Raw genomic sequence first — 55,264 nt, 5'->3', positions numbered from 1 at the left:
CCGAACTCTTCAATACGATCCAGGACGGCGGCAAGGTCACCCCGGCCGCGATCACATCGGCGGCAAAGTCACTCCCCAGTGCTGCCCTCCAGGCGAAGCTCCGCCGAGCCGCAGAGCGCCTCATCGCGAAAGCGGCGACCAACACGAAGGAGGCCGTGAAGTGACCCAGCCGGGCGACCACATCACGTTTGTCAGCACCACTGACGAGTACACCCGCCTCCGCGCGGGCGACACCGGAGTGGTGACCTCCGTGGACGACCTCGGGACGGTGCATGTCGCCTGGGATCCGGACGGCCACGTCCTCGGGCTCGTCCCCGGCGTCGACGTGTGGCGACCGCTGCACCTGCGATGGAACGGGGAGCACGCCCCGATGAGTGGAGGTGCGCAGTGATCGCCGTCGAGACCAAGACCTGTCGCAAATGCGACCGAGACCTACCCGCCAGCGCGTTCGCTCGGGTCAGGGCGGACCGGCCGTGGCTCCGCTCGAAATGCAAGGACTGTGAAGCCGCGAGGATCCGCAACAGCCGAAAGGAGGCTCGCCATGGCGATGCCTGAACACCTCACCCTCGACGAGTTCATCGTCGCGGTCATGGTCTCCCAAGGGCCGATCGACCCCGCCCTGACCGTCACGAACTTCCGTGAGCTTCGGATGCACCTGTCCCAGGCGGCGGAACTGCACGACCCGGAACTCACCCTGGACGACGAGATCCCACTTGCCCGAGCCGTAGCGATTACTCAGGACGCGACCGACCTTAAAGGGCTCCGAGCATGAGTGAAGTGACCGTGTTCGACCCAAGAGTCTGCGGCACGTGTGGCCGCGCCAAAGCCCCGTCGGCGTTCGCTCCTGGCAATGCCGAATGTAAGGCATGCACCGAAGGCCGGAGGTTCTGATGACTGCCAAGCGAGCGGCGTACTATGCCCGAGTCAGCACCGACCTCCAGGTCGACAACACCTCACTGCCGGAGCAACGCGAGATCTGCGAAGCGGCGATCAAGATCCGAGGTTGGGAACTGGTCGGCGTTTATGTGGACGAGGGCCTGTCGGGTACGAATGCGAACCGCCCGCAGTGGCGGCAGATGCTCCAGGATGCCCGCGACGGGAAGATCGACGCGATCGTGGTGTCCAAGCTGGACCGATTCGCCCGCAAGGCGGCAGACGCGATCCGCGAGACCGATCGCTTCGCCGAAATGGGCGTGGACCTCGTCCTGGTCAAAGAGCAGATCGACATGAGTACCCCGCAGGGCAAGATGATGCGCACGGTCATGGCCGGATTCGCGGAAATGGAGCGGGACACGATCGTGGCGCGCACCGCCGCAGGTCAGCGCGCCAAGGGCCGTGCGGGGGGATGGGCGGGATCGAAGCCACCGTTCGGGTGGAAGCTCGAAGGGCTCAAGCGGGACGCCCGCCCGGTGCCGGATGGGCGCGAACGCGAGGTGCTCCGCGCGATGCATCGCCTGTTCATCAGGGAGCGGCTGTCGACTGCTGAGGTAGCCGAGCGCCTCAACCTCATGGGGATGCACCCACGCCATGCAGCGCAGTGGCAATACCAGACGGTCCGTCAGACCGCGACGAACCCTTCCCTGTGGACGGCGGAGACTGAGTGGGGTTCCGCGATGACCGGCAACTATCGTTCGGCGCGCAAGGTCACGAAGCTGAATCGCGACGGGACGCCGATGTATGGCGACACCGTGAAGGTGCCGCTGGGGGAGCCGGTGTTTACACGGCAGGAGTGGTTGGCTCTCCAGCGCGCCGTGAACCGCAAGGGGTCAGTCACGCCTTCGGCACCGCAGCGGCAGCTGCTCACCGGTCGGCTGTTCGGACCGTGCGACATGGACAAGCACTACGACGGTGTGACCACGAAGTCGCGCCCGAACCCGTATTACGTGTGCTCGGGGCGGCGGTATCGGTCGAAGGAACAGCCGCGCTGTTCCTGCCCGCAGATCAAGGGACCGGCGATCGATGAGCCGGTGTGGGCGGAGATTGCGGCGATGCTTGCCGACCCGGAACGACTCGATCGCCTGGCCCGCCAGTGGCTTGAGCTGGACGACGACGCCGACCTGAACGACGAAGCTCCGATGATCGCCGCCCTGCGCAAGCAGGAGGCGACCTTGGAGCGGGCGATGGGGCGGGCGAAGGATCTGTACCTCATGGCTGACGATCCCGAGGAGCACCGGCAGACGATCGAGCGGCTTCGTGGTGAGCTCGCGGACGTTCGGGAGCGCTTGGAGGGACTCGCCGCTATGCGGTCTGTGCGGGGCGAACAAGCCCAGCGGATCACGGATGTGGCGGCGCTCGCGGAGCGCGCCCGTGGTCGTCTGGAGAACGCCTCGGCGGCGATGCGACGTGAGGTCGTGGAGCTTCTCGACGTGCGGGTGATCGTGTCGGACATCGTGCAGGGACGGCCCCAGACCATCACCATTCATGGGGTGCTCGACCCGTCAATGTTCCTGTCGGCCGAGGACTCAGAGCGCAAGCCAACGGAAGCGGCACGCTCCTGCCACTCGTCTTCCTGATACTGCCGCTGTCGGTGCTCTTCGCGATCTATCCGGGCTTGTTCATCCTGCGACTCGGCATCGGCTGAGCGCATCACAGAGAGGACGACATGAACACCTTGCGACACTGGCGGCACGAGCTCGCCCAGCACCTGCGCGACCTGCGCGACGACGATGCAGGAGATGTGCCCGGATGGGTGCTCGTCACGCTGATGACGGCGGGTCTCGTCGTGCTCATCTGGGCCGTGGCCGGGCCGGCGCTGAGTGCTCTGTTCGAGCAGGCGATCCAGCGCGTGTCCGGTCTCTGACCGCGATGTCGATGCGGTTCACGGGCGACGAGCGGGGTTCGAGCCCGGTCGAGTTCGTGCTCATCGGCACGATGCTCACGGCGCTCACACTGGCCGTGCTGCAGCTGGCGCTGATCGTGTACGTGCGGAACGTCGTGCATGACGCCGCCGTGGAGGGCGCGTACTACGCCGCGCTCGCCGACACCGCACCGGCTGAGGGTGCGGAGCGTGCCGGCGAGGTCATCACCCGCGCGATCGGCGCGTCCTATGCCGACGACATCACGGTCGAGCGCGCTCGGGACGCCGGACAGGACGAGGTCGTGGTGCGGATCCGTACATCGTTGCCGATCATCGGTCTGATCGGCATCCCGGCCGCGATCGAGGTCGAGGCGCATGCTCCCGCAGAGTCGTTCGATGTCGAGTGAGCACATGATCCCGGAGGAGCCGTCGACCTCCGACGAGGCGGGCTCGGCCGCGCTGGAGTTCATCGCGGTGGGCGTGCTCCTGCTCGTGCCGCTCGTCTACCTGATCGTGGCGCTCGGCACGATCCAGGAGCAGGCGCTCGGCGTGGAGGCCGCCGCACGGCACCTCGCGCGCACGCTGTCTCTCGCGCCCGAGGCGGAGGCGGGTGCTCTGCGGGCGCAGCAGGTGCTCGACGGCGTCGCGACGGAGTACGGCATCGATCCGGCGGAGCTGGACGTGGACATGTCATGCGCTCCCGTCGCGGCACCGTGTCCGTCCGCCGGGGCGACCGTCACTGTCGTCGTGCGAGCCCGCGTGCACCTGCCCGGCGTCCCCGCCGTGCTCGGTCTCGACGACGCCGCCGCCGTCGCCGTCGAAGGGATCGCCGTGCAGAAGGTGTCCCGGCTGTGGGGTGCATCGTGAGCACCGCGGCGGATCGGGCCGATGACGAGGGGAGCGTGCTCCTCCTGGCGCTCGGCTACGCGGTGCTCGCGATCGCGCTCGTGCTGGTGTGCGTCTGTGCGACCGATCTGTACATCGCGCAGAAGCGCCTCGACGCGCTCGCCGACTCCGCCGCGCTCGCCGGGGCAGACGGCTTCGTCGTCCAGGTCGAGGGCGACGACGTGCATGCCGAACTCACGGATGCCGCCGTGCGCGAGCAGGCGGACGCCCTGCTGCGGGCACGACCGGGGGAGGCGACGCTCGTGTCGGCATCGGCTCCCGACGGGATCTCCGCCCGCGTGACGGTGACGACCGACTGGCATCCGCCGCTCGTGTCGCTGTTCGTGCCCGACGGCGTGCGCCTGGAGGCCACGGCCACGAGCCGCACCGCACTGCGGTGACGACGGACGGAGCAGCGGCCCGGTCTGTCAGCGCTGCAAGCGCTGGAGAACCTGCGCTACGCGCCGGTGGAACTGCGGCGGCACCTCGGCCGGGAGGGCGTCGAGCGGCCACCAGCGCACATCTTCCGACTCCTCACTCACGACCGGGGCGGCGTCGTCCACCGCGATGACCGCTACGCCGATGTCGAGGTGCGAGGCGCAGCGTCCGAACGCGGAGGAGAGGGCGTGATGGTCGAGGTCGTACGCGTATCGGTCCTCGACCGCGGTCGGTGAGACGCCCGTCTCCTCGGCCAGCTCGCGCAGCGCGGCCGCCATGATCGACTCGTCTCCCGGTTCGAGATGACCGCCCGGCTGCACCCAGAAGCGGCCCTTGCCGTGGAACACCAGCAGGATGCGCGTCAGCGTCGGGTCGAACACGAAGGCGGATGCCGTCGCATGGCGTGGTCCGTCGTCGCGCGAGACGGGTCCGTCGTCGTCGGCGAAGAACGCGGTGAAATCGGCGCGGACGGCACGATCGCGATCGGTCATGGCCGGGAATGCGTCGACCAGTCGTCGTACGTCTGCTCCGAGCGCGCTCACGGCGCCTCCTCGGTGGGCGGCGTGGCCTTCGTGCGCGGCACGAACCGGGGGATCCATCTCAGAAACCCTCCCGCGCCCACCAGACCGATCACGCCGATCACGGCCGCGGCGATCGGCAGCGACGCCACGGCCGTGATCGCCGAGACGAGCAATGGGGCGATCGCGCCCCCGGCATCCGTCAGCGTCCGCCACGACCCGAGGAACGCCGCGGGGTCGCGCCGAGGCGCCACGTCGGCGCCGAGGGTCAGCAGGATGCCGCTCGACAGGCCGTTGCCGACGCCGAGCATGGCGGCGAACATGCCGAACCACAGCACCGCGGCATCCCCGTCGTGCGTGAACGACATCGCGACGAACGCCGCGCCCATCAGCAGCATGGCGGGCATCGCCGCCCACAGCCGGCCGAAGCGATCCATGACCTGACCGCTCGCGTAGAACAGAGCGAAGTCGATCGCGCCCGAGATGCCGACGACGAGCGCGATGGTCGACGCGTCGAGACCGAGCGAGAGTCCCCACAGCGGGAGGACGACCTGGCGCGCCGAGCGCACGGCGGAGAGCGAGGCGGCGGCGAGACCGAGCCGACCGAGCACCGTGCGCTGTTGCCACATGGTGCGCAGGACGCCGGTGCGCGGAGACGTCGGGATCGAGCCGCTCACCGCCTCGCCGGAATCATCCGACAACGCGGCGGTGCGCAGCGGGGTCGGCGGCGGGATCGTCTTCTCGGGATCGGGTCCGAACAGCACCAGCACGACCATGACGACGAGGCAGACGAGGAAGAACCAGATCGCGGCGGACTCCGAGCCGAACAGCTGCAGCAGACCGGCCGCTACGAACGGCCCGATGAAGATGCCGAGTCGGAAGCTGCCGCCGAGAAGCGAGAGCGCCCTGGCGCGGAACGCGATCGGCACCCGCGTCGTCATGAAGGCATGCCGGGCGAGCCCGAACGCGGCAGCGCAGAACCCGAGCACGAAGACGGCCGCCGCGAGCACACCCGGCGACGGTGCGAGCACCATCCCCACACCTGCGCCGATCGCTATCACTCCGGCGATCACCATCGTGAACCGCTCGCCGATGCGCGAGACCGCCCACCCGGCCGGCAGATTGCCGCACAGTTGACCGACGACGAGAGCGGAGGCGACGAGCGCGGCGAAAGCGACATCCGCCCCCATGGATGCGGCGATCACCGGGATCAGCGGGATGACCGCGCCCTCACCGAGCGCGAAGAGCACGGTCGGCAGGTACACCATCGGCCCGAAACGCCTCAGGACCGTGGATGCACTGCTCACTCCCTTCACGCTACTCCGGTTCGTCGCCGGTCCCCGCCCGTGCAGGCGGCACGTTAGGCTGGTGAGGCCATGCTCGAACTCGATCTCTCCGCCGACATCCAGGCCCTCCGCGTCACGTACGGTGACATCCGCGAGGTCGTCGATGTCGATGCGCTCCGCTCCGACATCGCCCGACTCAGCGAAGAGGCCGGCGCCCCCGACCTCTGGGACGACACCGAGCGTGCCCAGAAGGTGACCAGCGCCCTCAGCCACGCCCAGTCGGCGCTCGCTCGCGTCGAGGGCATCGGCCGACGCCTCGACGACCTCGAGGTGCTCGTCGATCTCGCCAACGAGATGGGCGACGAGGACTCTGCGATCGAGGCGCGCGCCGAGCTCGCCGCGCTCACCGACGTCATCAACCAGCTCGAGGTGCAGACCCTGCTCGACGGCGAGTACGACGAGCGTGCCGCCATCATCACGATCCGCTCCGGTGCGGGTGGCGACGACGCCACCGACTTCGCCGAGATGCTGATGCGCATGTACCTGCGCTACGCCGAGCAGCACAAGTTCCCCGTCAAGGTCATGGACACGTCGTACGCGGAGGGCGCCGGCATCAAGTCGACGACCTTCGAGATCGATGCGCCCTACGCGTTCGGCACGCTGTCGGTCGAGGCCGGCACGCACCGTCTCGCGCGCATCAGCCCGTTCGGCTCCGCCGACAAGCGCCAGACGTCGTTCGCGGCCGTCGAGGTCATCCCGCTCATGGAGGAGGCCACCGAGGTCGACATCCCCGAGGGTGACATCCGCGTCGACGTGTTCCGCTCCTCGGGCCCCGGCGGCCAGTCGGTCAACACGACCGACTCCGCCGTGCGCATCACGCACCTCCCGACCGGCATCGTCGTCTCGATGCAGAACGAGAAGTCGCAGATCCAGAACCGCGCCGCGGCCATGCGCGTGCTGCAGACCCGCCTCCTGCTGCTGCAGAAGGAGGAGGAGGCGGCGAAGAAGAAGGAGCTCGCAGGTAACATCACCGCGAGCTGGGGCGACCAGATGCGCTCGTACTTCCTCTACGGTCAGCAGCTCGTGAAGGACCTCCGCACGGGCCACGAGTCGGGCAACCCGGCCGCCGTGTTCGACGGCGACCTCGACGGGTTCATCTCGGCGGGCATCCGCTGGCGCAAGCGCAAGGACGAGGACTGACCCGCAGGGCCTGACGCCGGTCGACGGAGCCTCGGCTCCGCCGACCGGCGCTTGCGTGTCAGCGGCCGGCGCCCTCGAGCGTTCCGGTCACGTCCTCGTAGCTGTAGACGATGCAGATGATCTCGCGGTCGCCCCAGCGCCACGTGCCCTGCGTCGGCACCGTGTAGTAGAAGTCGAGTTCGGAATCCCTGTAGGCGTAGCCGACGAAGGTGTCGAACTCGGCGAGGCATCGATCGTCCGCGATGAGCGTGAGCTCGTCGTCGCCCGGGAAGTCGCCGTCTTCGACATCGAAGGTCAGGTAGATCTCGTCGGTGTGCGGCTGGTCGCACGGGACGACCGGAACCTCGTAGAGGTCTTCGTCCCACTCGATGTACGGCAGGCAGTCGCCCACCTCGAGGTCGGCCCAGGCCACCATCTCGGCGTTGTCGGGGAAGTCCGATGAGTCGTCCTCCGACGGGGGCGCGGTCGTCGGGGTCGTGACGGGCGTGCCGCCGGCTTCGGGGCTCGTTCCGCCGATCGATCCGAAGGCGATGAGGGCGACGGCCACCGCGAGGAAGGACCCCAGCACGCTCACGCCCATCCCGACGATGCCGGGCCAGCGCGGCGCGCGAAGGAACAGCGAGACGACGCCGAGCACGAACCCGAGGCCGAGCGCGACCCAACCCGCGAGGGCGATGAGCGGGATGCACGCCAGCACCGCTCCCAGCACCGCGAGGCCGAGGGCGATGACGCCCAGCACCGGGAAGCCGCGGCGCGGTGCCGGTGCGGAGGGTGCGCCCCACCCGGGGTAGGCGACGCCCGAGTACGCGCCGGGTGCTCCCGCGGCGAACGGCTGCGCTCCGGGAGAGGCGCCCGGCGCGACGCCGGCTGCCGAGGGCGCGACGCCGGCCGAGACGTAGCCCGCGGCGGTCGCGTCGGCGATCGGGGTCGTCGTCTGTTCTGCGAGCGTCCCGCCCGGGTGCACCCACGGCGGAGTGAACGGGCTCGCCGTCGTCTCCTGCGCCGAGGTCACCGCGTCCGGCGTGGTCGTCACCTCATGGGGGAGGGGGTTCGCGGCGGCGTTCTCGGGAATGACCTCCGTCGGGGACTCGGCCGCGTCTCGTGCGGTGCCGTCATCGACGGCCGAAGCGCTCGGCGTCGTCTCCGCGCTCTGCGGTGTCGGTGCGGGCGCGAGGGTGTGCTGGGTCCAGGTGGATCCGTCCCACCAGCGCCGTCGTCCGGAGCCGTCGTCGTACCAACCGGCCGGGATGCTCATACTGCCGTCGTCCTTCGTGCTCAACCGGCGGTCGTGGTGACCGAGATGCGGGCGACTTCCTGCAGCAGTTCGTCGGTCACGATGACCGTGTACGAGGGGCTCTGCGCGACGTCGAACGTGACCTTGCCCGTGACGGACTGACCGGCCGTCAGCTCCTCGCTGCCGATCTGGCCGTCGGCGAAGAAGTCGTACGTGCCGTCGACGCCGTCCGCCGTCTCGATCTCGAAGTAGATCGGGTTGACGTAACTGGTGCCGTCGACGCCCGTCCAGGTCACATCGAGGACCACGAATCCACCGTTGGTCGCGGGGATGCTCGAACCGTCGGACGTCGTCCAGGTCGCCGAGTTCACGGTGATCTCGCCGGAGCCCGACAGCTGGGTCACGGTCACGGCCTCGCCCATGGCGCCCTCGACGACCTCCGGCGTCCCGAAGCCTCCGTCGTCGGTTCCCGTGTCGCTGTCGCTCGACGGCGGTGCCGTCGGGAGGTCGCGCACGACCTCGGAGGTGACCGTCGCGACGAAGAACACGAAGGCGACGACGACCGCGATGATCGTGCCGACGACCGACAGGATCAGACCCGTGATCCCCGGCCACTTGCGTCCCTTGAGGAACAGCGAGATGAGAGACACGATGAATCCCGCGGCGAGCAGCACGAAGCCGACGATGTTCAGGACGGGAACGAAGGCGAGGATGGTGCCGAGCGCGGCGAGCCCGAGACCGACCAGACCGAGCACCGAGACCCGTGCCGGCGCCGACGGGGCAGCGGGATAGCCGCCGATCGGGTAGCCGGGGGTGCCGGCCGGATACCCGGGAGATCCCTGCTGATAGCCGCCGGCAGCGCCGGGATAGCCCGCGGCAGGAGGGTAGGCCGCGGCGCCAGCGGCTCCCGGATAGCCCGGGGTCGGCGCAGGAGCCGCACTCGCGTACGGTGGCACCGGAGCACCGTCAGGCGCTCCTGTGGCGGTGGTGCCGGGCGCGGTGAAAGGCGTGGTCGGCTGCGCGTCCCACGACGGGGAGGCGGGCGCCTCGGGCGATGTCCAGGACGGCGTCGCCTCCGGCTGCGCGGCGGGCTCGGGCTGCGCGACGGGCTCCGCCGCGTCGACGGGTTCCGCTGCGACATCGGGCTCCGCCGCGACGACGGGCTCAGCCGCGACGACGGGTTCCGCTGCGACGACGGGCTCCGCTGCGACATCGGGCTCCGCCGCGACATCGGGCTGTGCTGCGGGCTCGACGACGGCATCCGTCTGCGAGGCGAGTTCTGCCTGGGTGGTGGCGCTGTCGCCGGCGGGAGCCTCCGATCGGCTCGTCTCCACCGCGGCGACCGATCCGATAGTCGCGTCGGTCTCGGCGACCGCCGCCGGCGTGGGCTCCCCGGTGGATGCCGCGGGCTCTGCGACCGGAGCGAAATGCTCGGTCCACTGGGTGCCGTCCCACCAGCGCTGTCGGCCGGATCCGTCGTCGTACCAGCCTGCGGGCGTCGTCATCGGGTTCCCCTCGGAAGTTCGTGGTATCCGCCGACCGCATGCGTCGGCATCTCCATGTATAGCAGTGCCCTCCGACGTGGAGGAGGCCAGCGGGGTGTCGCTCGCGGGCAGACGAATCCGCGCGCTTAGGCTCGAAGCGCCATGATTCGGTTCGAGAACGTCACGAAACGCTATCGCGGGACCTCCAGGCCCGCTCTGTCCGGCGTCGACTTCGAGGTGCAACGAGGAGAGTTCGTCTTCCTCGTCGGCGCATCGGGGTCGGGGAAGTCGTCGTGTCTGCGGCTCATCCTTCGCGAGGACGTCCCCACATCGGGACGCGTCGCCGTGCTCGGCCGCGATCTGCGCTCGCTGGCGAACCGCAAGGTGCCGTACTTCCGCCGCCACATCGGCTCGGTGTTCCAGGACTTCCGGCTGCTGCCCTCCAAGACCGTGTACCAGAACGTCGCGTTCACGCTGCAGGTCACCGGGTCGTCGCGTGGATTCATCCAACAGGCCGTGCCCGAGGCGCTCGCTCTCGTCGGCCTCGACGGCAAGCAGAAGCGCATGCCCCACGAACTGTCCGGCGGTGAGCAGCAGCGCGTGGCGATCGCCCGCGCCCTCGTGAACCGCCCCCAGGTGCTGCTCGCCGACGAGCCCACCGGAAACCTCGACCCCGCGACCTCGGTCGACATCATGCAGCTGCTCGCTCGCATCAACGCGGGCGGCACGACCGTGCTCATGGCCACGCACGAGGCCGCGTTCGTCGACCAGATGCAGCGCCGCGTGATCGAGCTCCGCGACGGCGAGATGGTGCGCGACGAGGTGCACGGCGGATACGGCGACACCTCGAACATCCCGCGTCTCGTGCCCGAAGAGGTGCGAGGCGCCGCCGCGGCCGCGGCGCTGACGGCCGTGCAGGAGGTGCAGCGCCAGACAGCTGACCTCTCTGTCGTGCGCGCCGCCCTCGCGGAGGAGTTGACGGCGCAGCGCAAGGCCGCAGCTTCAGCGCCCGACGCCGTGCCGACGGCATCCGAGACCCCGGAGGCGCAAGCCGCCCCGATCGAGCCGCAGGTCGAGGACCTGCCCGACGAGAAGACGGCCCCGAGTGCGCCGCGGACGCATCCCATCGTGCTGCCGCAGGTCGACGTGGCCGAGCTGGGAGTCGCCGACCGCCTCGGCCTGTCGGACGAGGGCTCCGAGGAGGTGGGCCCGACCTCATGAGAATCGGACTCATCCTCACCGAGGCACTCGGCGGCCTCCGACGCAACATCTCCATGGTGATCTCCGTCGTGCTGGTCACCTTCGTGTCGCTCACGTTCGTCGGCGCGGCGATCCTCATGCAGTCGCAGATCGGCACGATGCGCGGCTACTGGACCGAGCGCGCACAGGTCGCGGTGTACATGTGCTCGACCATCTCCGAATCCCAGACGTGCGTCGACGGAGGAGCCACCGAGGACCAGGTGGATGCCGTGCGCGCGCAGCTCGACGGCGAAGCGCTCGCGCCGCTCATCAGCGAGGTGACGTTCGACTCCAAGGAGGACACCTACGCCAAGCTCGTGGCGCAGCTGGGCGAGGAGCAGGCGAGCGTGATCACGCCGGAGCAGGCCTTCGAGGTGTTCTTCGTCACGATGAAGGACCCCGGGCAGTCGCAGGTGATCGCAGAGGCGTTCAACGGCGTCGCCGGAGTCGAGCAGGTGCAGGACCAGCTGCAGTACCTCGAGCCGTTGTTCTCGGCGCTCACCGTGGCGACCTACATAGCCGTGGGGATCGCCGTGCTCATGCTGATCGCAGCGATCCTCCTGATCGGCACGACGATCCGCCTCTCGGCCTATGCGCGTCGCAAGGAGATCGGCATCATGCGTCTCGTGGGCGCTTCCAACCGCTTCATCCAGACGCCGTTCGTGCTCGAAGGCGTGTTCGCCGCCTTCCTCGGCTCGGTGCTCGCGAGCGCAGCCGTCGTCGCCGGCGTGCACTTCGGCGTCAACGGGTACCTGCGCGGTCGGGTGCCCTTCATCACCACGTGGGTGACGATGCAGGATGCCGCGCTGGTCGTCCCCGTGCTGATCGGCATCGGCATCGTGCTCGCGGCGCTGTCGGCCGGCTTCGCGATCCGCCGCTGGCTGCGCACGTGACGCTGTCGTCGGTATAGACTGACAGGCTGCCGTGCGCCCGACTCCGGGGTCACCACCACGGCACGGATCAGGAGTGAATCATGCCCAGGGAACGCGGGGAGAAGGTCGTCGCGACCAATCGTCGCGCACGTCACGACTACAACATCGAGAAGTCGTACGAAGCGGGGATGGTGCTCACCGGCACCGAGGTGAAGTCGCTGCGTCAGGGGCGAGCGAACCTCAGTGACGGCTATGCCTTCGTGAAGGGCAACGAGGTGTTCCTCGACGCCGTGCACATCCCGGAGTACTCGCAGGGGCACTGGACGAACCACTCGGCCAAGCGCATCCGCAAGCTGCTGCTGCACCGGGAGGAGATCGCGAAGCTCGCGCACGCCGTCTCGGCCGGCGGCTACACGCTGATCCCGCTCAAGCTGTACTTCTCCGACGGTCGCGCGAAGGTCGAGATCGCCCTCGCGAAGGGCAAGCGCGAGTACGACAAGCGACAGACCCTGCGCGAGCGACAGGACACGCGCGAGGCCGAGCGCGCGATGCGCCTCCGCAACCGCGTCGGCGAGTGACCCGCGGCGCGCGGAGCGCGCTCAGTCCGCTGCGGTGAAGCCGAACACCCGGCCGAGGAACGCCAGCTCGCGCTCGAGAGCGTCGACGATCGTCTCCGCAGCGCGGAACCCGTGGCCCTCCGTCGGGTACAGCACGTACTCGTGGTCGACGCCGCGCTCGCGCAGGGCGTCGCGGATCGCCTCCGCCTGCGCGGGCGGAACGACGCGGTCCTCACCGCCCTGCATCAGGAGCACGGGCACGTCGATGCGATCGACGTGCGTGAGGGGCGAGCGCTCGACGTACACGTCCTCGGCGTCGGGGAGCGGGCCGACGAGGCCTTCTATGTAGTGGGCCTCGAAGTCATGGGAGTGCGCCGCGAGCATGCGGAGGTCCGCGACGCCGTAGCGGCTGATGCCCGCGGCGAACGTGCCTCCGCGCACGAGCGCCGAGAGGACGGTCCATCCGCCGGCTGATCCACCGCGGATCGCGATCCTGGCGGGATCCGCGAGCCCGGCATCCGCCAGACCCCGCGCGGCTGCGATCACATCGTCGACGTCGACCACGCCCCACTGGCCGTCCAGGCGCTCGCGGTAGTCGCGTCCGTAGCCGGAGGAACCGCCGTAGTTCACGTCGAGCACGCCGATCCCGCGACTGGTGTAGAACGCGATCGCCGCGGATGCCGCCCCTGTCACGTGCGCGGTCGGCCCGCCGTGCACGAAGACGATGTACGGCGGCAACTCGCCCTCGGGGGCGACCTGCTCGGGGTTCTGCGGGGCGTACGCGAAGGCGTGCACCGGTCCGTGCGAGCCGTCGACGAGCAGGGCGGTCGACGGCGGCATCCAGCTCGGGTCGGCCGGCGCGCCGCCGGCGATGCGCTCCACCGCGCCCGCGTCCACGTCCACCGTCCACACGCCGGGTGCGCTGGTCGAGCTGTTGCCCGAGAGCAGGACGCGGGTGCCGGACACGTCGTCCACGCTCACGTGGCCGTCGACCGGCACGACGAGCGGCCTCGCGCTGCCGTCGGGGGAGACGACGACCAGATCGTCGCGTCCGTTCGTGCGCACCGCCACGATGCGACCGTCGGCGAGGGGCTGGAACCAGCGGTTGCCGAGCACCCACAGGCCGTATCCCGTGTCGGCATCGATCGCGGCGGCCGTGACGGGCTCGACGGGCAGCGGACGGCCGGCGGCATCCAGGCGCAGGCGCTGCAGCGCCCATCGACCGGAGGGGTCGTCGGCGTACACGAGCTCGTCGTCGCCGAGCCATTCCGGCTGCAGGGCGGCGCGCGCCGGAGGAACGCTCCGGGTGTCCCGGCCGATGTCGGCGATCACTAGCGAGGCCTCCTGCCACGGCATCCGCGGCGCCGTCCACCCGACCCAGGCGATCCGTGAGCCGTCGGGCGAGAGCGCGGGATGCGCGTAGAACCCTGCGCCCTCCGCGATCACGGTCAGTGCATCCGCGTCGTGCGCGGCCGAGCCGTCGAGCGGGATCTCGACGATGCCCCGGACGTGCGGGTCGCGCGTCAGATCCTCGCGGACGGCGAAGAGGCGACCGCCCTGCAGGCGCAGCCCGCCGTGTGCGGGACCGGGCGGGGTGAGCGGCTCCGGTGCGCCGCCGCGCGGCATCCGGTGGATGCGCTGGTCCTTCGCATCGACGAAGTACAGGATGCCGTCGTGATCGGCGGTCCATGCGCCACCGCCGTACTCGTGCACGCGCGACCTCGCGCTCCACGGAGCGGGCAGGACGATCTCGCCCGTCGAACTGCGCACCGTGACGCGGCCGCCCTCTGCCGGCACGGATTCGCCCCACCACACGTCCGCGCCCACGAAGCGGGCGCCGTCGATTCGCGGAGACGCCGTCGCGATCGCCGCGGGGGAGAAGGGCGAGGACCAGGTGCCGTACGGTGCGGTCATGCCCTCGAGCCTAGGCGGGACGCGGACCCCGCGAGGTGCGAGCGGTGATCAGACCGCGCGGAGGACCGCGACGACCTTGCCGAGCACGACGGCCTCATCGCCGAGGATCGGCTCGAACGCGGAGTTGCGCGGCAGCAGCCACGTGTGGCCGTCGCGGCGGCGCAGCACCTTGACCGTGGCCTCCCCGTCGAGCATCGCCGCGACGATCTCGCCGTTCTCGGCACTGCTCTGCGAGCGGACCACCACCCAGTCGCCGTCGCAGATGGCGGCGTCGATCATGGATTCGCCTGACACCTTGAGCATGAACAGGTCGCCCTTGCCCACGAGCTGGCGCGGCAGGGGGAAGATCTCCTCCACCTGCTGGTCGGCGGTGATGGGCACGCCTGCGGCGATGCGGCCGACGAGGGGGACCAGCGCGGCGTCGCCGACCGGGGTGGCGACGTCGGCGGGATTCTCGGCGCCGGTGCCGGGGAGGTCGATCAGGACCTCCATCGCGCGCGTCTTGCCGGGATCGCGGCGCAGGTAGCCGCTGAGCTCGAGCTGGCCGAGCTGGTGGGTGACGCTCGACAGGGACTTCAGGCCGACCGCGTCGCCGATCTCACGCATGCTCGGCGGGTAGCCGTACCGGCTGATCGACGTCTGGATGACCTCGAGGATCGCCATCTGCTTGGGGCTGAGGCTCTTCCGGCGGCGAGTGCGCGGCGCCTCGGACTCGGTGGCGGAGTTCTCGCTCATGGTTCTCCTCAGAGGTGCGGTTCCGGCGTCTCGCTTCGAATGTCGGAGGTCCGTGGTGGGGTGTTCGTATCGAAACCGTATCCGAGAAAAGCGCCGATAGGGAATATCTGTTCGAGCGTGTCGTTGGATTCGAGGAGCGGATTTCGAAGAAGTCTTGACAGATGTTCGAATTCGAAGATACCTTCGGAACGTAGCTTCGTATCCGCGGCTCCCGGCCGAGTCGCGAATGCGAACGCTACGCCACCTTCACCGCATCGCGGTCAGCAGAGGAGCACACGATGAGCACCATCACCTTCAGCAGCGCAGCAGTCATCCCGGCACGTCCGGCGACTCGCCTCCGGCTGACGGCGCGTGGTCGCCGCCTCGTGCTCGCGGCCGCCGCCGTGCCCCTTGCTGTCGGCATCGCGTTCGCAGCTCTCAGCGGCGGCAGCGCCGTGGCCTCCAACGAGCAGGTCCCGACGGCTTCGTTCGAGACCATCACCGTGATGCCCGGAGACACCCTCTGGTCGATCGCCGAGAGCGTCGCTCCCGGCGCCGATCCGCGCGAGGTCATCGGCGACATCACGCGTCTCAACTCCCTGCAGGGCGGCGCTCTCCAGATCGGCCAGGAGATCGCGATCCCGGCGGCGTACGCGGACTGACCGCCGAGCGCACGCCCTACCATGGGAAGGGTGACTGCTTCGCTCGACGACCTGCCGCTCCGTGACGATCTCCGGGGCCTCACTCCGTACGGCGCGCCGCAGGCGCCTCTGCCCATCGCGCTGAACGTCAACGAGAACACGCACCCGGTACCCGATGCCGTGGCGAGCGACGTGCTGGATGACATCGCGGTCGCATTGCGCGACGTCAACCGCTACCCCGATCGGGAGTTCACCACCCTTCGCGAGGGGTTCGCCGAGTACCTGGGCCACGGGCTCGATGCCTCGCAGATCTGGGCAGGCAACGGTTCCAACGAGGTCCTGCAGCACATCCTGCAGGCGTTCGGAGGTCCCGGCCGCACGGCGTTCAGCTTCGCGCCGACGTACTCCATGTATCCGCTCATCGCTCAGGGCACCGGCGCGAGCTGGGTCGCCGGCACGCGTCAGCCCGACTTCACGATCACTCCCGACGAGGCGGCGGCGCAGGTCGTCGAGGTCGACCCCGATGTCGTGCTGCTGTGCGCGCCGAACAATCCGACGGGCACGCCGCTCGGCCTCGACGTGATCGAAGCGGTCTACGAGGCCGCGCGCGGCATCGTCGTGGTCGACGAGGCGTATCAGGAGTTCGCTCCGCGCGAGGCCCCCTCGGCTCTCTCCCTGCTCGACGGCCGCCCACGACTCGCCGTGTCGCGCACCATGAGCAAGGCGTTCGCGTTCGCCGGCGCGCGCGTCGGGTACCTGGCCGCCGATCCGGCGTTCATCGACGCGCTGCGTCTCGTGCGGCTGCCGTACCACCTGAGCGCGCTCACCCAGGCCGCGGCGACCGCCGCTCTCCGCAACGCCGACGTCATGCTCGGGATGGTCGACGAGATCATCGAGCAGCGCGACCGCATCTCGGCGACGCTCGAAGCACTCGGCTACGCGCCGTACGAGTCGTGGTCGAACTTCGTGCTGTTCGGAGGGGTCTCCGATCCGAAGCGCGTGTGGCGGGAGCTGTACGACCGCGGAGTCCTGATCCGCGACGTCGGCCTTCCCGGGCACCTCCGCGTCACGGCAGGCACCGAGGCCGAGACGACCGCGTTCCTCGACGCCCTCGCATCGATAGGATCGGCTTCATGAGCAGCACCGCCCAGAACCCGCGCACCGCGAGCCGCACGCGCAGCACGTCCGAATCGACCGTCGAACTCGAACTGAACCTCGACGGCACGGGCGCCAGCCGCATCGACACCTCGGTGCCGTTCTTCGACCACATGCTCACGGCGTTCGCGAAGCATTCGCTCACCGACCTCACGGTGCGCGCCTCCGGCGACACGAACATCGACGCGCACCACACGGTCGAGGACATCTCGATCGTCCTCGGCCAGGCGATTCGCGAGGCGTTGGGCGACAAGTCCGGCATCGCCCGCTACGGCGACGCCCTCGTGCCCCTCGACGAGGCTCTCGCGCAGGCAGTGGTCGACATCTCCGGTCGCCCCTACCTCGTGCACACGGGCGAGCCCGCGGGTTTCGAGCACCACCTGATCGGCGGCCACTTCACGGGGTCGCTCGTGCGCCACACCTTCGAGGCCCTCGCGTTCAACGCGGGGCTCACGGTGCACGTCCGCGTGCTCGGCGGTCGCGATCCCCACCACATCGCCGAAGCCGAGTACAAGGCGTTCGCCCGCGCGTTCCGTCAGGCGAAGGCGCTCGACCCGCTCGTCGACGGCATCCCCTCGACCAAGGGCGCCCTGTGAGCCGAAAGCCCCGCGTCGCCGTCTTCGACTACGAGTCCGGCAACGTGCACTCGGCCGTCAAGGCGCTGGTCGCCGCCGGAGCGGATGCGGTGCTCACGCGCGACCGCACCCAGGCGCTCGAGGCCGATGGACTGCTCGTCCCCGGCGTCGGCGCGTTCCAAGCCGTACGCGATGCTCTGCATGAGCACGGCGGTGACGAGATCATCGACCGGCGTCTGGCGGGTGGTCGACCTGTGCTGGGCATCTGCGTCGGCATGCAGGTGCTGTTCGCCCACGGGGTCGAGCGAGGCCATGACACCGAAGGTCTGGGGGAGTGGCCCGGCGCCGTCACCGAGCTGAACGCCCCCGTGCTTCCGCACATGGGGTGGAACACGGTCGAGCCCGGTGCCGACTCGGTGCTGTTCCGGGGCATCGAACAGGAGCGCTTCTACTTCGTGCACTCCTACGCGGCGCAGAAGTGGGAACTCGATGTCATCCCGCCGTTTCCGCAGCCCGTGCTCACCTGGGCGACGCACGGCGACCCGTTCCTCGCCGCCGTCGAGAACGGCCCCCTCTCGGCGACCCAGTTCCACCCGGAGAAGTCCGGCGAGGCGGGCATCCGGCTGCTCCGCAACTGGATCGGCAGCCTCGGCGACTGATCGACGGGGTTCGCCGCCCGCGGCTCAGAACCCGCGGGGGCTCAGAACGCGCGGCTCAGAACCCGCGGGCGACGGCCGCCGCGGCCGACAGCCAGGCCTCCTGGGTCGGGGTCGCGAGTGCACGCAGCCGCAGATGCCCGTCGACCATCTCCCGGTCGTAGGGGATCTGCACGACCTCGCGCGCGAGCGGCTGGTAACCCGCGACGACCTCGGCGACTTCGGCAGATGACGCCTTCGGGTCGGCCTGGCTCACGATCACGACCGACTGTCGCGCCAGGTGGGCCGACCGCTCGTCGCGGTCCTCGAGGGCCTCGAGCAGGAGCGCACCCGCCTCGGCGTGATCGTCACGCGTCGTCGTGGCGACGACGATCTGATCGGCGCGGTCGATCATGCGCAACCACATCGGGTCGGACTCGTCGTTGCCCGAGTCGATGATGATGAGCCGGTAGAACTTCGCCGCGACCGCGTGGATCGCATCCACATCGGCAGGACTCAGGCGGTTCTCGTGCGCGAGCCTGATCGGCTTGGAGCGCAGCACGTCGTACTTCTCCTGCGGCTGGTGGTGAACGAAGTGCGCGAGGTCGGCGGACTGTCCCTGAGCGCCCAGGAGTCGCTGCGTCTGCGGCAGGAGCTCGAGGAGAGTGCGATCGTGAGCGCCGGTCTCGGTGCGCCAGCCGAGGGTGCCGCGGGTCTGATTGTTGTCCCAGGCCAGTACTCCGGCTCCGCCGAACTGGGCGAACACCGCCGACAGCAGCACGGTCGCGGGGGTCTTTCCCGCGCCGCCCTTGCCGTTCACGACGGCCACGGTGCGGGGCCCTGGCCAGTGGCGGCTCACCGCATGCTCGTCGTCACGGGCGGCGCGCTCGCTCGCGTTGGGGCCGAGAGAGAATCCGATGCGGTTGAGGAAGCCCCGACCTCCCCGGCGGGCGGGATCCTCCCGCGGATCCTGCTGCAGGAAGGAGCGCCGTTCCATGCCCTGCTCGCGCTGGAGTCGTCGTGAGGCGGCTGCGCCGTCGACGGTCGGAGCCGCGGGTGCAGGACCGCCCGCCGTCGCGGCGACGCCGGACGCCGCCGGCATCGCGGGTGCGGTCGGGGCGCCGGCGGTTGCGGTGAGGCCGGGAGCTGCAGGGACGCCGGGTGACGCGGGCAGCGGAGGCGTCGTCGGAATCCCGGGCACGCTGGGTGCGGCGGGTGCGGCGGATGCGGCAGGTGCAGCGGATGCGGACGGCGATCCCTGCGCGGGTGGAGACGCCGGACGCGGGACCTCGATCAGGGGCTGTGCGCCTGAGCCGGCAGGGGATGCGGGCGTGGCGGGCTGCTGCGGCGCGGACGGACGGTTGGCCGCCGCTGCCGCTGCGGCACGCGTCGTCGGCGCCGAAGGAGCGGTCGCCGTGGTCGGCGAGGACGAATCGGGGTGCGCGGGCCGCACCGGCACCGCGGCGGGCTGCGACGCAGACGACGGCGCGACGGGAGACTGTGCGGGAGCGGGCGCCGGAGAGCCGGCCTGCGCCGGGGCGGCGGGAGCAGGCGGAGCAGCCGGGGATGCAGGCGCTGCCTGCGGGGGAGCGGGACGCTCCACGCCCACCTCGTCGAGCGCCGGTGCATCGGGAGCCGCGACCGCAGGATCGGTCGGCGGCGCGGCAGGCTGCGCCGAGCGCCGCGCCGCCGCGGGGTAGCCGGGCATGGTCGGCCAGTCGTCGGCATCCTCCGGAGTGAGCGGAACGTGCTCGACGAGCTCGGGCGTCTCGGGCGGGGTGCTGTTGCCCCGTCGCAGGGGGCCGCCACCGTAGGCGTCGCCGTCGCGCGTCATGAACCTTCTCCTCGTCGACCGGATACGTGCCATCGAGGCTACCGCGTGGGCGCCTGTCGAACGGAGTCACACCCATTTGGAGTGGGCGGATGCGGCGGCTAGTGTCGATTCTCGTGCCGACGAATCGGCGCTCCCGATCTCACCTGAGGACGTCATGAACGACTTCGCGCAGTCCCCCTCACTCACCCTGCTCCCCGCCGTCGACGTCGCCGGCGGTAAGGCCGTCCGGCTCACGCAGGGCGAGGCCGGCACCGAGACCAGCTACGGAGACCCCCTCGACGCCGCCGGCGAGTGGGTCTCGCAGGGGGCGAAGTGGATCCACCTCGTCGACCTCGACGCGGCGTTCGGTCGAGGCAGCAACGCCCCGATCCTCCGCAAGGTCATCAAGCAGTACCGCAACGTGAGCATCGAGCTCTCGGGCGGCATCCGCGACGACGCCACCCTCGAGGCGGCTCTCGAGAGCGGCGCCACGCGCATCAACCTCGGCACCGCCGCACTGGAGAACCCCGAGTGGGCGGCCGACGTCATCAGCCGCTACGGCGAGGCGATCGCGGTCGGACTCGACGTGCGCGGCACGACACTCGCTGCGCGCGGCTGGACGAAGGAGGGCGGCGATCTCTGGGAGGTGCTCGAGCGCCTCGAGGATGCCGGGTGCAGCCGCTACGTCGTCACCGACGTCACGAAGGACGGCACCCTCAAGGGCCCGAACCTCGAGCTCCTGCGCGAGGTGACCTCGCGCACCCCCAAGCCGGTCGTGGCGTCCGGGGGCATCTCGAACCTCGACGACATCGCCGCACTCCGCGATCTCGTGCCGCTCGGCGTCGAAGGCGCGATCGTGGGCAAGGCCCTCTATGCCGGCGCGTTCACGCTGGCTGAGGCACTGGATGTCGCGGGAGACTGAGCCGCACTCCGGTGCTTCGGACCCGGGTGGCCACGCGCCGCTCGGTCACGAGGCGGGCGACTCCGCCGGCGTGCCGTGGGAGGGGCGCAGCTTCGAGCCGAACGCCCACGCCGCGGACGACGGCTCCGCCGACCCTGCGCTTCTGGAGGCGCTGCGGCGTTTCCGCGCGGGTGACGGGTCGCAGGCGGAGGTCGTCGACGCCTTCCGTTCGGCCCGCGTGCTCATCCCGCTGATCGCCGAGAGGGGGGAGGAGGGCGTCGCACCGAACGGCCTGGCGGTCGACAAGACCCAGGAGCTCTCGATCGTCACGGTCGCGGCCCCCGACGGGCGGCGAGTGCAGCCCGTGTTCTCGTCCGTCGACACGATGCGGGCGTGGGATGCCGCGGCGCGGCCCATCCCGGTCGAGGCCGTGCGCGTCGCACTGTCGGCATCGGCGGAGGACACCGACCTGATCGTCCTCGACCCGACATCCGAGACCGAGTTCGTGATCCGGCGTCCGGCCGTCTGGTCGATCGCGCAGGGGCACCCGTGGGAGCCGAGCTTCCTCTCTCCCGAAGTGTTCCGGGCGCTCCAGGAGAGCGTGGCGCACGAGCTGGCGGTCATCGACGTCGCGGTCGCGTCGGGTGACCCGGAGGCACGGCTTCGCGGGCCCGAGCTTGTCGTGATCCTCGAACTCGTCGACGGCCTCGACCGCGAGGTGCTCGACGCCGTGCTCGCGCGGCTCGCGCAGCGCTGGTCGGCCGACGATCGCATCGCCGTGCTCGCGGATTCGCTCACCGTCAAGCTCCGCCGCTCCTCCTGACGCAGCGAGGTCGCGCGCAGAATACTGCCACTCCGGTCAGATCGGTGGAGTATCTCCCTCAAGAGCGCAGAGGCGCGTGCGGAGGAGGGCGACATGGGTGAAGGCGAACGATGCGGTCGGCAAGTCCTGACGGACTGCAGGTGCTGATATGTCCTTCAAGCGAATTACCGTGTTCCTGCTGCGAGATGTGGCGTCCGCGCAGGATGCCATCCATCCCGACCGATCCCCGCACGCCATCTCACTGTCGTCGGCAATCGGCCTTGACGGGACGTTCTTCTACAAGGATTCCTTCTCCAAACCGCCGCACTGGGTCGGCGAGATCCAGCCGGCCCTCAGCACCGGGTTGACGTCGGTCTTCTCCTCTTCCGCCTCGGGGCTGTTGATCCTGAAGACTTCGGGGCGCTTCTTCGCGATCACCTTCGGGTACGGCAAGGGCTTTATCGATCCTGCCAAGATTCAGCGTCAGTTCGGATTGCGCGTAGCCCTCAACCGCGTTGACCCGGCGCAGATGCGCAGCATGGACACGAAGACGTTCGAAGACCAGGTCGTGACCAAGAACACCCAGACGAGCAAGAGTTCGGACCTCCCCGCCTTCGGAGTCGACGTCTCACGTGACATCCTGAGGGCGGTCGCCGGAGAGCCTCGGTCGAAGAGCTTCGCGAAGCGGCTGGCCGGGTCTGATGCCCTGGTTCTCTCGCTCGACATCACGGTGGACGAGCTCGGTGCCAAGTGCGATGAGCTGCTTGTCGCCTACGAGGACGATGCGTACAAGGCCGACTTCGAATGGATCGATCACCTGGAGATCGTGGACGATCGCCTCCGGATCAATGCTCTGGACGAGATGCTCGTCAGTCAGCTTCGCTCGGGTGACACGAGCTCGACCCACATGGCGATGCCGGAGCCGACGGCGTGGGAGGACATCGACGCGTTCCGGATCACCGGAACGAAGCAGGCGGAATACGATGACCTGGATCTTGAGGAATACCTCACGAATCTCGGCGCAGGCATAGTGTCCATCACCGCTGAGTTGCTGCGTTCTCGAACCGTCAGTATCCGCTACACACGCGAGGCCCGTTCGACGGCACCTGGAACATCTATCAGTGCCTCGTGAGCGAGCAGCGCATGGACGGCAAGCTCTTCGTGCTGATCGAGGGGCGATGGTTCGCGATCGCAGACACGTTGGTGGGGGAGGTGGATGCCTTCGTGAGGAGTCTCCCGATCTCGATCGGGGCGATCGAAGACGCGCTCCCCGACGAAACCGAACCCGTGTACAACAAGCGGATGGCCAACGCGCATTCAGAAGAACTGCTCCTCCTGGACGCGAAGATCAAGCGCCCAGGCGGCGCATCGACCGGCATCGAGTTCTGCGATCTCCTCTCGTCATCCGGAGAGATCATCCATGTCAAGCGGAAGTCGCGGTCGTCGACGCTGAGTCACCTCTTCGCGCAGGGATCCGTCTCGGCCTCAACGCTTGTGAGTGACGGAGAGTACCGCGATGCGCTGCGTTCGGCCATCAGTAGCGCCGCGCCGTCCGGCCTGGAGCAGCGATGGCTGGATCTGGTCCCTGACAGCTCGACGAGCGTCGACAAGAGCAAGTACACGGTGTGTTTCGTGGTGTTGATCAAGGGAACGCACGAAGGGGTCGATTGGCTCCCCTTTTTCAGCCGATTGAATCTGATGCAGCACGGAAGGCAGCTCAAAATGCTGGGCTTTGACGTGGCGATCGCGGCACTGAGTAACTAGAGGGGAACCCAGACTAGGCTCGCGGCATGAGGCGAATGGGCGCGATAGGCATTCTCGTCGCGGCGGTCGTGTTGTTCAGCGGCTGCGCCTTCCCGCCCGGCGCGTGCACCGCCATCGGCTGGAGCAACGGGGTCGAGGTCGACTCCTCCGCATACGGCGAGGGCGTTCTCCTGCAGGTGTGCTCGGATGCCGGGTGCTCGCCGGGCCCCGAGGTGGAGCCGACACCGGAGACCGACGCCTCGGTTCCCGCGCCGGGCGACGACGGCACCTTCTCCTTCGGTTTCGATGCGCCCGAGACGATCACCGTGCGGGTGTACGACTCCTCCGCGACCCTGCTATCGGAGTCGGTCGAGACGATCGACTGGACGCACTCGACCGACCCGTGCGGCGGCCCATCGACCGCGCCTCCGGTCGTGCTGGAGGCGTGAGGCGTCTCGTCTCGCTGCGCGCGCTCGACGGCCGGAACGTCAGGTGACGGGGCCGGTCCACTTCTCGCCGGGCCCCTTGCCGATCGGGTCGGGGATCGTCGACGTCTCGCGGAACGCGAGCTGAAGCGAGCGGAGGCCGTCGCGGAGCGAGCGGGCGTGCATGTCGCTGATCTCGGGCGCTCCGGCCGTGATCAGACCGGCGAGGGCGTTGATGAGCTTGCGGGCCTCGTCGAGGTCGATCTGAGCGGCGGCGTCGGGGTCGTCGGCGAGGCCGAGCTTCACGGCGGCGGCGCTCATGAGGTGCACGGCGGCGGTGGTGATGACCTCCACGGCGGGGACGTCGGCGATGTCACGGGTGGCCGATGACGCCGCCTCCTCCTGCCGAGCCCAGCGCTCCTCGCGGTCGTGTGCGGTCTCGTCCGGTGCCTGGTTCGTCACTTCGCCTTGCCTTCTGTTAGACTATGTCGGGCTCCGGAGCGTCATGCTCCGGCACGAAAGAGGATTCACTTCCCACCCGCGCTTGCCGTTCCAGGCTACCGGGTCTTGCACTCCGCCGGATCGCGTCACCAGATGCATCCGGTAGACAGGGTGCGGAGCCGGCATCTGACTGCCGGCGGGTGGGGACGATTCCGAATTCGCTCGGGATGCAGACAGCATCCTGATGGCCGAATCCCATCGTCTAAGGAGTTCCGCATCAGCGATCCCCGCACCAATGAGCGCATCCGCGTCCCCGAGGTCCGCCTCGTCGGCCCCGCGGGTGAGCAGATCGGCGTCGTCCGTATCGAGGCGGCGCTGCGCCTTGCGCAGGAAGCCGACCTCGATCTCGTCGAGGTGGCCCCCAACTCGAAGCCTCCCGTGGTCAAGATCATGGACTACGGGAAGTTCAAGTACGAGGCCAACCAGAAGGAGAAGGAAGCTCGCCGCAACCAGGCGAACACCGTCCTGAAGGAGGTGCGCTTCCGTCTGAAGATCGAGGCGCACGACTACACGACCAAGCTCAAGCGTGCCGAGGGCTTCCTCAAGGCCGGCGACAAGGTCAAGGCCATGATCCTGTTCCGCGGTCGCGAGCAGTCGCGCCCCGAGCAGGGTGTGCGTCTGCTCCGCAAGTTCGCGGAGGACGTCGCGGAGCTCGGCACCGTCGAGTCGAACCCGACCATCGACGGTCGCAACATGGTCATGATCGTGGCTCCGCTCAAGAGCAAGTCCGAGGCCAAGCAGGAGCAGAACGCGGTCCGCGACGCGAAGAAGCAGGCCGCGCGCGAGGCCAAGCACGAGTCGGATGCTCCGGCCGCAGCCGCGGCGGAGTGACGACCGCCCCACAGACTCCCGCACTGCGGGTTGACACCGTCGCCTGACACAGGCGCCCTACGAAGGAAGAGAAGATGCCGAAGCAGAAGACCCACTCGGGTGCTAAGAAGCGCTTCAAGATCACCGGCAGCGGCAAGCTGAAGAAGCAGCAGGCCGGGATGCGCCACAACCTCGAGCACAAGTCGAGCCGTCGCACCCGTCGCCTGAACCAGGACCAGGTGCTCTCGAAGGCCGACTTCAAGGTCGCCAAGAAGCTTCTCGGCCGCTGACGCGCCCGAACGCACGAATAGGAACACAGGAAAATGGCAAGAGTCAAGCGGGCAGTAAACGCCCACAAGAAGCGCCGCGTCATCCTCGAGCGCGCATCCGGCTACCGCGGTCAGCGTTCGCGCCTCTACCGCAAGGCCAAGGAGCAGGTCATCCACTCCCTGGTCTACTCGTACCGGGACCGTCGCAAGCGCAAGGGTGACTTCCGTCGCCTCTGGATCCAGCGCATCAACGCCGCTGCACGCCAGAACGGCATCACGTACAACCGCTTCATCCAGGGCCTCGGCCTCGCGGGTGTCACGGTCGACCGTCGCATGCTCGCAGACCTCGCGGTCAACGATGCAGCCACGTTCACGACGCTGGTCGAGACGGCCAAGAAGGCTCTGCCTTCCGACATCAACGCGCCGAAGTCGGCCGCGTAAGCAGCTCGTCACCACAGAGGACGCCTTCCTTCGAGAGGGCGTCCTCTGTCGTTCTCCGGCTGTTATCCGCGGTATCCGCGGTCTCCCTCCCTAGACTGGGATCGTGCTGGAGAACCCCCGGTCCCCCCGAGTCCGTGCCGTCGCCAAACTGACCAAGCGCAGCGCGCGCACCGAGACGGGCCTGTACCTGCTCGAAGGCCCTCAGGCCGTGCGCGAGGCGCTCACCTACAGTCCTGATGCCATCGTCGAGCTCTTCGCGACCCCGGCGGGCTGGGACAAGCATCCCGACATCAGGGCGAAGGCGACGGATGCCGACATCGATGTCGAGCACGTCACGGAGTACGTGCTCAACGCGATGGCCGACACGGTCACGCCGCAGGGCCTCGTCGCCGTCGTGCGCCAGACCCCGACGTCGGTGCGCGACGTCTTCGCGGCGTCGCCGCGGCTGGTGGCTATCTGCGAGGAGATCCGCGACCCCGGCAATCTGGGAACGATCATCCGGGCGGCCGACGCCGCGGGCGCCGACGCCGTCGTGCTGACCGGTCGCACCGTCGATCCCTACAACCCGAAGGTGGTGCGGGCGACGACCGGTTCGCTGTTCCATCTGCCGGTATCGGTCGGCGCCGAACTGCCCGATGTGGTGGAGCGAGCCCACGAGGCGGGGCTGCGCATCCTCGCCGCCGACGTGAAGGGCGATGACCTGCTCGCTGCACGAGCGGAGGGTCTTCTCGCCGAGCCGACCGCGTGGCTGTTCGGCAACGAGGCGCGCGGTCTGGAGGACGAGGCGCTCGCGCGTGCGGATCGCGTGCTGAAGCTGCCGATCTTCGGGCGGGCCGAGTCGCTCAACCTGGCGACCGCGGCGAGCGTCTGCCTCTACGAGAGCGCTTTCGCGCAGCGCGCGGCCGCGCCCGCCTGAGCACCCGGCGGTCGGGTGTCGCGGCACCCGGCTGATAGCCTGTCCCTCTGCCCGAGCGGAGAAGGGGACCGGGGTCGATGAGGATTCTGATCGTGGAGGACGACGAGCGTGTCGCCGCCGCCCTCGATGCGTTCCTCGCACGCTCCGGCTACGCGACCGCCCGTGCTTCCGACGGCGCGTCGGCGCTCGAGATGCTCGGCGCCGACACCGAGGTCGTACTGCTCGACCTGGGGCTCCCCGACGTCGACGGCATCGATCTGTGCCGCCGCATCCGGGGCCGCTCTGAGGTGCCGATCGTGATCGTGACGGCGCGCAACCAGGTCACCGAGCGCATCAAGGGACTGCGCGCGGGAGCCGACGACTTCGTCGTGAAGCCGTACGACGTCCACGAGCTCCTGGCACGGATCGAGGCCGTGACCCGGCGCTCGCGCCCCATGCGCCCCGAGTCGGAGGCGCTCGTGCAGGTCGACGACGGCGCGGTGCAGATCGACCTCGTGGCGCGGCAGGTGACGGTCGACCGCTCGCCGATCGAGCTCACGCGCAAGGAGTTCGACATCGTCGCGGTCCTCGCGCGCTACCCCGGCGTCGCTGTGCCCAAGGAGCGGCTGATCCGCGAGGTCTGGAACACCGACTGGCGCGGGTTCGGTCATTCGCTCGAGGTGCATGTGGGGGCGATCCGCAAGAAAGCGGGGTCGCGCCGCCTGATCGAGACCGTGCGTGGCGTCGGCTACCGGCTGGCGGGGTGACGGCATGCGCAGACGCCTCGTCGTCGTCTTCCTCGTGCCGCTGATCGCGATCCTCGTGTCGCTGGGCGGAGCGACGGCGTGGAGTGCGACCCGCAGCATTCAGCAGGCGTTCTACACCGAGCAGCTCGGCGACCTGGCGTACTTCGTGACGAGCGCGCGGCAGGCGCTGCGTTCGGGCAGTGCCGCCGTGATCGACGCCGAAGTGCAGCGTTTCCACGAGGTGCACGGCATCGAGGTCGTCGTGTTCGACCTGTCGGGCGGCGCGTGGGCGGCCGGCGGTGCGGAGGCCGACGTGCTCAGCGACGACGAGGCCGCGCGGGTGGGTCTCGCCCTCTCCGGGCGCCGAGCGGAAGCCCCGGAGCCGGTGTTCCCCTGGAGCGTGGCCGACTCGTCGCTCGTGGAGCCGGTGTTCGACGACGGCGACGTGATCGGCGCCGTCATGGTGTCGGAGGACACCTCGGCGCCTCGCGCCGAGATCATCCAGCAGATCGTCGTGCTGTCGATCGTCGCGGTGCTGACCGTCGGACTGGGCATCCTGTTGGTCCGCCAGCTCGCCCGATGGGTGCTCGCTCCGGTGCGACGACTCGATGAGGCGATGGTGGCCATCGAGCGCGGGGAGATGGATGCGCGCGTCGCCGAGGACACCGGGCCGCCCGAACTGCGGCGGATGACCCGGGTCTTCAACGGCATGGCCGACGAGATCGAGCGTGTCATGACGCGTCAGCAGGAGTTCGCGTTGAACGCCTCGCACGAGCTCCGCAACCCGCTCAACGCCCTGCTGCTGCGGGTCGAGCATCTGGCGACGGGGCTCGACGACGAATGGCGCGACGACGTGGAGGAGACCCGCGAGGAGGGGCGCCGCATGACGCGCATCCTCGAGGCCCTCCTGGGCCTGGCACGCGGAGGTCGTGCCGACACGACCATATCGGCCGTCGACCTCACGACCCTCGCCGGGCGTCGGGTGGACGCATGGCGGGACGTGGCGGCGCAGCACGGCATCCGGATGAAGACGAGCGCGCGCGGCTCGGTGATGAGCGTGACCGACCGCACGATCGTCGAGAGCGCACTGGATGCCGTGATCGACAACGCGGTCAAGTACTCGCCCGCCGAATCCGTGGTCGAGGTGGGGGCGCGTCGCGAGGGCGACGTCTGCCGTCTCTGGGTGCGCGACAACGGTCCGGGACTCACCGTCGAGCAGGCCGCCTACGCCACCGACCGGTTCTGGCGCAGCGACGAGAACGGCGAGACTCCGGGGTCGGGACTCGGACTCGCGATCGCGACCGACCTGCTGGCGTCGATCGACGGCGACCTCGTCGTCGACGCCCCCGACGACGGCGGGCTCCTCGTGACGCTCGTGCTGCCCGCGGGGACGACGGCATGAGCCGCGGGGCGCGCTCGCACGGAGCGATACGACGACTGCTCGCCGCCGCGGTGGTCCTCGGCGCTGTCGCCGGGGTGACCGGCTGCGGCACGCACGCGGACGGCTGGGGTTCGGGCGAGATCACGATCGCCGGGGGTGGCGCCGACGGCGTGTACTTCACGTACGGCACACGTCTCGCGGAGGAGCTCTCCGACCGTTTCGACCTCGACGTGACCGCCGCGCAGACCGCGGGGTCCGTCGACAACATCCTGCGGGTCGCGTCGGGAGAGGCCCTGCTCGGGTTCGCGCAGGGGGATGCCGCGGCCGATGCCGTCGCCGGTGTCGGTGCGTTCTCCGATGCGCTCCCGGTCGAGGCCGTCGCACGGCTCTATGACGAGTATCTGCACGTGGTCGTGCGCGAGGATTCGGACATCGACGAGCTCGCCGACCTCGCGGGACGCACGGTGTCGCTGGGCGCGGAGAACTCGGGGGTCAACGTGATCGCCTCGCGGGTGCTGGCGGCCGCCGACGTCGACGTCACGTCCATCGCCGATCCGCAGCTCGATCTCGCGGCGTCGATCCAGGCGCTCGAGGACTCCGCGATCGACGGGTTCTTCTGGGTCGGCGGCATCCCGACTCCGGGGATCGCCGATCTGGCACTCACGACGCCGGTGCGGCTGCTTCCGATCGAGCAGGGCTGGGTCGGCGACGTCAACGAGCGCTTCTCCCACGCCTACCGGCCGGCCGATCTGCCAGTGGGGCTCTACGGCCTCGAGCAGTCCGAGCCCACCCTCGCCGTGCCGAACTACCTCGTGACCGCGGACGACACTCCGGACGGCGTCGTGCGCGACGTGCTCGAGGGGCTGTTCGACGCCCGCACGAGGATCGCCCACGACGTGCCGCTCGCCGCGCTGCTGGATCGCACCCAGGCCATCTTCACGGGGCCCGTGCCGTTGCATCCGGGCGCGATCGACTACTTCCGCGACCAGCGCGATTGAACGCTCTGACCGGGCCGGTTGTGACGGGCTCGCATGGTGTCGTAACTCCGGAGAACCGAGAGCGAAACGGTGAGCTGAGCCGGTGTCGGACTCAGACTACGTGCGATCTCCGGAGTTGTGACGCGAGAGCCATGCGGTTCCCGATTGATATACCGGCCGGCGGCCTCAAGAAATCCTCAAGAAGTTCTCGTGCCCGCATCCGGCTCTGCCAATCTGGGGGTCGATCGCGCACGATTCGACGGAGAATTCAGATGCCAGTACGCCCTCGCCACTCATGTAGGCGCGGGCTCGGGCATCCCTTCGGATCGGATCGCGATCGCATCCGATCGGAGGCTTGTCGCCCTGTTCCCCACGGGGGAGGAACGAGGCGGCAGGGACGCCCCCACGGTCTGCGGGGGCGGACCGTGGGGCACTCCGGTGCTCGGGCGGACACGCCTCGATCACGGGATTACGAACGTGTAAATCTCGACGCACCCGCCTGGAGCCGCGCGATCGACGTGGCTAGTTTGGAGAAATGATGACCTCTGATAAGCCGCTCGTCGTCGTCGACAACGTGCAGAAGCATTACGGCGACTTCCAGGCGCTCACCGACATCGATCTCACGGTCAACGCCGGTGAGGTCGTGGTCGTGATCGGCCCTTCCGGCTCGGGCAAGTCGACGCTGTGCCGCACGATCAACCGCCTCGAGACCATCACGAGCGGATCGATCAGCATCGACGGCAAGGCGCTTCCCGCCGAGGGTAAGGGCCTCGCCACCCTCCGTGCCGACGTCGGCATGGTGTTCCAGTCGTTCAACCTCTTCGCGCACCTCACGATCCTCGAGAACGTGACGTTGGGCCCGATCAAGGTCCGCGGCCTCAAGAAGGCGGATGCCGAGAAGGAGGCCATGGCCCTTCTCGAGCGCGTCGGCGTCGCCAAGCAGGCCTCCAAGCTCCCGGCCCAGCTCTCCGGCGGTCAGCAGCAGCGCGTCGCGATCGCCCGCGCACTCGCCATGCACCCCAAGGTCATGCTCTTCGACGAGCCGACCAGCGCGCTCGACCCCGAGATGATCAACGAGGTCCTCGACGTCATGGTCGAGCTGGCCCAGGAGGGCATGACGATGATCGTCGTGACCCACGAGATGGGCTTCGCCCGCAAGGCGGCCGACCGGGTCGTCTTCATGGCCGACGGGCAGATCGTCGAAGAGGCGAAGCCCGAGGAGTTCTTCACCAACCCGAAGAGCGACCGCGCCAAGGACTTCCTCTCGAAGCTCCTCACGCACTGAGCCCCACGCGCTGGCGCCGCACACGTCAGCCCCGCACACCTCACAGACCCTGCACACACAGCACACGAAGGAGACGCACATGCGACGCACACGGACACTGGCAGGAATCGGTATCGCAGCCGCAGCCCTGCTCGCCCTGACGGCCTGCAACAGCGGCACGCCGTCCAGCACCGGAGCCCCGGAGGGCGGCGACGAGGGAGACTCGTCGAGCAGCACCCCGTGGACCGTCCTCACGGACGTCAGCATCGACGGCAGCCCGACCTTCGACCGGATCTCCTCGTCCGGCACGGTGAAGGTCGGCGTCAAGGAGGACCAGCCCGGTCTCGGCTACCTCGACCCCGTGACGGGCGAGCGCACCGGTTTCGACGTCGACATCGCGCGCTGGATGGCCGCGTCGCTCGGAGTCGACCCGGAGAAGATCGAGTTCCAGGCGATCGCCTCCGCCAACCGCGAACAGGCCATCGTCAACGGCGACATCGACTACTACGTCGGCACTTACTCGATCACCGACAAGCGCAAGGAGCAGATCTCCTTCGCCGGTCCTTACTTCGTCACGGGTCAGGGTCTCCTGGTCGCCGCCGACAGCGACATCGAGAGCGTCGACGACCTCAGCTCGTCGACGACCGTCTGCTCGGCGACCGGTTCGACGCCGATCCAGAACATCAAGACGAACTACCCGGACGTGCCCACCAAGGAGTACGACACGTACTCGAAGTGCGTCGAGGACCTCAAGAACGGCCAGGTCGACGCCGTCACGACCGATGAGGCGATCCTCATCGGCTACGCGGCGCAGGATCCTGACAACCTCAAGGTCGTCGGAGAGCCCTTCAGTGAGGAGCGCTACGGCATCGGCGTCGCCAAGGGCGATGACGCGCTGGTCGAGTACTTCAACACGCAGCTGACCGACGGCGGAGACATCTGGCAGCAGATCTTCGACAACAACCTCGGCGCCTCTGGCGTCAAGGCGACCCAGCCCGAGGTCGACCCGGTCGGCTGATAACGACGGGGCGGCCGGCCTGGTCGGCCGCCCCTCATCGGCAGATCCGCTCGAGAACCCGAATCGACAGGAGCAGCAGTGGGAGTCATCACCGACCACCTCGACCTCTGGGGGCAGGCGCTGTGGGGAACCATCGTGCTGTTCCTCGGCGGCGGACTGATCGCCGTGGTCCTCGGACTGATCGTCGGAGCAGCCCGCGTCTCACCGGTGCCCATCGCACGTGCAGTGGGCGGCGTGTACGTCAATTGGATCCGCAACACACCGCTGACCCTGGTCATGTTCTTCTTCGCCTTCTGCCTGCCGATCCTCCTGGGTGAGCGGGTGAACTCACTGCTTCTCGCTGTTCTCGCGCTCGGCATCTACACGGCGACCTACGTCGCGGAGGCTCTCCGCGCCGGCATCAACACCGTGCCGGTCGGCCAGGCCGAGGCGGCGCGGGCGATCGGCCTGAACTTCGGTCAGGTCATGCGCCTCGTCGTGCTGCCGCAGGCCACCCGCTCCGTTGTGCCTCCGATGATGAGCGTCCTGATCGCTCTCATGAAGAACACGACTGTCGCCGCCGGATTCTCCGTCGTGAACCTCGGCACGATTCGCGCGGCGCTCAGCGAGCGCGGCGAGAGCGCCCTCGCCGTCTTGATCTGCGTCATGGTCATTTTCGTCGTACTCGTGCTGGTGCTCAGCTGGGTCCAGAGCACACTCGAGAACAAGTGGAGGATCGTGCGATGAGCTCCGTTCTTTTCGATGTCCCCGGTCCCCGGGCCGTCGCTCGCAACCGCCTCATCGGCGTCGCCACCGTCCTCGTGGTCCTGGCTGTACTCGGGTGGGTCGTCTGGCGACTGTTCGCCACCGGGCAGTTCACCGCGGAGAAGTGGAACATCTTCACGTTCTCGGCTGTCTGGGTGCGATTCGGGGAAGGTCTGCTGAGCACTCTGGCGGCGTTCGCCGTCGCCGGCGTCGGCTCGCTCGTCCTCGGATTCGTCCTGGGCGTCGGACGCCTGTCCGAGCATGCCTGGGTCAGGGAACCGGTCCGCTGGATCATCGAGATCTTCCGCGCGATCCCCGTCCTCATCCTGATGATGCTCCTGTACTACGGCCTTCCCGTGATCGGGGTGCGGATGCCGCCGTACTGGGCCGTCGTCATCGCGCTGATCGTGTACAACGGGTCGGTGCTCGCCGAGGTGCTCCGCGCCGGTGTCGAATCGCTGCCCCGCGGGCAGAAGGAGGCCGGCTATGCGATCGGCCTCCGCAAGACCGGGGTCATGCGCCTCATCCTGCTGCCGCAAGCCGTGCGGGCGATGATGCCCGTGATCATCGCCCAGCTCGTGGTCGCGCTCAAGGACACCGCCCTCGGGTTCATCATCACGTACCAGGAACTCCTGTACGTCATCAATCAGATCGGCAACCAGGCGCCGTACGGCTCACCGTTGATCCCGGCGGCGATCGTCGGCGGGTCGATGTACGTGGCGGTCTGCCTCCTCCTCTCGTACGTGGCGTTCCGTCTGCAGAAGCGCGTGAAGCGCTCTCCGGCGCAGGCCGCTGCCGCGGGGAACGTCGCCGCCGATGACGAGGCCACGCTCACGCAGGTGATCGCGACGCAGCGTGACTCCGTGTCCCAGACCGATTCGGCATCCGGACGATGACGCGGTGACGCGCTCGGTTCTGAGCGCGTCACCGCGCGCCGGTAGACTCGTCTCTCGTGTCTGAGTCTCTCGAAATCACCCCGGAGGCGGTCGAATCCGCGGTCGCGGCGGCGCTCGACGCCATCGCCGCCGCCGCCGACACCGCCGAGTTGAAAGCCGCCCGCGCGGCACACGTGGCTGAGGGATCGCCCCTGGCGGTCCTGAACGCCTCGATGCGCCAGGTCGCCCCCGAGAACAAGGCGGCGTTCGGCAAGCTCGTCGGCCAGGGACGAGGACGGGTCACCCAGGCTCTCGCGGCCAAGGAGTCCGAGCTCGCCGCGGCCGAGGTCGCCGCCCGTCTCGAGGCCGAGCGCGTCGACATCACGGCCGTGCCCTCGCGCACGCGCGTCGGCGCCCGGCATCCGCTCACCCTGCTCAGCGAGCAGATCTCCGACATCTTCGTCGGCATGGGGTGGGAGATCGCCGAGGGCCCTGAGCTCGAGCACGAGTGGTTCAACTTCGACGCCCTGAACTTCGACGTCGACCACCCGGCCCGTCAGGAGCAGGACACCTTCTACGTCGACCCCGCGTCGCGTCACCTCGTGATGCGCACGCACACGAGCCCCGTGCAGGTGCGCTCGATGCTCGACCGCGAGGTGCCGATCTACGTGCTGTGCCCCGGCCGCGTGTACCGCACCGACGAGTTCGACGCGACGCACCTGCCGGTGTTCACGCAGTTCGAAGGCCTCGTGATCGACAAGGGCATCTCGATGGCCCACCTCAAGGGCACGCTCGACCACGTCGCGCGCCAGCTCTTCGGACCGGAGGCCAAGACCCGCTTCCGCACGAACTTCTTCCCTTTCACCGAGCCCTCCGCCGAGCTCGACCTGTGGCACCCGACCTTCAAGGGCGGCGCGCGCTGGATCGAGTGGGGCGGATGCGGCATGGTGAACCCGAACGTGCTGCGCGCCGCCGGGATCGACCCCGACGTGTACAGCGGCTTCGCGTTCGGGATGGGCGTCGAGCGGGCACTCATGTTCCGCAGTGACGTGCAGGACATGCGTGACATGGCCGAGGGCGATGTCCGCTTCAGCGAGCAGTACGGGATGGTGGTGTGATGCGCGTCCCGCTCTCGTGGCTGCGTGAATACGTCGATGTGGCAGCGGATGCGACGCCCGAGGACGTCCTCGCGGCGATGGTCTCCGTCGGGTTCGAGGAGGAGGACGTCCACCGCTTCGAGCTCCAGGGCCCGATCGTCGTCGGTCAGGTCGTGTCGCTCGAGCCGGAGCCCCAGTCGAACGGCAAGACCATCAACTGGTGCCAGGTCGACGTGGGCGAGGCGCACGGCGGCGTGCGCGGCATCGTCTGCGGCGCGCACAACTTCGTCGTCGGCGACAAGGTCGTCGTGACGCTGCCCGGCGCCGTGCTGCCCGGGCCGTTCCCGATCGCCGCACGCAAGACCTACGGACACGTCTCCGACGGCATGATCGCCTCGGCACGTGAACTCGGTCTCGGCGATGAGCACAACGGCATCGTCGTGCTCTCCGACCTCGGCCTCGACGCGCCCGTCGGCACCGACGCGATCGCGCTGCTCGGCCTCGACGACGTCGCGGTCGACGTGAACGTCACGCCCGACCGCGGCTACGCGTTCTCGGTGCGCGGCATCGCCCGCGAGTACTCGCACGCGACGGGCGCGGAGTTCCGCGACCCCGCCGAGCGCGACTTCGCCGAACTGCAGCCGGGTGCGGGCCACACCGCGATCGTCGACGACACCGCCCCGGTGCGCGGCAACGTCGGCGCGAGCGAGTTCGTCACGCGCGTGGTGCGCGGGGTCGACCCCTCGCGCCCGACCCCGCCGTGGATGATCGCGCGGCTGTCGCTCGCCGGCATGCGCTCGCTGGGCGTGCTGATCGACATCACGAACTACGTCATGCTCGAGCTCGGTCAGCCGCTGCACGGCTACGACCTCGACAAGCTCGCGGGCGGCATCACGGTTCGCCGCGCGACGCCGGGCGAGAAGATGACGACCCTCGACGGGCAGGAGCGGAAGCTCCACGTCGAGGACCTGCTGATCACCGACGAGTCGGGGCCGATCGGTCTCGCCGGCGTCATGGGCGGCGGCACGACCGAGATGAGCGAGACGACCTCGAACGTGCTCATCGAGGCCGCGACCTTCGACCCCGTCACGATCGCGCGCACCGCGCGTCGGCACAAACTGCCGAGTGAGGCGTCCAAGCGCTTCGAGCGCGGCGTCGACCCGCTCGTGCCGTTCGTCGCCGCCCGTCGCGCGGCCGACCTCATGGTCGAACTCGCGGGCGGAACGCTCACCGACGAGGGCGGCGCGCTGTTCGCCGAGGTCTTCGTCGCCGAGATCGAGCTCCCCACCGGTTTCGTAGAGGGGCTCATCGGCGTCGATTACACGGATGCCGAGATCACCGGCGCGCTCACCACGATCGGCGCCGAGGTCACCGACGCCGACGCCGGATGGACCGTCATCCCGCCGACCTGGCGCCCCGACCTCACCGACAAGTGGTCGCTGGCGGAAGAGGTCGCCCGCATCCACGGACTCGACCGCATCCCCTCCGTGCTGCCGACCCCGCCGTCGGGCCGCGGACTCACCGTCCTGCAGCAGGGGCGTCGCCGTGTCGCGAACGCTCTCGCCGCCGCGGGGCTCGTCGAGACGCCGTCGTTCCCGTTCACGACCGACGCGCAGAACGACCTGCATGGCTCGCCTTCGGGGGAGCACGTGCCGAGCATCCGTCTCGCGAACGCCCTCGACGGCGCCGCACCCTCCCTGCGCCGCTCGCTGGTGCCCGGCCTGCTGCAGATCGCGCACCGCAACATCTCGCGCGGCCTGACGGACCTGGCGCTCTTCGAGACCGGTGTCGTGTTCCTTCCCGAGCCGGGCGTGGAGTACGGCACGGCCGAGGTGCCGCCGCTGGGAGTGCGCCCGTCCGACGAGACGCTCGCCGAACTGAACGCCTCGATCCCGCCGCAGCACCGCCACGTCGCCGTGCTGCTCACCGGCAACGTGGTGGCGCGCCAGCCCGGCCGCGCGGCGGAGCCCGCCGGTCTCAGCGAGGCGCTCGACGCCGTGCGCGTCATCGGAGAGGCCGCGGGCGTCACGATCGACGTCGCTCAGTCGCAGCGCGCCGCCCTGCATCCGGGACGCACCGGCGTGCTCGCGGTCGGCGACGTCGAGGTCGGGTACGTCGGTGAGCTCCACCCCGACGTCGCGGCCGGCGCCGACCTGCCGGGTCGAGCGACCGTGATCGAGCTCGACCTCGACGGCATCCTCGGTCTCGCGGGGGAGAAGGCGATCGCCACATCGCTGTCGACGTTCCCGGCCGCGACGCAGGACGTGTCGCTCGTCGTGGGCGCCGACGTCCCCGCCGGAGCCGTGAGCGCGGCGCTGACCGAGGGCGCCGGTGCGCTGCTCGAATCGGTGCGCCTGGTCGACGACTACCGCGGCGACGGCGTGGCCGAGGGGTCGAAGAGCCTCACGTTCGCACTGCGGTTCCGTGCCGAGGACCGCACGCTCACCGCCGCCGAGGCGACCGAGGCCAAGCTCGCGGGCGTCGCGGTCGCGGCCGAGCGCTTCGACGCCGTCATCCGCGACTGACGTTTCGACTCAGCGGAACTCCTTGCATCCCGAAACGGGATGCAAGGAGTTATGCTGTGGGCATGAGTACGCAGATCGCCGTTCGGCTTCCGGATACCACGGTGTCGGCTCTCGACGCGCTCGTGGCTTCTGGCGCCGCGCCGAGCCGCACGGCGCTCGTCACGATCGCCATCCAGCGGGAGCTGCGACGTCGCGCGGCGGAGAAGGATGCTGACATCCTGACGCGCCGCGGCGCGGGCGACGACCTCGACGTGCTGGTGGATTGGACCGTCGGCACCATCGAGATAGAGCGTTGAAGTGCGGGAGATCTGTCTTGCCCGACTCGACAAGACGCGCCCCGTGGTCGTGCTGACACGCGATGCGGCGAGAGCGGCGATGACCAAGGTCGCCGTCGCGCCCATCACCTCCACGGTGAAAGGTCTGAGCAGCGAAGTGCCGGTCGGGCCCGCCGACGGCCTCGACCACCCCAGCGTGATCTCGCTCGACAACACCGTGACGGTCCCTGCCTCCACCCTGGGGCGCACCATCGGGTATCTGTCCGAGGCGCAGGAAGCCCTGCTCGCTCGCGCCGTGATCCTCGCGTTCGATCTCGATGCGCTCGTGATGGGCGAGCAGGACTGATCTCGGCGGGCCTCCGCTGAGAGCGGAGGCCCCTTCCGTTCGCGGGCGGATGCTGGTGACATGGCCTCATGACGGATGTGCTGATCCTGGGCGGAACGGGCTGGCTCTCTGGGCGCATCGCGCGACGGTGGCTGCTCTCGGGAGCGACGGTCACGTGCCTCGCCCGCGGAGGGCGACCCGCACCCGAGGGCGTGACGCTCGTGATCGGCGACCGCGACGACCCTGCCGCGTTCGACATCGTGGCGCGACGTGACTGGGACCACGTGGTCGACGTGTCATCACGCGCCGATCACGTCCGCACGGCGGTCGCTGCCCTCGGCTCTCGCGCCGGCCGGTGGACGTACGTGTCGTCGATGTCGGTCTACGCCGACGATGCGACGGCCGACGCCGACGAGAGCGCGCCGCTGCACGCCGCCGCACAGCCCGGGGCCGAGTACGAATACGGCGCCGAGAAGGTCGCGGCCGAGGAGGCCGTGGCGACGCTCGGCGATCGCGTGCTCATCGTGCGTCCCGGCCTGATCGTCGGCGACGGCGACCCCAGCGACCGGTTCGGATACTGGGCCGCGGCGTTCCTGCGCGACGGCGACGGCACGGTGCTGCTGCCCGACACCCGTGGGCGTACGACGCAGGTGATCGACGTCGACGACCTCGCCGACTTCATCGTGTCGACGGGTGCGACGGGCGTGGTGAACGCTATCGGCGACCGGCATCCGTTGGGCGAAGTCATCGAGCGGATGAGGACGGTGGCTGCGCATCGCGGCGACACCCGCGCCGCCGACGACGACTGGCTGCGCGCGCACGACGTGGAGTACTGGATGGGCGACCGCTCGCTGCCCCTGTGGCTCCCCGCGGAGATGACCGGGTTCATGACCCGTTCGAACGCGCGCTACCGCGCCGGCGGGGGCGAGCTGCGAGACCTGGACGAGACGATCGCGCGCGTCGTCGCCGACGAGAACGAGCGCGGGGTGGAGCGTCCGCGCCGTGCGGGACTCACGCGCGCCGACGAACTCGAGCTGCTGGCGCGGCTCGGCTGACACGCGCAGGGCGCTCACCGGGACGACCGGCGGCGCATCGCTAGACTGCGAGCGAGTGACACGGGGTGCCGCATCCGCGGCTGAGAACAGACCCGTCGAACCTGATCTAGTTCGTACTAGCGAAGGGATGTCGCAATGAGCGATCGTCTGCGTCCGCCATCCGTCTCGACCCTGGCCGTCTCGGCCGCTGAGCTGCTGTCCGCGCTCCGTGAGGCCCCGCCTCTGACCCACTGCATCACGAACTCTGTGGTGACCGGGTTCACGGCGAACGCCCTGCTCGCCGTGGGTGCCGCGCCGGCGATGGTCGACATCGTCGGCGAGTCCGGCATGTTCGCGGGAGTCGCCTCCGGGCTGCTCGTCAACCTCGGAACTCCGACGCCCGAACAGCGGGCCGCGATGCGGGAGGCGGTCGCATCCGCCGGTGTCGAGGAGACGCCGTGGGTGCTCGATCCGGTCGCGATCGGAGTCCTGCCGGTCCGCACCGCGCTCGCGCGTGAGCTCCTCGAGAGCGGTCCGACCGCCGTGCGCGGCAACGCCTCCGAGATCCTCGCGCTGGCCGGAGAGAGCGGGGGAGGTCGGGGGACGGATGCGACGGACACGACGGATGCCGCCGCCGAGACCGCGATCGCGCTCGCGCGACGCTCCGGATCGGTGATCGCCGTCTCCGGTCCCGTCGATCTCCTCACCGACGGCGAGCGGGTGCTGCGCATCGCGAACGGTACGGAGCTGCTCACTCGCGTCACGGGCGGCGGGTGCGCTCTCGGCGCGCTCATGGCCGCGTTCCTCGGTGCGGCCTGGGCGACCGACGAGGACGCGCTCACGGCCACGGCCGCGGCATCCCTCGTCTACACGGTCGCCGCGGAGCGCGCGGCCAGGGAGTCCTCGGGGCCGGGGAGCTTCGCGGTCGCGCTCCTCGACGCCCTCGCCGCTGTGACACCCGACGACGTGGTGGCCGAGGCCCGGGTCGAGGAGGTCGCGCTGTGATCGCCGACCTGTCGCTGTACCTCGTGACCGACCCGGATCTGTGCGGCGACCGCGGGGTGATCGAGACCGTGCGGCGGGCCGTCGACGGAGGCGTGCGGATCGTGCAGCTGCGCGACAAGTGCGCGACGGATGCCGAGGTCGCCGCGCAGCTCGTCGCGCTGTCCGAGGCGATCGCGGGGCGCGCACTTCTCGTGGTGAACGACCGACTCGATGCGGCGCTCGCGGCGCGGTCTCTCGGTGCGCGCGTCGACGGGGTGCACCTCGGCCAGGGCGATGCGTCGGTGCTCCGGGCCCGCGAGCTCCTCGGCCCGGACGCGCTGATCGGCCTCACGGCGAACACGCCCGAGCATCTCGACGCGGTCCGTTCGCTGCCGATCGGGACCGTCGACTACCTCGGGGTGGGCGTCATCCATCCCACGAGCACCAAGCCCGACCACCCGCCGGCACTGGGTGTCGCGGGCTTCCGTGCCTTCGTCGCCGCGAGCCCGTTGCCGTGCGTCGCGATCGGCGGAGTCTCGATCGACGACGTCGCAGCGCTGCGTCGCGCGGGTGCCGCCGGCGTCGCGGTCGTCTCCGCGCTGTGCTCGGCTCCCGATCCGGCATCCGCCGCGGCGGCGTTGTTCGCGCAGTGGCGCCGTGCCGGGATCCCGCGGGTGCTCAGCATCGCCGGCAGCGACCCGTCGGGCGGTGCGGGCATCCAGGCCGATCTCAAGTCGATCGCCGCGAACGGCGGCTACGGCATGGCGGCGATCACCGCGCTCACCGCGCAGAACACGCAGGGGGTGCGCGGAGTGCACGTGCCGCCCGCAGAGTTCCTGCGCGCCCAGCTCGACGCGATCTCGGCGGACATCGTCGTCGACGCCGTGAAGATCGGGATGCTGGCGGATGCCGACGTCATCCGCGTCGTGGCCGACTGGCTCGACCGGATGCATCCGCCGATCGTGGTGCTCGACCCGGTCATGGTGGCGACGAGCGGAGACCGACTGCTCGACGCGGACGCGGAATCGGCCCTGGCGGACCTGCTCGCACGCGCAGACGTGGTGACGCCGAACCTCCCGGAGCTCGCGGTGCTCGCGGGCCGCGCGGTCGACGGCTGGGACGACGCGCTCGCCGCAGCGCAGGACCTGTCGCGGCGGATCGGCGCCGCCGTGCTCGTCAAGGGCGGACACCTTCCCGGTGACGACGTGCCCGACGCGCTCGTCGACGCGAGCAGAGGCGCTCTTCGTGAGTTCCGGGGAACGCGGATCGCCACCGAGAACACCCACGGCACGGGATGCTCGCTCTCCGCCGCCCTCGCGACACGTCTGGCGCGCGGTGAGGGACCGGTCGACGCGGTGTCGTCGGCCCGCAAGTGGCTGCGGGGTTCCCTGCGCACGGGTGCTGCGCTGCACGTCGGTCGTGGGCGCGGTCCCGTGAATCACTTCTCGGCGCTGTGGGAGAGCGGAGGAGTGTCGCGTCCGTCCCCCGAGGAGCTCCGCCACGACTGGTGGGAGGGCATCGCGTCGCTCCGCGCGGGCATCGACGGCCTGCCGTTCATCCGTGCGCTCGCCGCAGGGACTCTCGATCGCGAACCGTTCCTGTTCTACCTGCAGCAGGACGCTCTGTATCTGCGCGAGTACGCGCGTGTGCTCGCGGAGGCCTCGCGGCGCGCCCCGACATCGGGCGAGCAGGCGTTCTGGGCCGATTCCGCCCGCGGCGCGATCGTCGGCGAGCTCGACCTGCACGCCTCGTGGCTGACCCCGCAGCGGCGGACGGACGACGTGATCTTCGCCGCCGACCCGGCGCCCGCGACCACGGCGTACCTCGACCATCTGCGTTCGGTCGCGTTCGGCGGCGACCACGCCGAACTCGTGGCGGCCGTGCTGCCCTGCTTCTGGCTGTACGCGGATCTCGGTCGCCGACTGCACGCGGGAGAGCTCGATGCCGCCGCGCTCGACCCCGAGCATCCCTATGCCGACTGGCTCGCCACCTACGCCGACCCTGCGTTCGAGGAGGCGACGGAGCGGGCCGTCGAGTACACCATGCGCGCGGCGGCCGCCGCGGATGCCTCAGGTCGCGCGCGCATGCTCCGTGCCTTCGAGACCTCGAGCGCCCACGAGCTCGCCTTCTTCGCGGCGCCGCTCGGCGCAGCATGACGCCGCTGATTTGCGCGCGCCGCGCGGCGCGCGCTATCGTCGCGGCATGCCTTCGGCCGTCTCCGCCACCCTGACGCTCGCTCCGAGCGTCATCGTCGTGCGCCGACGCCGCGGCGGCCGCCGACTCTAGGCGACCCCGCGCTCGCGCCTGCCTCCACGGCGGCCTGTCGCCGGTGTCGCCGCCTCGGCCCCCGACACTGCACCCCGTTTCCGCGCGGGGTCCGACCGTTAAGGTAGAACCATGACGTATTCCGTCGCCGTCTCCGGCGCATCCGGCTATGCGGGCGGCGAGATCCTACGCCTTCTCGCAGCGCATCCCGACATCGAGATCCGCACCGTCACGGCGCACTCGAACGCCGGCCAGCCGCTCGTCCAGCACCAGCCGCACCTGCGCTCGCTGGCGCACCTCACACTGCAGGACACGACCCCCGAGATCCTGGCGGGCCACGACATCGTGTTCCTCGCGCTGCCGCACGGCCAGTCGGGCCAGTACACGGATGCTCTGGGCGATACCCCTCTCGTGATCGACGCGGGAGCAGACCACCGCCTCACCGCACCGGACGCGTGGGACGCGTTCTACGGCGGCGCCTTCCACGAGCCGTGGGCGTACGGCGTGCCCGAGCTGCTCGTCGGGGAGTCCAAGCAGCGCGACGCCCTGCGCACCGCCACGCGCATCGCCGCCCCCGGATGCAACGCCTCGACCGTGAGCCTGAGCCTCGCGCCCGGCGTCGCCGCAGGAGTGATAGACCCCGGCGACATCGTCACGGTGCTCGCGGTGGGTCCGTCCGGGGCGGGGAAGAGCCTCAAGACGAACCTGCTCGGCAGCGAGATCCTCGGTACCGCCAACCCCTACGCGGTCGGCGGCACGCACCGGCATATCCCCGAGATCCGTCAGGCGCTCGCCGCGGCATCCGGTCGCGAGGCGACCGACCAGGGCATCCGCATCTCGTTCACTCCCGTGATCGTGCCGATGGCGCGGGGCATCCTCGCGACCTCGACCGCGCCGATCGTCGACGGTGTGAGCGATGCGGAGATCCGCGCCGCGTGGGAGTCCGCGTACGGCGATGAGACCTTCGTGCAGCTGCTGCCCGCGGGGGAGTTCCCGCGCACCGCCGATGTGCTCGGCGCCAACACCGCGCTGATGGGCCTCGCGATCGATCGCGCAGCCGACCGGGTCACGGTCGTGACCGCGGTCGACAATCTCGTCAAGGGCACCGCGGGTGCGGCCGTCCAGTCCATGAACCTCGCGCTGGGCCTCCCCGAGGACCGCGCCCTCTCAGTGAACGGAGTCGCGCCGTGAGCGTCACCGCCCCCGCAGGATTCGAGGCGGCAGGGGTCGCCGCCGGTCTCAAGTCGACCGGCAAGCCCGATGTCGCCGTCGTCGTCAACCGTGGTCCGCGCAAGGTCGGCGCCGCGGTGTTCACGAGCAACCGAGCCAAGGCCAACCCGATCATCTGGTCGCAGCAGGCGGTCGCTGACCGCGTGGTCGAGGCGATCGTGCTGAACTCCGGCGGGGCGAACTGCTTCACCGGGAGCTTCGGCTTCCAGACCACCCATCAGACGGCCGAGAAGGCCGCCGAGCTGCTCGGCATCGGCGCGGGCGATGTGCTCGTGTGCTCGACGGGTCTCATCGGCGTCGGCGACGAGGTGTTCCGTGGCAAGGTGCTCGCGGGCACCGAGCAGGCCATCGCCGAGCTGTCGGCGGACGGCGGACAGCTCGCCGCCGAGGCCATCATGACCACCGACAGCGTCTCGAAGACGGCTGTCGTCACCCGCGACGGCTGGACGATCGGCGGGATGGCCAAGGGCGCGGGCATGCTCGCACCCGGGCTCGCGACCATGCTGGTCGTCATCACGACGGATGCCGTGCTCGAGCCGCTCGAGGCGGATGCCGCGCTCCGCGCCGCCACCGGCACCACGTTCGACCGCCTCGACTCCGACGGCTGCATGTCGACCAACGACCAGGTGACCCTGCTCGCGAACGGAGCCTCCGGCATCGCTCCCTCGCTCGAGGACTTCTCCGACGCGCTGCGCGAGCTCTCCCAGGAGCTCGCGGTCAAGCTGCAGGGCGACGCCGAAGGCGCGAGCCACGACATCACGATCGAGGTCACGCACGCGGCATCCGAGTCCGACGCCGTCGACGTCGGTCGCTCGGTCGCGCGGAACAACCTCTTCAAGGCCGCGATCTTCGGTAACGACCCGAACTGGGGGCGCGTGCTCGCCGCGATCGGGACCACGGCCGCGCAGTTCGACCCGTACGACGTCGACGTGTGGATGAACGGCGTCCGGGTGTGCAGCGAGGGAGGCCCCGACCGTCCGCGCGAGGAGGTCGACCTCACGCCGCGCGCCACGCACCTCGTGATCGACCTCAAGGTGGGCGAGGCCACGGCGACGATCCTCACGAACGATCTCACCCACGACTACGTGCACGAGAACAGCGCCTACGCCTCATGACCGACATCCAGGACACCACGCCGGACGTCGCCGCCGTCAAGGCCTCGACGCTCATCGAGTCGCTGCCGTGGCTCAAGAAGTTCCGCGACCAGATCGTCGTCGTCAAGTACGGCGGCAACGCCATGGTCTCGGACGAGCTCCAGGAGGCGTTCGCGCAGGACATCGCCTACCTGCGATATGTGGGCGTGCAGCCCGTCGTCGTGCACGGCGGCGGCCCGCAGATCTCGAACATGCTCGACCGCCTCGAGATCCCGAGCGAGTTCAAGGGCGGCTACCGGGTCACGAACACCGAGGCGATCAGCGTCGTGCGCATGGTGCTCACCGGCCAGGTCAACCCGCAGCTCGTGTCGAAGATCAACTCCCACGGCCCGATCGCCACCGGCCTGAGCGGCGAGGACGCCGGACTGTTCGGCGGGCGCCGTCGCGGCGTCGTCATCGACGGCGAGGAGATCGACCTCGGACGCGTGGGCGATGTCGTGGAGGTCGACCCGACCCCCGTGCTCGACCACCTCGCCGCGGGGCGTGTGCCTGTCGTGTCGAGCATCGCGCCCGACCTCGATCATCCGGGGCAGTCGCTCAACGTGAACGCGGATGCCGCGGCGGCGGCCCTCGCGGTCGCCCTGAAGGCACGCAAGCTCGTGATCCTCACCGATGTGCCGGGCCTCTACGCGGACTGGCCGAATCGCGACTCGCTCGTGTCGCACCTCACGTCGGAGGCGCTCGTCGAGATGCTCCCGACTCTCGAATCCGGCATGATCCCGAAGATGCGGGCGTGCCTGGACGCGGTCGAGGGCGGCGTCGACGCTGCCGCGATCATCGACGGACGGGTGCCGCACTCGGTGCTCGTCGAGCTCTTCACCAGCAAGGGAATCGGAACGGAAGTAGTAGTGGGAAGCGCAGGGACGAACGCATGAGCACCTGGCAGGATGACGCGGCCGCAGATCTGGTCCTCAACGCGGGGCCGCGCCTCGCGATGCTGACCCGCGGCGAGGGATCGTACCTCTGGGACTCCGAGGGTCGACGCCACCTCGACTTCCTCGCCGGCATCGCCGTGACCTCGCTCGGGCACGCGCACCCGGTGTTCGTCGATGCGGTGTCGCGGCAGGCCGCGACGCTCGCGCACGTCTCGAACTACTTCGCGACGCCGTCGCAGCTCGCTCTCGCCGCGCGTCTCAAGCGCCTCGCCGGCGCCGGGATCGACGGACGCGTGTTCTTCTCGAACTCCGGAGCCGAGGCGAACGAGGCCGCGTTCAAGCTCGCCCGTCTGCACGGCGGCAGCGCGAAGCCTCGCATCCTGGCCCTGCAGAACGGCTTCCACGGCCGCACGATGGGGTCGCTCGCGCTCACCGCCAAGGAGGCGATGCGCGCGCCCTTCGAGCCCATGCCGGGCGGCGTCGAGCACATCCCCGCGACGAACGAGGCGCTCGAGGCGGCGATCGACGATCGCGTCGCCGCCGTGATCGTCGAGCCCATCCAGGGCGAGGCCGGCGTCGTGGAGCTGCCGGAGGGCTACCTCGCGGCGGCCCGCTCGCTCACCCTGGCGCACGGTGCGCTGCTGATCGTCGACGAGATCCAGACCGGCGCCGGTCGCACTGGCGCCTGGTTCGGGTTCAGCCACGAGGGCATCACGCCCGACGCCATCACGCTCGCGAAGGGCATCGGCGGCGGCTTCCCGATCGGTGCCCTCGTCACCTACGGGGCGGCCAGCGCGCTGTTCACTCCCGGTTCCCACGGATCGACGTTCGGCGGCAACCCGCTCGCGACGGCCGTGGCCGACGCCGTGCTCGCCGAGATCGAGCGCGCGGGTCTCGTCGAGAACGCGGCGCGACGCGGTGAGGAACTGCGCGAGGTGATCCTCGGCATCGACTCTCCGCTCATCGACGGCGTCCGCGGGCGCGGTCTGCTCATCGGGGTCGGCCTGTCGGCCCCCGTCGCGAACGACGTGGTCGCCGCCGCGCAGGAGCGCGGCCTGATCATCAACGCCGCGAACCCCGCGACCGTGCGCATCGCCCCCGCGCTCACGATCGGCGACGCTGAGATCGTCGAGTTCCGCGACCTTTTCACCGCCGCGCTCGCCGACGTCTCGGCATCCCTCACCTCCTCCGGAAAGGCCGCCCTGTGACCCGCCACCTGCTGCGCGACGACGACCTCACGCCCGCCGAGCAGTCCGAGATCCTCGATCTCGCGCTCGAGCTCAAGAAGGACCGCTGGGCGAACAAGGCCCTCGCCGGTCCGCAGACCGTGGCGGTGATCTTCGACAAGTCGTCGACCCGCACCCGGGTGTCGTTCGCGGTCGGCATCGCCGACCTCGGCGGTTCGCCGCTCATCATCTCGACCGCGAACAGCCAGCTCGGCGGCAAGGAGACGCCCTCAGACACGGCCCGCGTGCTCGAGCGCCAGGTCGCCGCGATCGTCTGGCGCACCTACGCGCAGTCGGGTCTCGAGGAGATGGCCGCCGGGACCCGCGTGCCCGTCGTGAACGCGCTGTCGGACGACTTCCACCCGTGCCAGCTGCTCGCCGACCTGCTCACGATCCGCGAGCACAAGGGCGACCTGAAGGGTCTGACGCTGACCTTCTTCGGCGACGGGCAGAGCAACATGGCGCACTCCTACGCGCTCGCCGGCGTCACGGCGGGGATGCACGTGCGCATCGCGTCGCCCGCCGACTACTCGCCGCGCGCCGACGTCGTGGAGGCCGCCGATCGCCGCGCCGCCGAGACCGGCGGCTCCATCACGCTGTTCACGGATCCGGTCGAAGCGGCCGCGGGCGCCGACGTCGTGGTCACCGACACCTGGGTGTCGATGGGCAAGGAGGAGGAGAAGCTCGCGCGCATCCGCGATCTCGGCGGATACAAGGTGACACCCGAGACCATGTCGATCGCGGACTCCGAGGCGATCTTCATCCACTGCCTGCCCGCCGACCGCGGGTACGAGGTCGACTCCGAGGTCATCGACGGACCGCAGAGCGTGGTGTGGGACGAGGCGGAGAACCGTCTGCACGCGCAGAAGGCCCTGCTCGTGTGGCTGCTCGGCAAGAAGGACGCGTGATGACGGAGTCGAAGAACGACGGGACCAACGAGGGCGCGCTCTGGGGCGCCCGGTTCGCGAGCGGGCCTGCTCCGGAACTGGTCGAGCTCAGCCGCTCGACGCATTTCGACTGGATTCTCGCGCCGTATGACATCGCGGGCTCCCATGCCCACGCGACGGCGCTGGAGGCGGCCGGCTACCTCGAGGCCGATGAGGCCGCGCGGATGCACGAGGGATTGGATGCCGTGGCGCGCAAGGTCGCCGACGGCACCATCCGCCCGGTCCCCTCCGACGAGGACGTGCACGGCGCGCTCGAGCAGGCGCTGATCGCCGAGCTCGGCCCGGAGCTCGGCGGGCGCCTGCGCGCAGGACGCAGCCGCAACGACCAGATCGCGACGCTCGTGCGCATGTACCTGATCGACCACGCGCGGGTGATCGCCCGCGACCTGCTGCGGGTGATCGACGCCCTGGTCGCGCAGGCCGAGGCGCACCCCGACGCGATCCTGCCCGGACGCACGCACCTGCAGCACGCGCAGCCGGTGCTGCTCGCGCATCACCTGCAGGCCCATGGCTGGCCGCTCGTGCGCGAGCTGGAGCGCCTGGTCGACTGGCGTCGGCGCGCGGGCGTCTCGCCCTATGGCGGGGGAGCACTCGCCGGATCGACGCTGGGACTCGATCCCGCGCTGGTCGCGAGCGAGCTCGGGCTCGATCGCCCCGCCGAGAACTCTCTCGACGGCACGGCCGCCCGTGACGTGGTCGCCGAGTTCGCGTTCATCACGGCGATGACGGGGGTCGACCTGTCGCGCCTGAGCGAGGAGATCATCCTCTGGAACACCCGCGAGTTCGGTTTCGTGACGCTGCACGACGGCTACTCGACCGGGTCGAGCATCATGCCGCAGAAGAAGAACCCCGACATCGCGGAGCTCGCCCGCGGCAAGTCCGGCCGCCTGATCGGCAACCTCTCGGGTCTCCTGGCCACGCTCAAGGGTCTCCCGCTCGCGTACAACCGCGACCTGCAGGAGGATAAGGAGCCGGTCTTCGACTCGGTGCAGACGCTCGAGGTCGTGCTGCCGGCGTTCGCGGGCATGATCGCGACGCTGCGGTTCGACACCGACCGGATGGCGGCGCTCGCCCCCGAAGGGTTCTCGCTCGCGACCGACGTGGCGGAGTGGCTCGTGAAGCGCCGGGTTCCGTTCCGCGACGCCCACGAGATCTCGGGTGCGCTGGTGCGCGCCTGCGAGGAGCAGGGCATCGGCCTGGAGGATGCCTCCGACGAGCTGCTGCTCTCGGTGTCGCCGCACCTCACCCCGGAGGTCCGCGAGGTGCTCACGATCGAGGGATCCGTGGCATCACGGACCGGTGCCGGAGGCACGGCGCCCGAGCGCGTCGCCGAGCAGCGGGCGGAACTCGTGGCCCGGGCCCAGGCCGCCGCGCACGCGCTGGGTCTCTGACGGCGCCTCGGGCTTTTCGGGTCAGTGCAGCGCGTCGTCGGCAGGTGACCTCGTCCAGCGGGCGAAGGTCACGGTGAGTCCGGCGCGCGTGGGTGCGGCGAGGAACGGCCCGGCGGATGCGGGGCGTTCGCCGTCGAACGGCGCGACGCGCACCAGGCGCCAGGGGTCGTCGTCCGCGCGGGCGCGGACGACGAGGGCATCCGCCCAGCGGCTGACCCGCACGGTGATCTCGGCGTCCCGCCAGTCGTCGACGTACCCGACCGACCAGTCGGAGCGGATGTCGGTCACGACGGCTCCGAGGCCGAGGTGTCCGTCGGAGTATTCGACGCCGGCCTTGACCCAGTGCTCGTCGTCGGCACGGACGAAGACGCCCGCCTGGTCGAACTGTCCGCTCCACGGGGCGCGGAAGGAGACGTCGACGGCCTCGCCCACGGCGAGCGGCGCGAGCAGCGCGTGCTCGGTGTCGTGCACGAACCCGTAGGCGGTGTGACGCCAGGCGTCGCTGCCCTCCACAGCGGTGGCACGGAGGTGCGCGGCATCCGTCGCCGACACGGCAGCGGGGGAGTGCGTCCACACTCCGTCGGACCAGGGGATGCTCTCGAACTCAGGCATAATCGGAGTTTATAACCGATCTAGTTATAAATCCAGAATATGCATGCTACGGTTATGGCATGGTCATCGCCGTGGTCGCCGACATCGTGGGCTCGCGCAAGCTCGAAGATCGCGCCTCCGCGCAGCGCGTCCTCGATGAGACGATCTCCCGCGTCGAGGGCGACCTCCCCCTCGCGCAGCAGCCGCTCACGCCCACGGTCGGCGACGAGCAGCAGGGCGTCTACCGCGAGCTGGAAGACGCCCTCGTGTCGCTCCTCATGATCCAGTTGCGACTGCCCGACGGCATCGCCTTCCGTTTCGGCATCGGCATCGGCGCCGTGAGCGCGGTCGAATCCGTGCACGGCGAGCTCGCCGACGGGCCCGGCTGGTACGCGGCACGCGCCGCGATCGACGCGGTGCATGCGAAGGAGGGGCGCGCCGTGCCGGGCGCGCGGACCTGGATTGTCGGTGCTCCGGGGCAGGATGAGGTCATGCCGAGCACGATCGCCGCGTCCAACGCCTACCTCCTCGTCCGCGACGAGCTGGTCGGGGCGATGTCCGAGCGCGAGCGCCGGCTCACCTACGGCCGCCTGATCGGCAGGTCGCAGAAAGATCTCGCGGCTGACGAGGGCGTCTCGCAGCCGAGCGTGTCCAAGTCGCTGCGCAGCGCCGGGAGCGCTGCGCTGCTCGACGGCGTCGCCGCCCTCCGAGGAGGTGCGGCATGATCGTCGCCGGCTTCGCACTGCTCGCGGTCGGCGCCGCCGACCTCGTGCGGCAGTTCGCCCCGCGGCGATGGATCGGCTACCTCACCGTCGCGGTGATCCTCCTCCTTCTCGGCAGCGTGAGCGATGCGCTGCTCCCCATGCTTCTCGCGCTCGCGGTCGGCGCACTCTGGGTGTGGTGCATGCCCTCCGAACGTCCCGCCCCGCTCGGGTTCTGGCCGGCCGTGCTCCTGGGGCTGCTGAGCATCGGCGCCGTGGTGGGCATCGCACCGCGTGTCGACACCGGACTCATCGGCTCGGTGTGGGAGCTGCGCTCGCCCTTCGGCGACGTGCCCTTCGATCTCGCGATGCTCGCACTGGGCGCCGGGGTCTTCCTGCTCGAGTCGTCGAACCTGATCGTCCGCGCCGCCCTCGACGGCGAGCACACGTGGCGTCCGGCCGACATCACCCGCCCTGCGTCGCGCGCCGAGACGGAGCAACCGGAAGCCGAGGCGTCTGCCGAACCCGAAGACGCGCCGACGACTCCCTCCGCCGTGTCTCCCGACGCCGATCCGCTGGGGCTGATCGTCGCCCCCGTGGCCGCCCCTTCGATCACGCGCGATCCGCGCGCAGGGTTCCAGGGCGGTCGGCTGATCGGACCTCTGGAGCGCATCCTCGTCCTGATCCTCACGCTCGCCGCGGCGTACCCGATCCTCGCGGCCATGCTCGCCGCCAAGGGCATCGTGCGCTTCCCCGAGATCTCCCGCGACGGCGAGACGGGCGCGCGGGCCGAGTACTTCCTGGTCGGCAGCCTCGTGAGCTGGGTGATAGCGCTCGGCGCCGCCTTCCTCGTGTGGTGGGCCGCGCACAGCTGAGCGCACCCGCGCTGATAGCCTGGAGCGCGTGTCTGATTCCGCTCTGACGACAGCGAGCCCTGCGATCGACCGCACGTTCGAGAACGTGTGGGACGAACTCGTGTGGCGCGGCCTCGTCCACGTGTCCACTGACCAGGAGGCGCTGCGCGCCCTTCTCGCCGGGGACCCGATCACGTATTACTGCGGCTTCGACCCGACCGCTCCCAGCCTCCACCTCGGCAACCTCGTGCAGCTGCTCACGCTGCGTCGCATCCAGCTCGCCGGCCACAAGCCGCTGGGCCTGGTCGGAGGGTCGACCGGACTGATCGGCGATCCGCGTCCGACGGCCGAGCGCACGCTCAACACTCGCGAGACCGTCGAGGAGTGGGTGGGCCGCCTGCGCTCGCAGGTCGAGCGCTACCTGAGCTTCGAGGGTGACAACGCCGCCCGCATGGTCAACAACCTCGACTGGACGGCGCCGATGTCGGCGATCGACTTCCTCCGTGAGATCGGCAAGCACTACCGCGTCGGCACGATGCTCAAGAAGGATGCCGTCGCCGCGCGTCTGAACTCGGATGCCGGCATCAGCTACACCGAGTTCAGCTACCAGATCCTGCAGGGGATGGACTTCCTCGAGCTCTACCGCCAGTACGGCTGCGTGCTGCAGACCGGTGGCTCCGACCAGTGGGGCAACCTCACGAGTGGCACGGATCTCATCCACCGCGTCGAGGGCGTCTCGGTGCACGCGATCGGCACGCCGCTGATCACGAACAGCGATGGCACCAAGTTCGGCAAGAGCGAGGGCAACGCGATCTGGCTGGATGCCGAGATGTGCAGTCCGTACCGGATGTACCAGTTCTGGCTGAGCACCGCGGATGCCGACGTGGTCGACCGTCTCAAGGTGTTCACGTTCCTGACCAGGGCCGAGATCGAAGAGTACGAGGCGCTGGTAGACGCCGAACCGTTCCGTCGAGCGGCGCAGAAGCGACTGGCGCTCGAGGTCGTCACAACCGTGCACGGCCCCGCCGCGGCATCCGCGGTGATCGCGGCCTCGGACGCGCTGTTCGGACAGGGCGACCTGACGGCGCTCGATGCGGAGACTCTGCGCACAGCGCTCGAGGAGCTGCCGAACGCAAACGTAGCCACGGGGTCGCCCGTGGTGGAGGCGCTCGTCGCCACCGGTCTCGTGTCGAGTCTCTCGGAGGCCCGTCGCGCGATCGGCCAGGGCGGCGTCTCGCTCGACGGCATCCGCGTCGACGACGAATCCGCCGCCGTGCACGGATCGCTCCCGGGTGGGGTCTCCGTGCTGCGGCGCGGCAAGAAGACGCTGGCCGGGGTCTTCGTCTCCTGATCCTCGCTGCTGTATATCGGCGCCCGACGGCGGCGACCGGGTTCTCTCCCGGTCGTCGCCGTTAGGCTTCCAGCGACCGTCGCCCGACAGGAGAACAGCGATGCCCTTCACGCCGAGCCATGCCGTGGTCGCGCTGCCCTTCATCCGCACTCCGCTGGTGCCCGCCGCGATCGCGATCGGTGCCATGACGCCCGACCTCCCGCTGTTCGTGCGGGGCGTCGGACTCGACTACGGCTTCACGCATACCGCGACGAACGTCGTGTGGACGGCGCTGCTCGCGTTCGCGCTTTTCCTGCTCTGGCGGGTGCTGCTGCGTCCTGCCGTGCCCGAACTCGCGCCGGCGATGATCGCGCGACGCCTTCCAGCCGAATGGTCGCGATCGGGTCCGGCCGCCGCGCGAGAAGCCGTCGGGGTCGGGATGCCGGGCCGGCTTTACCCGCTGATGCTCGCGGTGTCGCTGATCCTCGGAGTGCTGTCGCACATCTTCTGGGATCAGTTCACGCACGAGGGGCGGTGGGGCGTCGAGACGTTCCCCGCACTCGACGCGATGTGGGGTCCGCTCAGCGGATTCAAGTGGCTGCAGCACGGGTCGAGCGTGGTCGGTCTCATCGTGATCGGCGTGTGGGCGCTGCTGCGACTGCGGCGAGCGGTGCCGCGCGCCGACGTCACTCGCGCGGTCCCGGCGGGAGTGCGCCTCGCGTGGTGGATCTCGCTGCCGGTGATCCTCGTCACCGCGTGCGTCATCGGATACGTGGCCTACGGTCCGTTCACCGCGGAGTTCACGGTGCAACACCTCGCGTATCGGATGCTCCCACCCGCGTGCGCGCTGTGGGGTGCGCTCACCCTGGTGCTCTGCCTCGCGATCCCGCTGTTCCGCCGCGCTCACCAGCGCGGCTGATCCGATCCCCACGGGTGCGGCGCCGCGAACTCGAGACCCGGAAGGGCGGGCCGAGCGGTCACGACCTCTCGGCCGTCGACGAGGAAGCGCGTCGCGTGCTCGACCGCAGGATCCTGGAGAGCGGTCGGAGCAGGGCCGGCGGTGCGCGGCATCCCGAGCAGTTCGGCGGCGACGCGACGCAGCGAGGTGCGCACGATCCAGGATCGATCGTGCATCCGCGGACGCCTGGCGAGTGAGGTGATCGCCGCCGCGAGCAGGTAGCCCGCGCTGTGGTCGAGTGCCTGGGCGGGGAGCACTCCGGGACGAACGCCGTCGGTCGACTCGATCCAGGCGATCCCGGATGCCGCTTGCACCAGGCTGTCGAAGCCCGCGGCGTGCGGATGCTCGTCGCCCCAGGCGCTGAGCTGCGCGACGATCACCCCGGGGTTGCGTGCCCCGAGGGCGGCGGGAGAGAGGCCGAGCCGTTCGAGCGAGGCGGGGCGGTAGCCGAGCACGATCACGTCCGCGGCGTCGACCAGCTCGCCCATCCGCGCAGAGCGGGCATCGAGCACGGCGGATCGCTTTCCGTGTCCCGTGTCGAGGTGCTGCCACTCCGGCTCGGCGAGGGCGGGCGGATCGATCCGGAGCACCTCCGCCCCGAGCAGGGCGAGGGTGCGCGTGGCCACCGGACCGGCGATGACCCGCGTGAGATCGAGCACGCGGATGCCGGTGAGCGGAGCACGGTCCGTCGGCGCCGACGGGGGAGCGTCCGTCAGATCCGCCGCCGCACCCGCGCTCGTACCGTCGACGCTCTGCACATCGAGCAACGGGAGTGCGCGCAGTCCGGCGTCCACACCGGGGTCCTCCCGGTCGACGGAGACGGCGAGCCCTCCGACAGCCGAGATCCGGGAGACCGCTGTCGTCGCGGGGAGGGCGTGGACTGCGGCGGCGACGGCATCCGCGTCGGCGCGGTCTGTGAGCCCGAGCGCCCGTCGCAGAGCAGCCGCATGGTGGGGGTAGTTGCCGTGCGTGCGGATCGATCCGTCGTCCGTGCGCCAGAACCCGGAGTACGGAGACCAGACCGGAGGCGCCGTGCCGTCGAGGGCGAACAGCCGATCGCTCCGGTAGGCCGCCGCCACACGGACGCCGTCGATGAGTGCGGGCTCGAGTCCCGCCGCGAGGGACGCGGCCGCGACGCTTGCTGCGGCGAGGTCACCGACGGAGAGCCGGGAGGGGAGCGGGACGGTCGGCAGGTCCGCCGGCAGGGGGAGCGACCCAGCGGGGATGCCGATCTCCCGCGCGACGCGGGAGAGGACCTCGAGGGCGTCGACACTCATGCCGCGATCGTAGCCCGCGCGGCGTCTCGCGCACGGAAAGTGGCCCTGACCCGGGCTGATCGCGCCCGAGGGGCCAACGACACGCCCGGGCGGGGCGCGCCGATTTGCCAGAACCCCGGAATCCCCGTAACTTATTACTTGTTCGCCCCACAGGGAAGCGGAGAAGCCCAGAGCTTCACCCCCCTCAAGCGGAGAACCACCTCCCGATCCTCTCACTTGTGAGAACGGACGCCTGCGTCTAGGATGGGAGATCCACCCCTTCTGCGGCTGTCATCAGCTGTGCAGCGGATCTCAGATCCGCGCCGCGCGCCGATTTGACAAGCGAGACAGGGTGGGTAAGATTGAGAAGTTGCCCTTCGGGCCTGACTGTGATGGTTGGGTCGGGGGAGCGTCCGATCCTTGAGAACTCAACAGCGTGCACTTGTCAAATGCCAAATAACCTCGTCTCTGCTTCGGCAGGGTGAGATTCCTTTGGA

The 55,264-nt window shown here is 69.8% G+C and carries 57 protein-coding genes, 1 pseudogene and 1 riboswitch (1 of these 59 cut by a window edge); of the genes and pseudogenes, 48 read left to right on the top strand and 10 right to left on the bottom strand.

Annotated elements, in window-relative coordinates:
* The 8 genes from ACIPYT_RS14850 to ACIPYT_RS14815 form a co-directional block, all read left to right on the top strand.
* Positions 1–164, top strand: partial view of a hypothetical protein gene (locus ACIPYT_RS14850; RefSeq protein ID WP_401076365.1) — the 3' portion only. Its footprint begins 115 nt before the window's first position; 164 of the gene's 279 nt are visible here — the last part of the coding sequence; its start codon lies off the left edge, out of view; it ends in the stop codon at positions 162–164.
* On the top strand, positions 161–391 hold the full coding sequence (locus tag ACIPYT_RS14845; protein WP_401075848.1) for a DUF4314 domain-containing protein: 231 nt from the start codon (positions 161–163) through the stop codon (positions 389–391). The genes ACIPYT_RS14850 and ACIPYT_RS14845 overlap by 4 nt, the downstream gene beginning before the upstream one ends.
* Positions 392–541: 150 nt before the next feature.
* The gene (locus ACIPYT_RS14840) at positions 542–772 is read left to right on the top strand and encodes a hypothetical protein (protein WP_401075845.1); all 231 of its coding nucleotides are present in this window, start codon (positions 542–544) and stop codon (positions 770–772) included.
* 118 nt (positions 773–890) lie between these two features.
* On the top strand, positions 891–2,513 hold the full coding sequence (locus ACIPYT_RS14835; protein WP_401075842.1) for a recombinase family protein: 1,623 nt from the start codon (positions 891–893) through the stop codon (positions 2,511–2,513).
* 89 nt (positions 2,514–2,602) lie between these two features.
* Positions 2,603–2,800 carry a hypothetical protein gene (locus ACIPYT_RS14830; RefSeq protein ID WP_401075839.1) on the top strand — a complete coding sequence of 66 codons (198 nt, stop codon included), beginning with the start codon at positions 2,603–2,605 and terminating at the stop codon, positions 2,798–2,800.
* Between the two features lie 5 nt (positions 2,801–2,805).
* Complete coding sequence (locus ACIPYT_RS14825; protein ID WP_401075836.1) at positions 2,806–3,204, top strand: TadE/TadG family type IV pilus assembly protein; 399 nt, start codon at positions 2,806–2,808, stop codon at positions 3,202–3,204.
* Complete coding sequence (locus ACIPYT_RS14820; protein WP_401075833.1) at positions 3,194–3,664, top strand: TadE family protein; 471 nt, start codon at positions 3,194–3,196, stop codon at positions 3,662–3,664. Before ACIPYT_RS14825 ends, ACIPYT_RS14820 begins: the two co-directional genes overlap by 11 nt.
* Entirely contained in the window at positions 3,661–4,083 is a 423-nt protein-coding gene (locus ACIPYT_RS14815) for a hypothetical protein (protein ID WP_401075830.1), read from the top strand. Before ACIPYT_RS14820 ends, ACIPYT_RS14815 begins: the two co-directional genes overlap by 4 nt.
* 27 nt (positions 4,084–4,110) lie before the next feature.
* Here the strand turns inward: ACIPYT_RS14815 and ACIPYT_RS14810 are convergent, their stop codons facing one another.
* Positions 4,111–4,662: an NUDIX hydrolase gene (locus tag ACIPYT_RS14810; protein WP_401075827.1), complete on the bottom strand. Its 552-nt coding sequence runs from the start codon at positions 4,660–4,662 to the stop codon at positions 4,111–4,113.
* A complete protein-coding gene (locus ACIPYT_RS14805; RefSeq protein ID WP_401076348.1) occupies positions 4,659–5,906 on the bottom strand; it encodes an MFS transporter in 1,248 nt (415 codons plus the stop codon). The genes ACIPYT_RS14810 and ACIPYT_RS14805 overlap by 4 nt, the downstream gene beginning before the upstream one ends.
* A 108-nt stretch (positions 5,907–6,014) precedes the next feature.
* Here ACIPYT_RS14805 and prfB point away from each other — a divergent pair, with 108 nt between their 5' ends.
* Positions 6,015–7,124, top strand: coding sequence for a peptide chain release factor 2 (gene prfB, locus ACIPYT_RS14800; RefSeq protein ID WP_401075824.1), 1,110 nt, complete (start codon positions 6,015–6,017; stop codon positions 7,122–7,124).
* Positions 7,125–7,182: 58 nt separating this feature from the next.
* Here prfB and ACIPYT_RS14795 read toward each other — a convergent pair whose 3' ends face one another.
* Both ACIPYT_RS14795 and ACIPYT_RS14790 read right to left on the bottom strand, forming a co-directional pair.
* Positions 7,183–8,379 (bottom strand): septum formation family protein, encoded by a 1,197-nt coding sequence (locus tag ACIPYT_RS14795; protein WP_401075821.1) that lies wholly within the window; start codon positions 8,377–8,379, stop codon positions 7,183–7,185.
* 20 nt (positions 8,380–8,399) lie between these two features.
* Entirely contained in the window at positions 8,400–9,863 is a 1,464-nt protein-coding gene (locus ACIPYT_RS14790; RefSeq protein ID WP_401075818.1) for a DUF2510 domain-containing protein, read from the bottom strand.
* A gap of 141 nt (positions 9,864–10,004) precedes the next feature.
* On the opposite strand from ACIPYT_RS14790, the gene ftsE reads away from it, so the two are divergent.
* From ftsE to smpB, 3 genes are all read left to right on the top strand, one after another.
* Entirely contained in the window at positions 10,005–11,063 is a 1,059-nt protein-coding gene (gene ftsE / locus ACIPYT_RS14785; protein WP_401075815.1) for a cell division ATP-binding protein FtsE, read from the top strand.
* Complete coding sequence (gene ftsX, locus ACIPYT_RS14780) at positions 11,060–11,974, top strand: permease-like cell division protein FtsX (RefSeq protein ID WP_401075812.1); 915 nt, start codon at positions 11,060–11,062, stop codon at positions 11,972–11,974. Before ftsE ends, ftsX begins: the two co-directional genes overlap by 4 nt.
* 80 nt (positions 11,975–12,054) lie before the next feature.
* The gene (gene smpB, locus ACIPYT_RS14775; protein ID WP_401075809.1) at positions 12,055–12,531 is read left to right on the top strand and encodes an SsrA-binding protein SmpB; all 477 of its coding nucleotides are present in this window, start codon (positions 12,055–12,057) and stop codon (positions 12,529–12,531) included.
* Positions 12,532–12,552: 21 nt separating this feature from the next.
* Here the strand turns inward: smpB and ACIPYT_RS14770 are convergent, their stop codons facing one another.
* Positions 12,553–14,424, bottom strand: a complete 1,872-nt coding sequence (locus ACIPYT_RS14770) for a prolyl oligopeptidase family serine peptidase (RefSeq protein ID WP_401075807.1) — start codon at positions 14,422–14,424, stop codon at positions 12,553–12,555.
* A 48-nt stretch (positions 14,425–14,472) separates the two neighbouring features.
* Entirely contained in the window at positions 14,473–15,159 is a 687-nt protein-coding gene (gene lexA / locus ACIPYT_RS14765; RefSeq protein WP_401075805.1) for a transcriptional repressor LexA, read from the bottom strand.
* 278 nt (positions 15,160–15,437) lie between these two features.
* Between lexA and ACIPYT_RS14760 the strand changes: the two genes are divergently transcribed.
* Genes ACIPYT_RS14760 through hisH form a run of 4 tightly spaced genes read left to right on the top strand, consistent with a single transcriptional unit; the run spans position 15,438 to position 18,168 of the window.
* On the top strand, positions 15,438–15,800 hold the full coding sequence (locus ACIPYT_RS14760) for a LysM peptidoglycan-binding domain-containing protein (protein WP_401075802.1): 363 nt from the start codon (positions 15,438–15,440) through the stop codon (positions 15,798–15,800).
* Positions 15,801–15,821: 21 nt separating this feature from the next.
* Complete coding sequence (locus ACIPYT_RS14755) at positions 15,822–16,916, top strand: histidinol-phosphate transaminase (RefSeq protein ID WP_401075799.1); 1,095 nt, start codon at positions 15,822–15,824, stop codon at positions 16,914–16,916.
* Positions 16,913–17,530, top strand: coding sequence for an imidazoleglycerol-phosphate dehydratase HisB (hisB, locus tag ACIPYT_RS14750; RefSeq protein ID WP_401075796.1), 618 nt, complete (start codon positions 16,913–16,915; stop codon positions 17,528–17,530). Before ACIPYT_RS14755 ends, hisB begins: the two co-directional genes overlap by 4 nt.
* Positions 17,527–18,168, top strand: a complete 642-nt coding sequence (hisH, locus tag ACIPYT_RS14745; protein ID WP_401075793.1) for an imidazole glycerol phosphate synthase subunit HisH — start codon at positions 17,527–17,529, stop codon at positions 18,166–18,168. Before hisB ends, hisH begins: the two co-directional genes overlap by 4 nt.
* A 55-nt stretch (positions 18,169–18,223) precedes the next feature.
* On the opposite strand, the gene ACIPYT_RS14740 is transcribed toward hisH, so the two are convergent.
* Positions 18,224–19,978, bottom strand: coding sequence for an AAA family ATPase (locus tag ACIPYT_RS14740; RefSeq protein WP_401075790.1), 1,755 nt, complete (start codon positions 19,976–19,978; stop codon positions 18,224–18,226).
* 154 nt (positions 19,979–20,132) lie between these two features.
* Here ACIPYT_RS14740 and priA point away from each other — a divergent pair, with 154 nt between their 5' ends.
* The 4 genes and pseudogenes from priA (at position 20,133) to ACIPYT_RS14720 (ending at position 23,852) form a co-directional block, all read left to right on the top strand.
* Complete coding sequence (gene priA / locus ACIPYT_RS14735) at positions 20,133–20,879, top strand: bifunctional 1-(5-phosphoribosyl)-5-((5-phosphoribosylamino)methylideneamino)imidazole-4-carboxamide isomerase/phosphoribosylanthranilate isomerase PriA (protein ID WP_401075787.1); 747 nt, start codon at positions 20,133–20,135, stop codon at positions 20,877–20,879.
* Positions 20,863–21,681, top strand: coding sequence for an SseB family protein (locus ACIPYT_RS14730; protein ID WP_401075784.1), 819 nt, complete (start codon positions 20,863–20,865; stop codon positions 21,679–21,681). Before priA ends, ACIPYT_RS14730 begins: the two co-directional genes overlap by 17 nt.
* A 148-nt stretch (positions 21,682–21,829) precedes the next feature.
* Positions 21,830–23,424: pseudogene (locus ACIPYT_RS14725) on the top strand (DUF6119 family protein).
* 26 nt (positions 23,425–23,450) lie between these two features.
* Positions 23,451–23,852, top strand: coding sequence for a hypothetical protein (locus ACIPYT_RS14720; protein ID WP_401075781.1), 402 nt, complete (start codon positions 23,451–23,453; stop codon positions 23,850–23,852).
* Between the two features lie 39 nt (positions 23,853–23,891).
* Here the strand turns inward: ACIPYT_RS14720 and ACIPYT_RS14715 are convergent, their stop codons facing one another.
* Positions 23,892–24,290 (bottom strand): DUF1844 domain-containing protein, encoded by a 399-nt coding sequence (locus tag ACIPYT_RS14715; RefSeq protein WP_401075778.1) that lies wholly within the window; start codon positions 24,288–24,290, stop codon positions 23,892–23,894.
* 231 nt (positions 24,291–24,521) lie between these two features.
* Between ACIPYT_RS14715 and infC the strand changes: the two genes are divergently transcribed.
* From infC to argH, 24 genes are all read left to right on the top strand, one after another.
* The gene (gene infC, locus ACIPYT_RS14710) at positions 24,522–25,160 is read left to right on the top strand and encodes a translation initiation factor IF-3 (protein ID WP_401076344.1); all 639 of its coding nucleotides are present in this window, start codon (positions 24,522–24,524) and stop codon (positions 25,158–25,160) included.
* A 74-nt stretch (positions 25,161–25,234) separates the two neighbouring features.
* Positions 25,235–25,429, top strand: coding sequence for a 50S ribosomal protein L35 (gene rpmI, locus ACIPYT_RS14705; RefSeq protein ID WP_060927878.1), 195 nt, complete (start codon positions 25,235–25,237; stop codon positions 25,427–25,429).
* Positions 25,430–25,462: 33 nt separating this feature from the next.
* Complete coding sequence (gene rplT / locus ACIPYT_RS14700) at positions 25,463–25,849, top strand: 50S ribosomal protein L20 (RefSeq protein ID WP_401075775.1); 387 nt, start codon at positions 25,463–25,465, stop codon at positions 25,847–25,849.
* A 103-nt stretch (positions 25,850–25,952) separates the two neighbouring features.
* Positions 25,953–26,765 carry a TrmH family RNA methyltransferase gene (locus ACIPYT_RS14695; protein WP_401075772.1) on the top strand — a complete coding sequence of 271 codons (813 nt, stop codon included), beginning with the start codon at positions 25,953–25,955 and terminating at the stop codon, positions 26,763–26,765.
* 77 nt (positions 26,766–26,842) lie between these two features.
* Positions 26,843–27,511, top strand: a complete 669-nt coding sequence (locus ACIPYT_RS14690) for a response regulator transcription factor (protein ID WP_401075769.1) — start codon at positions 26,843–26,845, stop codon at positions 27,509–27,511.
* A gap of 4 nt (positions 27,512–27,515) precedes the next feature.
* Positions 27,516–28,892: an ATP-binding protein gene (locus tag ACIPYT_RS14685; RefSeq protein ID WP_401075766.1), complete on the top strand. Its 1,377-nt coding sequence runs from the start codon at positions 27,516–27,518 to the stop codon at positions 28,890–28,892.
* The gene (locus ACIPYT_RS14680; RefSeq protein ID WP_401075763.1) at positions 28,889–29,869 is read left to right on the top strand and encodes a TAXI family TRAP transporter solute-binding subunit; all 981 of its coding nucleotides are present in this window, start codon (positions 28,889–28,891) and stop codon (positions 29,867–29,869) included. The genes ACIPYT_RS14685 and ACIPYT_RS14680 overlap by 4 nt, the downstream gene beginning before the upstream one ends.
* A gap of 514 nt (positions 29,870–30,383) precedes the next feature.
* Complete coding sequence (locus ACIPYT_RS14675) at positions 30,384–31,133, top strand: amino acid ABC transporter ATP-binding protein (protein ID WP_401075760.1); 750 nt, start codon at positions 30,384–30,386, stop codon at positions 31,131–31,133.
* A 79-nt stretch (positions 31,134–31,212) separates the two neighbouring features.
* Entirely contained in the window at positions 31,213–32,130 is a 918-nt protein-coding gene (locus ACIPYT_RS14670) for a glutamate ABC transporter substrate-binding protein (RefSeq protein ID WP_363370185.1), read from the top strand.
* 78 nt (positions 32,131–32,208) lie between these two features.
* Positions 32,209–32,856, top strand: a complete 648-nt coding sequence (locus ACIPYT_RS14665; RefSeq protein ID WP_401075756.1) for an amino acid ABC transporter permease — start codon at positions 32,209–32,211, stop codon at positions 32,854–32,856.
* A complete protein-coding gene (locus tag ACIPYT_RS14660; protein ID WP_401075753.1) occupies positions 32,853–33,770 on the top strand; it encodes an amino acid ABC transporter permease in 918 nt (305 codons plus the stop codon). The genes ACIPYT_RS14665 and ACIPYT_RS14660 overlap by 4 nt, the downstream gene beginning before the upstream one ends.
* Before the next feature lie 56 nt (positions 33,771–33,826).
* The gene (gene pheS / locus ACIPYT_RS14655) at positions 33,827–34,867 is read left to right on the top strand and encodes a phenylalanine--tRNA ligase subunit alpha (protein WP_401075750.1); all 1,041 of its coding nucleotides are present in this window, start codon (positions 33,827–33,829) and stop codon (positions 34,865–34,867) included.
* Positions 34,867–37,371: a phenylalanine--tRNA ligase subunit beta gene (gene pheT / locus ACIPYT_RS14650; RefSeq protein WP_401075747.1), complete on the top strand. Its 2,505-nt coding sequence runs from the start codon at positions 34,867–34,869 to the stop codon at positions 37,369–37,371. The genes pheS and pheT overlap by 1 nt, the downstream gene beginning before the upstream one ends.
* Before the next feature lie 62 nt (positions 37,372–37,433).
* A complete protein-coding gene (locus ACIPYT_RS14645; RefSeq protein WP_401075744.1) occupies positions 37,434–37,667 on the top strand; it encodes a hypothetical protein in 234 nt (77 codons plus the stop codon).
* A 1-nt stretch (position 37,668) separates the two neighbouring features.
* Positions 37,669–37,992 carry a type II toxin-antitoxin system PemK/MazF family toxin gene (locus ACIPYT_RS14640; protein ID WP_401075741.1) on the top strand — a complete coding sequence of 108 codons (324 nt, stop codon included), beginning with the start codon at positions 37,669–37,671 and terminating at the stop codon, positions 37,990–37,992.
* A gap of 68 nt (positions 37,993–38,060) precedes the next feature.
* Positions 38,061–39,026, top strand: a complete 966-nt coding sequence (locus ACIPYT_RS14635) for an NAD-dependent epimerase/dehydratase family protein (RefSeq protein WP_401075738.1) — start codon at positions 38,061–38,063, stop codon at positions 39,024–39,026.
* A 51-nt stretch (positions 39,027–39,077) separates the two neighbouring features.
* Positions 39,078–39,171: riboswitch (TPP riboswitch) on the top strand.
* Positions 39,162–40,010, top strand: a complete 849-nt coding sequence (thiM, locus tag ACIPYT_RS14630; RefSeq protein ID WP_401075735.1) for a hydroxyethylthiazole kinase — start codon at positions 39,162–39,164, stop codon at positions 40,008–40,010. Its footprint overlaps the riboswitch before it by 10 nt.
* Positions 40,007–42,145: a bifunctional hydroxymethylpyrimidine kinase/phosphomethylpyrimidine kinase gene (locus ACIPYT_RS14625; RefSeq protein WP_401075732.1), complete on the top strand. Its 2,139-nt coding sequence runs from the start codon at positions 40,007–40,009 to the stop codon at positions 42,143–42,145. Before thiM ends, ACIPYT_RS14625 begins: the two co-directional genes overlap by 4 nt.
* 241 nt (positions 42,146–42,386) lie before the next feature.
* Complete coding sequence (argC, locus tag ACIPYT_RS14620; protein ID WP_401075729.1) at positions 42,387–43,445, top strand: N-acetyl-gamma-glutamyl-phosphate reductase; 1,059 nt, start codon at positions 42,387–42,389, stop codon at positions 43,443–43,445.
* Positions 43,442–44,599 (top strand): bifunctional glutamate N-acetyltransferase/amino-acid acetyltransferase ArgJ, encoded by a 1,158-nt coding sequence (gene argJ, locus ACIPYT_RS14615; protein WP_401075726.1) that lies wholly within the window; start codon positions 43,442–43,444, stop codon positions 44,597–44,599. The genes argC and argJ overlap by 4 nt, the downstream gene beginning before the upstream one ends.
* Positions 44,596–45,513, top strand: a complete 918-nt coding sequence (gene argB, locus ACIPYT_RS14610) for an acetylglutamate kinase (RefSeq protein ID WP_401075722.1) — start codon at positions 44,596–44,598, stop codon at positions 45,511–45,513. Before argJ ends, argB begins: the two co-directional genes overlap by 4 nt.
* Complete coding sequence (locus tag ACIPYT_RS14605) at positions 45,510–46,721, top strand: acetylornithine transaminase (RefSeq protein WP_401075719.1); 1,212 nt, start codon at positions 45,510–45,512, stop codon at positions 46,719–46,721. The genes argB and ACIPYT_RS14605 overlap by 4 nt, the downstream gene beginning before the upstream one ends.
* Positions 46,718–47,647: an ornithine carbamoyltransferase gene (gene argF, locus ACIPYT_RS14600; protein WP_401075716.1), complete on the top strand. Its 930-nt coding sequence runs from the start codon at positions 46,718–46,720 to the stop codon at positions 47,645–47,647. Before ACIPYT_RS14605 ends, argF begins: the two co-directional genes overlap by 4 nt.
* A complete protein-coding gene (gene argH, locus ACIPYT_RS14595) occupies positions 47,647–49,077 on the top strand; it encodes an argininosuccinate lyase (RefSeq protein ID WP_401075713.1) in 1,431 nt (476 codons plus the stop codon). The genes argF and argH overlap by 1 nt, the downstream gene beginning before the upstream one ends.
* A 21-nt stretch (positions 49,078–49,098) precedes the next feature.
* Here argH and ACIPYT_RS14590 read toward each other — a convergent pair whose 3' ends face one another.
* On the bottom strand, positions 49,099–49,689 hold the full coding sequence (locus tag ACIPYT_RS14590) for a DUF1349 domain-containing protein (protein WP_401075710.1): 591 nt from the start codon (positions 49,687–49,689) through the stop codon (positions 49,099–49,101).
* A gap of 59 nt (positions 49,690–49,748) precedes the next feature.
* On the opposite strand from ACIPYT_RS14590, the gene ACIPYT_RS14585 reads away from it, so the two are divergent.
* The 4 genes from ACIPYT_RS14585 to ACIPYT_RS14570 all read left to right on the top strand — a co-directional run bounded on the left by ACIPYT_RS14585 (position 49,749) and on the right by ACIPYT_RS14570 (position 53,472).
* Positions 49,749–50,393 carry a SatD family protein gene (locus ACIPYT_RS14585; protein ID WP_401075703.1) on the top strand — a complete coding sequence of 215 codons (645 nt, stop codon included), beginning with the start codon at positions 49,749–49,751 and terminating at the stop codon, positions 50,391–50,393.
* Positions 50,390–51,244: a hypothetical protein gene (locus ACIPYT_RS14580; protein WP_401075700.1), complete on the top strand. Its 855-nt coding sequence runs from the start codon at positions 50,390–50,392 to the stop codon at positions 51,242–51,244. The genes ACIPYT_RS14585 and ACIPYT_RS14580 overlap by 4 nt, the downstream gene beginning before the upstream one ends.
* 28 nt (positions 51,245–51,272) lie before the next feature.
* On the top strand, positions 51,273–52,574 hold the full coding sequence (gene tyrS / locus ACIPYT_RS14575; protein ID WP_401075698.1) for a tyrosine--tRNA ligase: 1,302 nt from the start codon (positions 51,273–51,275) through the stop codon (positions 52,572–52,574).
* A gap of 100 nt (positions 52,575–52,674) precedes the next feature.
* Positions 52,675–53,472, top strand: a complete 798-nt coding sequence (locus ACIPYT_RS14570) for a DUF4184 family protein (RefSeq protein ID WP_401075695.1) — start codon at positions 52,675–52,677, stop codon at positions 53,470–53,472.
* Here ACIPYT_RS14570 and ACIPYT_RS14565 read toward each other — a convergent pair.
* Entirely contained in the window at positions 53,457–54,788 is a 1,332-nt protein-coding gene (locus tag ACIPYT_RS14565) for a CoA transferase (RefSeq protein ID WP_401075693.1), read from the bottom strand. The two genes, ACIPYT_RS14570 and ACIPYT_RS14565, sit on opposite strands and share 16 nt — an antisense overlap.
* Between the last annotated feature and the right edge of the window lie 476 nt (positions 54,789–55,264).

It is taken from the genome of Microbacterium sp. NPDC089695 (assembly GCF_044749085.1).
Taxonomy (GTDB): domain Bacteria; phylum Actinomycetota; class Actinomycetes; order Actinomycetales; family Microbacteriaceae; genus Microbacterium.
The sequence above is the reverse complement of the archived record's forward strand: the minus strand, read 5'-3'. Positions and strand labels throughout refer to the sequence as shown.

What these genes read in the sequence shown, in the direction of transcription:
- ACIPYT_RS14840 (WP_401075845.1), top strand. Translation starts at nt 542, where the DNA reads ATGGCGATGCCTGAACACCTCACCCTCGACGAGTTCATCGTCGCGGTC.
- ACIPYT_RS14835 (WP_401075842.1), top strand. Translation starts at nt 891, where the DNA reads ATGACTGCCAAGCGAGCGGCGTACTATGCCCGAGTCAGCACCGACCTC.
- ACIPYT_RS14830 (WP_401075839.1), top strand. Translation starts at nt 2,603, where the DNA reads ATGAACACCTTGCGACACTGGCGGCACGAGCTCGCCCAGCACCTGCGC.
- ACIPYT_RS14825 (WP_401075836.1), top strand. Translation starts at nt 2,806, where the DNA reads ATGTCGATGCGGTTCACGGGCGACGAGCGGGGTTCGAGCCCGGTCGAG.
- ACIPYT_RS14820 (WP_401075833.1), top strand. Translation starts at nt 3,194, where the DNA reads ATGTCGAGTGAGCACATGATCCCGGAGGAGCCGTCGACCTCCGACGAG.
- ACIPYT_RS14805 (WP_401076348.1), bottom strand. Translation starts at nt 5,906, where the DNA reads ATGGTGTACCTGCCGACCGTGCTCTTCGCGCTCGGTGAGGGCGCGGTC.
- prfB (WP_401075824.1), top strand. Translation starts at nt 6,015, where the DNA reads ATGCTCGAACTCGATCTCTCCGCCGACATCCAGGCCCTCCGCGTCACG.
- ACIPYT_RS14795 (WP_401075821.1), bottom strand. Translation starts at nt 8,379, where the DNA reads ATGAGCATCCCGGCCGGTTGGTACGACGACGGCTCCGGACGACGGCGC.
- ACIPYT_RS14790 (WP_401075818.1), bottom strand. Translation starts at nt 9,863, where the DNA reads ATGACGACGCCCGCAGGCTGGTACGACGACGGATCCGGCCGACAGCGC.
- ftsE (WP_401075815.1), top strand. Translation starts at nt 10,005, where the DNA reads ATGATTCGGTTCGAGAACGTCACGAAACGCTATCGCGGGACCTCCAGG.
- ftsX (WP_401075812.1), top strand. Translation starts at nt 11,060, where the DNA reads ATGAGAATCGGACTCATCCTCACCGAGGCACTCGGCGGCCTCCGACGC.
- smpB (WP_401075809.1), top strand. Translation starts at nt 12,055, where the DNA reads ATGCCCAGGGAACGCGGGGAGAAGGTCGTCGCGACCAATCGTCGCGCA.
- ACIPYT_RS14770 (WP_401075807.1), bottom strand. Translation starts at nt 14,424, where the DNA reads ATGACCGCACCGTACGGCACCTGGTCCTCGCCCTTCTCCCCCGCGGCG.
- lexA (WP_401075805.1), bottom strand. Translation starts at nt 15,159, where the DNA reads ATGAGCGAGAACTCCGCCACCGAGTCCGAGGCGCCGCGCACTCGCCGC.
- ACIPYT_RS14760 (WP_401075802.1), top strand. Translation starts at nt 15,438, where the DNA reads ATGAGCACCATCACCTTCAGCAGCGCAGCAGTCATCCCGGCACGTCCG.
- ACIPYT_RS14755 (WP_401075799.1), top strand. Translation starts at nt 15,822, where the DNA reads ATGGGAAGGGTGACTGCTTCGCTCGACGACCTGCCGCTCCGTGACGAT.
- hisB (WP_401075796.1), top strand. Translation starts at nt 16,913, where the DNA reads ATGAGCAGCACCGCCCAGAACCCGCGCACCGCGAGCCGCACGCGCAGC.
- ACIPYT_RS14740 (WP_401075790.1), bottom strand. Translation starts at nt 19,978, where the DNA reads ATGACGCGCGACGGCGACGCCTACGGTGGCGGCCCCCTGCGACGGGGC.
- priA (WP_401075787.1), top strand. Translation starts at nt 20,133, where the DNA reads ATGAACGACTTCGCGCAGTCCCCCTCACTCACCCTGCTCCCCGCCGTC.
- ACIPYT_RS14730 (WP_401075784.1), top strand. Translation starts at nt 20,863, where the DNA reads ATGTCGCGGGAGACTGAGCCGCACTCCGGTGCTTCGGACCCGGGTGGC.
- ACIPYT_RS14720 (WP_401075781.1), top strand. Translation starts at nt 23,451, where the DNA reads ATGAGGCGAATGGGCGCGATAGGCATTCTCGTCGCGGCGGTCGTGTTG.
- rpmI (WP_060927878.1), top strand. Translation starts at nt 25,235, where the DNA reads ATGCCGAAGCAGAAGACCCACTCGGGTGCTAAGAAGCGCTTCAAGATC.
- rplT (WP_401075775.1), top strand. Translation starts at nt 25,463, where the DNA reads ATGGCAAGAGTCAAGCGGGCAGTAAACGCCCACAAGAAGCGCCGCGTC.
- ACIPYT_RS14690 (WP_401075769.1), top strand. Translation starts at nt 26,843, where the DNA reads ATGAGGATTCTGATCGTGGAGGACGACGAGCGTGTCGCCGCCGCCCTC.
- ACIPYT_RS14685 (WP_401075766.1), top strand. Translation starts at nt 27,516, where the DNA reads ATGCGCAGACGCCTCGTCGTCGTCTTCCTCGTGCCGCTGATCGCGATC.
- ACIPYT_RS14680 (WP_401075763.1), top strand. Translation starts at nt 28,889, where the DNA reads ATGAGCCGCGGGGCGCGCTCGCACGGAGCGATACGACGACTGCTCGCC.
- ACIPYT_RS14675 (WP_401075760.1), top strand. Translation starts at nt 30,384, where the DNA reads ATGATGACCTCTGATAAGCCGCTCGTCGTCGTCGACAACGTGCAGAAG.
- ACIPYT_RS14670 (WP_363370185.1), top strand. Translation starts at nt 31,213, where the DNA reads ATGCGACGCACACGGACACTGGCAGGAATCGGTATCGCAGCCGCAGCC.
- ACIPYT_RS14660 (WP_401075753.1), top strand. Translation starts at nt 32,853, where the DNA reads ATGAGCTCCGTTCTTTTCGATGTCCCCGGTCCCCGGGCCGTCGCTCGC.
- pheT (WP_401075747.1), top strand. Translation starts at nt 34,867, where the DNA reads ATGCGCGTCCCGCTCTCGTGGCTGCGTGAATACGTCGATGTGGCAGCG.
- ACIPYT_RS14645 (WP_401075744.1), top strand. Translation starts at nt 37,434, where the DNA reads ATGAGTACGCAGATCGCCGTTCGGCTTCCGGATACCACGGTGTCGGCT.
- ACIPYT_RS14635 (WP_401075738.1), top strand. Translation starts at nt 38,061, where the DNA reads ATGACGGATGTGCTGATCCTGGGCGGAACGGGCTGGCTCTCTGGGCGC.
- thiM (WP_401075735.1), top strand. Translation starts at nt 39,162, where the DNA reads ATGAGCGATCGTCTGCGTCCGCCATCCGTCTCGACCCTGGCCGTCTCG.
- argC (WP_401075729.1), top strand. Translation starts at nt 42,387, where the DNA reads ATGACGTATTCCGTCGCCGTCTCCGGCGCATCCGGCTATGCGGGCGGC.
- argB (WP_401075722.1), top strand. Translation starts at nt 44,596, where the DNA reads ATGACCGACATCCAGGACACCACGCCGGACGTCGCCGCCGTCAAGGCC.
- ACIPYT_RS14605 (WP_401075719.1), top strand. Translation starts at nt 45,510, where the DNA reads ATGAGCACCTGGCAGGATGACGCGGCCGCAGATCTGGTCCTCAACGCG.
- argH (WP_401075713.1), top strand. Translation starts at nt 47,647, where the DNA reads ATGACGGAGTCGAAGAACGACGGGACCAACGAGGGCGCGCTCTGGGGC.
- ACIPYT_RS14590 (WP_401075710.1), bottom strand. Translation starts at nt 49,689, where the DNA reads ATGCCTGAGTTCGAGAGCATCCCCTGGTCCGACGGAGTGTGGACGCAC.
- ACIPYT_RS14585 (WP_401075703.1), top strand. Translation starts at nt 49,749, where the DNA reads ATGGTCATCGCCGTGGTCGCCGACATCGTGGGCTCGCGCAAGCTCGAA.
- ACIPYT_RS14580 (WP_401075700.1), top strand. Translation starts at nt 50,390, where the DNA reads ATGATCGTCGCCGGCTTCGCACTGCTCGCGGTCGGCGCCGCCGACCTC.
- ACIPYT_RS14570 (WP_401075695.1), top strand. Translation starts at nt 52,675, where the DNA reads ATGCCCTTCACGCCGAGCCATGCCGTGGTCGCGCTGCCCTTCATCCGC.
- ACIPYT_RS14565 (WP_401075693.1), bottom strand. Translation starts at nt 54,788, where the DNA reads ATGAGTGTCGACGCCCTCGAGGTCCTCTCCCGCGTCGCGCGGGAGATC.